A 55,383-nucleotide genomic window follows, 5' to 3' on the forward strand; every position below is an offset into this window, starting at 1 on the left:
TGGCCGAGATCGGCGGTGAAGGTGACGACTTCGGCGCCGAGCTCCGTCTGCAGCCACTTCAGGATGATCGAGGTGTCGAGACCGCCGGAATAGGCGAGAACGACTTTCTTCACGTCTTTGTATGATGCCATGATGATGAGGTCCGTTGCATAAAAGGCCGGCAAAACCCGGTGTCGCGGCACTTTTAGCGAGATTGGCGCGTGACGCAAGGCCAAGTGCGACGCTGATGGTGCCGATACCGTTTGACAGCGCCAAAGCGGAGCCCATATTCGCCAGCGTCCGCAAATGCTCGAGGAGAGGCTGCCCCCGTGACGAATATTCAAGACATTTTCAAGAAATCCAATGTTGCCGTCATCACCGGCGGCGCCTCCGGCATCGGTCTTGCCGCGGCGAAATATTTCGCCGGACGCGGCATGAGCGTCGCCATCGCCGATCTCGGCGGCGATCGGCTGGCCGACGCCGCCAATGAACTCAAGGCCATTGCCGGCGAGGAAAATGTGATGGCGGTCGAGACCGACGTCGCAGTCAAGGAATCCCTGGAGGCGCTCGAACGCGCCGTGCTCCAGCGTTTCGGCCGTGTGCACGTGCTGATGAACAATGCCGGCATCGGCCCGGAAACCTCGATCTTCAGCCCGCAGGCGAGCTGGGACAATATCTTCGCCGTCAACCTGATGGGCGTGATCAACGGCACGCGCACCTTCGGCCCGAAGATGCTGTCGCATGGCGAGCCCGGCCTGATCATCAACACCGGCTCCAAGCAGGGCATCACCACGCCGCCCGGCAACCCCGCCTACAACATCTCCAAATCAGGGGTGAAGGTCTTTACCGAAGCGCTGCAGCATGAGCTTCGCAACACCGAAGGCGGACAGATCTCCGCCCATCTTCTGATCCCCGGCTTCGTCTTCACCGGCCTCACCAAGGGCGACCGCGCCGAGAAACCGGCCGCCGCCTGGACGCCGGAACAGACCGTCGATTTCATGGTCGAAAGCCTCGAACGCGGCGATTTCTATATCCTTTGCCCTGACAATGACGTGGCGCGTCCGGTCGACGAACGCCGGATGGCCTGGGCGGCCGGCGATATCATCGAGAACCGTCCGCCGCTGTCACGCTGGCACAAGGACTATGCTGACAAGTTCAAGGCCTTCCTCGAACGGAATTAATCGGTACCATCAGAAGGTTTGATTGGTAATTTTCTGAAAGCCGGGTAGGAGATCCCCAGATCCTTTCCGGCTTTCAGAGTGTGTCATGGATTTCCTGCCCAGCCTGCCGACCCTTCTGGCCTTCGCCGCCGCGACGCTGCTGCTCGCGGCAACGCCGGGCCCCGACATGACGCTGTCGATCAGCCGCGCACTGGCCCAGGGCAAGAAGGCGGCGCTCTTCGTTGTCGTCGGCACCAGCCTCGGCATCGTCGTCCACACCATGCTGGTCGCTTTCGGCATTTCGGCGCTGATCACCGCCTCGCCGACCGCCTTCCTGATCCTGAAGACCGGCGGTGCGGCCTATCTGCTCTGGCTGGCGGTACAGGCGATCCGCTTCGGTTCGAAGCTCACCGTCGCCAAGGTCGAGGAGCAGAAGGGCACGCCACTTTCCAACATCTCCTCGGGCTTCTGGGTCAATCTTCTGAACCCCAAGGTCATCATCTTCTTCATGACCTTCCTGCCGCAATTCGTCAGCGCCGGCGATCCGGCCGTCACCCAAAAGCTGCTCTTTCTCGGCTTCTGCTTCATCTTGATCGGCATGCCGGTCAATGCCAGCGTCGTCTTTGCCGCCGACTGGCTGGCCTCCTGGCTGCAGAACAACAAGAAAGTGCTGCGCGGCATGGACTATACCTTCGCCGGCGTCTTCTCGGTCTTCGCTGCGAAGATCCTGCTCACCCAGGCGAAATAGCCCGCGGTCGGCTTATCGATCCGCCCGCGGTCGTGAAACGATCCGCCGCCAGCTACACCAATATTCGCGAGACGCCACGCCGGAACCGGCGGTGACCGCGAATTTCGTCGTCTTCCAAAATTATTCCATGCCTTTCGCGCGATTACTTGTGATCAACATATGATCGTAAGTCGCCAATTGTGGCTAGGCCACGCCACCTTCGCTGCCCACATATCCTTTACGGCTCACGAAGAGCTGCCTTGAAAGGATAAGTCCATGATTACGTTCCGCAATATCACAACAGCAGGAGTTGTTGCGCTGACGCTTGCCGCCACGTCCCTTACAGCGACAACACCTGCCTTAGCTCACGGCGGCGGAGGCCATGGCGGTGGCGGCTTCTCGCGTGACGGCGGCCACTTCGACGGTGGTGCGCATATGGGCGGCGGCAATTTCGCCGATCGCGGCTTCGGAGCGCATCATTTCGGCGGAGCCGGCCATTTTGGCGGACACCGCGACGGCCGTTTCGCCTTCCATGATAGAAATCGTCTGTTCTTCGGCGATGACGACTATTACCCGGAACAGTGCCAGCCGGAATGGCTCAACCAGTACCGCCATCGCGTGCTGGTGGAAGTCTGCTCTTGATGACGGTTCCCCTGGCCTCTGAGGACAATCCGCCCGCGGTCGTGAAACGATCCGCTGCCAGCTAACCGATCAGCAGGGCGTCATCGTCCAGCGTCTGGCCGCGCATCTTGCGGAACATCGCGATCAGATCCTCGACCTGCAATGTCTTGCGGCTGTCGCCGGCGACATCGAGCACGATCTCGCCGCCATGCAGCATCACGGTGCGGTGGCCATAATCGAGCGCCTGGCGCATCGAATGCGTCACCATCAGCGTCGTCAGCTTGCGCTCGGAAACGATCTTCTGGGTCAGGCCCATGATGAATTCCGCCATGCCAGGGTCGAGGGCCGCCGTATGTTCGTCGAGCAGCAGCACCTCCGAGCCCGCCAGCGTCGCCATGACAAGCGAGACCGCCTGCCGCTGGCCGCCGGAAAGCAGGTCCATGCGGTCCTTCATGCGGTTCTCCAGCCCGAGATTGAGCTCGGCGATCCTCTCGCGAAAATGGTCGCGCCGTTTTGCGCCAAGCGCCGAAACAAGCCCGCGCCGCTCGCCGCGCCGCGCCGCAAGCGCCAGGTTCTCCTCGATCGACAAGGCACCGCAGCTTCCGGTCAGCGGGTCCTGGAAGACACGGGCGACAAGTCCGGCGCGCGCCGCCGTCGTCTTGCGCGTCACGTCGCTATTGCCGATCAGCACCTGCCCTTCGCTTGCCAGCACATCGCCGGCGAGCACGCCGAGCAGCGTCGATTTGCCGGCGCCGTTCGAGCCGATTACGGTAACGAAGGAGCCTTCCTCGATCGTCAGGCTGACACCCGAGAGCGCCTGCTTCTGCAGCGGCGTGCCGCGCCCGAAGACGACCTTGATGTTCTTGAGGTTGATCACGACGCGGCACCTCCGCGCAAACGGGGAAGGATGAGCGCTACGGTCACCAGCACGGCCGTGACGAAATTGAGGTCGGACGCCTGCAGGCCGATGACGTCGCTCGAAAGGGCCAGCTGGATCGCGATGCGGTAGAGGATCGAGCCGAGCACGCATCCAACAAGCGCGATCAGCAGACCGCGGCGCCCGAGCAGCGTCTCGCCGATGATGACGGCAGCGAGGCCCACGACGATCGTGCCGACGCCTGAGGTGACGTCGGCAAAGCCGTTCGTCTGGGCAAACAGGGCGCCGCCGAGCGCCACCAGCGCATTCGAGATCGCCATGCCGAGATAGATCTGCCGGCTGGTATCGACGCCCTGCGCCCGCGCCATCCTTGCATTGGCGCCGGTCGCCCGCATTGCCAGCCCGGCATCGCTTTCCAGGAAACGCCAGACCAGGATGAGGGCGATGACGACCAGAACACCGACGAAGAGTGGCCGCACGTAGAAATCGCGAAGGCCATGGCCGAAGAACGGGCTGATCATCGTGTCGGCATTGATGAGCGCGACATTGGGTTTGCCCATCACGCGCAGATTGACGGAAAACAGTGCGATCATCGTCAGGATCGAGGCGAGCAGGTTGAGGATTTTGAAGCGCACGTTGAGCAGCGCCGTCACCATGCCCGCGGCGGCACCGGCGGCCATGGCGATCAGAGCCGCAAGCCAGGCATTGACGCCGGCAATGATCAGCACGGCCGTCACCGCCGCACCAAGCGGAAAGGAGCCGTCGACCGTCAGGTCGGGGAAATCCAGAACACGGAAGGCGAGATAGACCCCAAGGGCGACGAAGGAATAGACCAGTCCGAGTTCGACGGCCCCCCAGAATGCGATTTGGCTCAAGGCTTCCGCCCCTCTTCTGTCCGCTTCCGCTCCGCGCCTTGCGCAAAACATCAGGCTTTTAATACCATCAGCCGCCCCCGTGTGGAACGGGAGCGGCTGCAAACTCGATCAGCGACGGCAGTCGCCTTGTTATTCGATGACTTTGGTAGCGCGGGAAAGCACGCTCTGCGGCAGTGTGACGCCCATCTTCTCGGCCGCCGCCTTGTTGACGACGAGGTCGCTGCCGGCGGCAGTCTTGACCGCGATGTCGCCCGGGTTCTCGCCCTTCAGCACGCGCACGACGATCTCGCCGGTCTGCTTGCCGACATCATAATAGTTGAAGCCGAGGGCGGCGATCGAGCCACGCGAAACCGAATCCGTATCGGCGGTAAAGAGCGGCAGCTTGCTCTCCTCGGCCACCGCGACAGCGCCTTCGAGCGCGGAGATGATCGTGTTGTCGGTCGGAATGTAGATCGCATCGGCGCGACCGACGAGTGCGCGTGCCGCACCCTGGACCTCGGCGGACTTGGTAGCGGCCGATTCGACCACCTTCAGACCAGCCTTTTCGGCTTCAGTCTTCAGCACGGCGAGCAGCGAAACGGAATTCGCCTCGCCGGAATTGTAGAGATAGCCGATGCTTTTCACATCGGGCAGGATTTCCTTGATCAGCGCCAGATGCTCGCCGACCGGCGACATGTCGGAAAGGCCGGTGACATTGCCGCCGGGCTTGTCCATGTTCTTGACGAGCTGGGCGCCGAGCGGATCGGACACGGCCGTGAAGACGACAGGAATGTCGCGCGTCGAGGAGACGACGGCCTGGGCCGAGGGTGTCGAGATCGGCACGATGACATTGGGCTCGTCACCGGCGAACTGGCGGGCGATCTGGGCTGCCGTCGCCGGATTGCCCTGCGCCGATTCGAACACGAATTTCAGATTCTCGCCTTCCTTGTAGCCGGCGGCCGTCAGCGCATCGAGAACACCCTTGCGCGCTGCATCGAGCGCCGGATGTTCGACGATCGCCGTCACGGCGACGGTGACGTCATCGGCCTTTGCGGGCAGGGAAAGGGCCAAACTGGCGGCAAGAGCGAGAAAAATCGGGCGCATGGGGATCCTCCTGAATGATTTTGGCGCCACTTTTAGGAAAAGCACCCCCTGAAATCAATCGCGGAGAATTGTAGCGAGGATCAATCTTGCTGATCAGTCGTCGGCGCCGTGATTGGCGATCATCATCGCCTCGAAGGCCAGACGATCGGTCTTGCGCATGCGTTCCGACTCCGATTTCAGCTGGCCGCAGGCGGCAAGAATGTCGCGGCCGCGGGGTGTGCGGATCGGCGAGGCATAACCTGCCGAATTGATGAAATCGGCGAACTTCTCGATCTGCTCCCAGTCGGAACACTGATAATTGGTGCCGGGCCAGGGATTGAACGGAATGAGGTTGATCTTCGCCGGCACGCCTTTCAGGAGCTTGATCAGCCCCTTGGCGTCTTCCAGGCTGTCGTTGACATCCTTCAGCATCACATACTCGAAGGTGATGCGCCGTGCGTTCGAAAGGCCAGGATAGGTCCGGCAGGCTTCGATCAGCTCCTTCAGCGGATACTTCTTGTTGATCGGAACCAGAAGGTCGCGCAGATCGTCGCGCACCGCATGCAGCGAAATCGCCAGCATGACGCCGATTTCCTCGCCGGTGCGGAAGATCTCCGGCACAACGCCAGAAGTAGAAAGCGTCACGCGGCGCCTGGACAGCGACAGGCCGTCACCATCCGTGGCGATCAGCAATGCCTGTTTGACGGCATCGAAGTTATAAAGCGGCTCACCCATGCCCATCATGACGATGTTGCTGACCTTGCGGCCCTCGGCAGGCATGATCGTACCCTGCGGCGCTTCACGGTCCGGGAAGTCCCCAAGCCGGTCGCGGGCAAGCAACAGCTGCGAAAGAATTTCCTCCGCCGTCAGGTTGCGCACCAGACGCTGCGTCCCGGTATGACAGAAGGAACAGGTGAGCGTGCAGCCGACCTGGCTGGAAAGACAGAGCGTGCCGCGGCCCTCTTCCGGAATATAAACGGCCTCGATCTCGACGGGACGCCCGGCGCCGCGCGGGGGAAAGCGCAACAGCCATTTGCGCGTGCCGTCGTTGGAGACCTGCTCCTCGACGATCTCCGGACGTTCGATGGTGAAATGCTGCTTCAGCATCTCCCGCATGTCCTTGGCGACATTCGTCATATGGTCGAAGTCGGAGACCCCTCGCACATAGATCCAGTTCCAGAGCTGCGAGACGCGCATCTTGATCTGCTTCTCGGCCACACCCTTTTCCCGGAGTGCCGCCCCCATCTCCTCGCGCGACAGGCCGATCAACGACGGCTTCTCGAGGCTGGCGGATGTACGCGCCTGCGGCTTGGTCACATCTATCGCATCCATGACGGACATAGGCATTCATCCCGATTTCAAACATGTGGCTGTTCCTCGCAACCTCGCGGACTTCAGCGGTAAGCCGGAAGACCTGCGGGCGCATGACAGCACATCGGCAGAAGTTGAATGGCGGAACGGCGACTGAAATCGCGATCTGTCCGCTGTTGGCGCCGGCTTTAGCATCATTTTGCCCGCGCGTCACCATAGATGGAAACGGCATGGGCCGGCGCAAGGCCGGCCCATGAAATTCTTCGGCCTAAAGGACCGCTTACTTGCAGGTTTCGATCTGCTTCAGCGCAGCCGAGATGCCCGAGAGCGAATAGCTGTAGGAGGTGCCCGTGCCCTTGCGCGAAACGGCATTGACCGTCATCGAATGACCGGTCTTCATCGCCGCGACGAGGGCTGGCTCCTGGGCCGCGTTCTCGACCCAGCCGGCCTTGTCCTTGGTGAACATCACGAAGGTCTTGTTGTCGATGACGACGTTGATCTTCGAATTTTCCTTGACCGTGTAGCCCATCATCGCCTGCGGCTCGTAGGAAATGTTCTGGCCCGGACGCTGCGAGACGATGAAGAAATTGTCGCCGTGGTCGACGCTTGCCGGCTGCTTTGCCGTCGGAACGGAAAGCACATAGCAGACGGTGCTGCTGCCCGACTTGTAGGAGTAGGCGCCCCATGCCTGGAACTGCTGGATGCGGTTCGGCGCGGCCTGCTGCGCTGTCGCAACTCCGGCCATAACAAGGGTGAGTGCGAGAGCGGATACGATACTTTTTACAAACATGGATTCCTGCCGGTTCTTGCGATTCAAGGCCCGAAGCGATCATAGCGGGCGCCGCATAATCACGATCTGCTTTATTTTGACTTAATTCAGGTTACCAAATGGTCAACAATAGCTGCGATTTGTATGTGCCTGTGTCATTTCAGCTCGAGTGTCAATTTTCGCCCCTTTGACGGTATCGACCGCGACACCGTGCCCCAATGGCACTGGCCGTCCGTTCGGCTGAATTTAAGACACAAAGATTCAGGCAAGAGTTTGACCTTTCCCAAATCCGTTGTACCTCATTAAGACTTGGAAATCCGGGACGAAATTATTGCCGCAGGGGGCTGGTGAGGGGACATGGATGCCGAGGAAAGACAGCGTTTCGCTGCCCTCGCGAAGGCCGTCGCGGACGATCGCGACCAGCAGGCCTTTTCCATCCTGTTCGACTATTTCGCCCCCCGCCTGAAGGCCTGGCTGATGCGCCAGAGGATGACATCAGGCGAGGCCGAGGAACTGGTCCAGGAGATCATGATCGTGCTCTGGCACAAGGCAGAGCTCTATGATGCCACGCGATCCTCCCTTTCGACCTGGCTTTTCCGCATTGCCCGCAATCGCCGCATCGACATGCAACGCCGCGCCAATACCCGCATCTTCGATGAGACCGATCCGGCCCTGCAGCCGCCGGGCGATATCGGCGCGGAAGAAATCATCGCCAATGACGATCGCGACGCCAAGATACGCGCCGCCGTCGGTCAATTGCCGGAGGAACAGCGCGACATGCTGCGCGCCGCCTTCTTCCTCGGTCAATCGCATTCGGAGATCGCCGAATCGACCGGACTGCCGCTCGGCACGGTGAAGTCACGTATCCGGCTTGCCTTCGGCAAGCTCCGCAAGGTGCTGGAACGCGAAATCGCCTGACGCATGTCGCCCAAAACTGTGCAGCGGACGCGCTTTAGATCGTCTTCATTGCTTCTTCCGCCCGATCGGCGAGAACGCGGTCGGCCGCTTCGTAGTGGCCCGGCCGGATGTGGCCGCGCACCATCGCGAAGGCGGCCGACAGCACGGCGATGTCGTCGGAAAAGCCGATGACCGCGAAAACATCCGGGATCATGTCGATCGGCATGACGAAATAGGCGAGTGCCGCAAGCAGCACGCCGCGCACCTTCGTCGGCGTCTGCGGATCGAGCGCGCAATAGAAACCGGCGACCACATCGCGCGAGAAGGGGATCTGCCGCACCGCCCGCCGGAACGTCGGCCAGAATTTCTGCCTGACGGTTTTCTCGCGTCGGCTCTGCGTGTCCTCGTCGCCCGGCAAGAGGATTTCCCCGAATTTGACCTCGTCCATCCCTGCATCCCTTTTGTCCATGCGAACATATGGTGACGGCGCCCAGTCTTTCAATCGGCCCCTTTCAATCGGCCCCGCTTTCAAACGACACGTCGCGCCGCCGCCTTCTCCATGGCTTTGGCGAGCTTGAAATCCAGCTCCGTCAGTCCGCCGGCATCATGCGTATTCAGCATCACATCCACCCTGGAATAGACGTTGAACCATTCGGGATGATGGTTGAGCTTCTCGGCCGCGAGCGCTGCCTGCGTCATGAAGCCGAAAGCCTCGACGAAATTTGCGAACTTGAACGTCTTCGATATCGACGAACCCGCATCATTGAGCACCCAGCCCGAAAGCTCGCTCAGTTCAGCCTCGGCCGCCGTCCGTTCCAGTCTTTCCATTTTCATGCCATGCTCCTCTCATCTGTCAGACAGGTTACCGATGAAACGCATCAGCATCCTCTTCGTTTGCATGGGCAATATATGCCGTTCTCCGCTCGCCGAGGGAATTTTTGGCCATCTCGTCGCCGAGGCAGGGTTGACCGGCGGTTTTACGATCGATTCCGCCGGCACCGGCGGCTGGCATGAAGGCGAGCCGCCCGACCAGCGTTCGATCGCCACCGCGAAAAGCCACGGCATCGACATCTCGGGACAGCGCGCCCGCCGCGTCCGGCCAAGCGATTTCAGGGATTTCGATCTGATTCTCGCCATGGACCGCGACAACCGCACGGCGCTCGAAAAGAGCGCGCCGCATGGGGCGAATATCCACCTTTTCGGTGATGCCGCACTGGGAACCGGAGAGGGTATCCCCGATCCCTATTATGGCGGCCCGGGCGGTTTCGAGCTGGTCTACACCAGGCTCTTGACCGGCTGCAGCAGCTTGCTCGAAACGCTGGGCGCCGAGCGCGACTCGTGCAGCGGGAACACTTCCTCGGTGAGGTAAGGCCCGCCGCCGACCGATTCGCGCGACGAAAGCAGCACGAAGCGCGGCGCGGTGAAGGTTGCAGTGTGGAAGTTGCCGCGCCCCGCCAGATATTGCACGACATCGTCGAGCCGCGAGGATTTGAGCCGCGCCAGCGTCACATGCGGCATGAATTTGCGGGGGTCGGGCGGCAGGCCGATGCGCTGGCAGATGCGCTCGATCTCGCCCTGCAGGGCATACATTTCAGGCGATTGCGAGACGCCTGCCCAGACCGAATGCGGTTTCTTCGAGCCGAAGGAACCGATGCCTTCCAGCCGGAACTGGAATTCCGGCCGGTCGATCCGGTCGAGGCGTTCAACGATTTCATCGGCCGTGCGGCCGTCGACATCACCGATGAAGCGCAGGGTGATGTGGTAATTCTCCACATCGATCCATCGTGCTCCGGGGAGGCCACCGCGCAGCAATGAAAGACTCATCGCCGCATTGCGCGGAATTTCGAGGGCGGTAAAAAGTCTCGGCATCACGAGCACTCCCCGAATCTTTTGCAGGTGCTCACACGGAATCACGCAATCAACAACCGCGCAAGCCCCTATTTCTTCACAGAAGAAATCGTTTCGACGAAATTTGTGACAGCAGGCTCCATCTTTTCGACCATGACGTCGACACCTCTCGCGTTTGGATGCATGCCGTCGTCGAGCTTCAACCCAGCCTCCAGCGCGACGCCGTCGAGGAAGAAGGCATAGAGTGGAAGCCCATGTTTTTCCGAGAGTTTCTGATAGATCGGGTTGAATCGTGCGGCATAATCCGCCCCCATGTTCGGCGGCGCAATGATACCGGCGAGCAGCACGGCAATCCCACGCTCCTTTAGCCGGGTAATCATTTGATCGAGATTCTTCGCGCTCTCCTCCGGCGGGATACCGCGCAACGCATCATTGGCGCCAAGCTCGAGAATGACGCCATCGGTGCCGTCGGGTACCGACCAGTCGATGCGCGCAAGGCCTGCTGTCGTCGTGTCGCCGGAGACCCCGGCATTGGCAATGGTGACGTCGAGCCCCTTCGCCTTCAAGGCCGCCTGCAGCTTTTCCGGAAAGCCATCGCCGGGCGGCAGCTGATAGCCCGCCATCAAACTGTCCCCAAAACCGACGAGATTGATCGTCCGGGCATCGGCTGCGGTAGCGAGGATCAGCGAGACGGCAATGACGGTGAATTGAAGGGCGGCAACTTTAAATCTCATGCTGGCTTCCCTAGATTGGCGAGGTGCCGTTATGCGGCCATTCGATTACGGACTTATATAGGGCGATTTCTGTTGGCAAAAACCATTATCGAGTTGAAGGGCGCCGATCTGACCCTCGGCAGCGCAGCCGCCTCCGTCCATGTGCTGAAGGGCATCGATCTCGATATCGCTGCAGGTGAATCCGTCGGCATCGTCGGCCCTTCCGGTTCCGGCAAATCCACCCTGCTGATGGTGCTTGCCGGGCTGGAGAAACTCGACAGCGGTGAGATCAACATCAACGATACGCCGCTCCATAGCCTCAGCGAGGACCAGGTCGCCGATTTCCGCGGCCGCAACATCGGCATCGTCTTCCAGTCCTTTCATCTGATCGCCAACATGACGGCCCTGGAAAACGTCGCCATGCCGCTCGAGCTCGCCAATGTCAGCAACGCCTTCGAGATCGCGCATCGCGAGCTGAAATCGGTCGGCCTCGGCGAACGGCTGAGCCACTATCCCGGTCAGCTTTCCGGCGGTGAACAGCAGCGCGTGGCGATCGCCAGGGCGCTCGCCCCCTCGCCTGCCCTGCTGATCGCCGACGAACCGACCGGCAATCTCGATACCGAGACCGGCCGCCAGATCGCCGACCTTCTGTTCTCCAAGCAGGCCGAACGCGGCACGACCCTGCTTCTCGTCACCCACGACGTCTCGCTTGCAAACCGATGCTCGCGCCAGATTCGCGTCCGCTCCGGCAGGATCGAAGGCGACAGCGCCGCCCGCCGCAGCGAAGCGGCGATCGCATGAGGATCATCACGCCACGCGTCTCGCTCGCTTTTCGCCTGGCACTGCGCGAGTTGCGCGGCGGCATCCGCGGCTTCTACATCTTCCTTGCCTGCATCGCGCTCGGCACCGGGGCGATTGCCGCCGTCAATTCCGTTTCGCAGTCGATCACCGACACGATCGCCTCGCAGGGGCAGGAGCTGCTGGCCGGCGACGTCCGTTTCGAACTCAACAACCGCGAAGCCACGCCTGAGGAGTTGGGTTTCCTCGAAGGTCTCGGCACCGTTTCGGTGTCAACGGGCCTGCGCTCGATGGCCCGCAAGCCCGACGGTTCCGATCAGGCGCTGGTCGAGGTCAAGGCCGTCGATGACGCCTACCCGCTCTACGGCAAGTTCGTGGCCGAGCCGGACTATCCGCTTGCCGCCCTGCTTTCGGGCCAAGGCGGCACCTATGGCGCGGTCGCAGCCCCACTGCTTCTCGATCGGCTCGGGCTTGCGGTCGGCGACGAATTGCTGCTCGGCAACGTCAAGCTCAGCATCACCGGCACGGTGAAAACCGAGCCCGACGCACTGTCGGAAGGTTTTGGCTTTGCGCCGCGTCTGCTCGTCAGCCGACAGGCGCTTCAAGCCTCCGGGCTGATCCAGACGGGAAGCCTGGTCGAACACGCCTACAAGATCCGGCTGCAAGACAAGGCCGCGATGTCGGGCATCCAGGCGCGCGCCTCCAAGGAATTCCCTGCCGCCGGCTGGGCGATCCGCACCAGCGACCGTGCCGCGCCCTCGCTCACCGAAAACATCACCCGCTTCTCGCAGTTCCTGACGCTGGTCGGCCTCACCGCGCTGATCGTCGGCGGCGTCGGTGTCGCCAATGCGGTGCGCGCCTTCCTCGATTCCAAACGCACCACCATCGCCACCTTCAAATGTCTGGGTGCACCGGCGCAGGTCGTCGTTCTGATCTATCTCATCCAGATCGCCATCATCGCTCTCGGCGGCATCCTGATCGGCCTCGTCATCGGCGCCCTGTCGCCGATCTTCGCCGCGCAATTCCTGGCGCAATTCCTGCCGGTCTCCACGACGCCGACCCTTTATCCCGGTGCCCTGCTGCTCGCCACGCTCTTCGGCATCCTGACGACGCTCGCCTTCGCCATACTGCCGCTCGGCCACGCCCGCGAAGTGCCGGCGACCGCACTCTTCCGCGAGCAGGGCTTCGAGGCCCGCCGCCTGCCCTCCTGGCCCTACATCCTGCTTGCCGCCCTGTTCATGGCCGCCCTTGCCGGCCTTGCCATCCTCACCGCCTATGACCGCTTCATCGCCGTCGTCTTCGTCGGCGCGATCGTCTTCGCCTTCGTCGTCCTGCGCCTGGTCGCCGCGCTGATCGCCTGGCTCGCGCGCCGCAGCCCGCGCGTCAATTCGCCAGCCCTGCGGCTTGCGATCGGCAACATCCACCGCCCCGGCGCACTGACCCCTTCGGTCGTGCTCTCCCTCGGCCTTGGCCTGGCATTGCTGGTGACGCTGACCCTGATCGACGGGAACCTGCGCCAGCAGCTGACCGGCCGGATGAACGAGGGTGCGCCGAACTTCTTCTTCGTCGATATCCAGAGCGCCGAGGTCGATGCCTTCCGCGATCTCGTCCAGGGCCAGGCGCCGAAGGGCAAGCTTGTCGAAGTGCCGATGCTGCGCGGCCGGATCATCGCCTTCAACGGCGAGGACGTCACCAAGATGAACGTGCCGGCGGCCGGCCGCTGGGTGCTGAACGGTGATCGCGGCATCACCTATGCCGAAACCCTGCCGGAGAACGCCGCCCTCACCGAAGGCAAATGGTGGGACAAGGATTACAGCGGCGAGCCACTCGTCTCCTTCTCCTCGGAAGAGGCACATGAGCTCGGCCTCAAGATCGGCGATAAGGTCACCGTCAACGTGCTCGGCCGCAATATCACGGCGAAGATCGCCAATCTGCGCCGCGTCCAGTGGGAATCGCTGTCGATCAATTTCGTCATGGTCTTCTCGCCGAATACTTTCCGCGGCGCCCCGCATGCGTGGCTGGCGACGCTGACCGATCCCTCTTCGACACCGGCCGAAGATGCGGCGATCCTGAAATCGGTCACCAACACCTATCCGACGATCACCAGTGTGCGCGTCAAGGACGCGATCGATATCGTCAACCAGCTGGTCGCCCAGCTTGCGACCGCAATCCGCGCTGCGGCCTCGGTCGCCCTCATCGCCTCGATCCTCGTCCTTGCCGGCGCGCTTGCCGCCGGAAACCGCGCGCGCACCCACGACGCGGTGGTGCTGAAGACGCTCGGCGCCACGCGCGCCATGCTGATCCGCGCCTTCAGCTACGAATATCTGATCCTCGGCCTCGCGACCGCAATCTTCGCGCTGATCGCCGGCGGCGTTGCCGCCTGGTTCATCGTCGCCCGCATCATGCGTCTGCCCTCGACCTTTCTGCCCGACGTGGCGGGACTAACGCTTGTGACCGCGCTCGTCCTGACGGTCGGCATCGGCCTTATCGGCACCTGGCGCATCCTTGGGCAAAAGGCGGCCCCCGTTTTGCGCGAGCTTTGACCGGGCAGCGGCACTCAAACCCTTCACCTTACGGCGATTTAACCGGCCGAGGCTTTGCAAGCCTCTTGTTTGCAATGGGCGAAAGCCTCATATTGTTCGCAGGCATGCTGGAGCTCCGCAGCGGCGCCCGGGTCGAAAACCCCGACACCGTATTTCCATCGGAGCTTGTAAGAGGAAACTATGGCTGATCTTCGTAACTATCAAAGCCGCGCTCAGACCGGCGAGATGATTGATCAAGGCCTGCGCGCTTATATGCTCAAGGTCTACAACCTGATGGCGCTGGGTCTGGCGATCACTGGTGTGGCCGCATATCTGTCGTTCCAATTCGCCTTCGCCAATGGCGAGCTGACCGCTTTCGGTCAGGCGATCTATGTGAGCCCGCTGAAGTGGGTGGTCATTCTGGCGCCGCTGGCTCTGGTGTTCTTCCTGAGCTTCCGGATTAATACCATGACGGTGGCCGCCGCCCAAACGACCTTTGCGGTTTACGCCGCGCTCGTCGGCCTGTCGCTCTCGTCGATCTTCCTGATCTACACGGGCCAGAGCGTCGTTCAGACCTTCTTCGTCACCGCCGCCTCCTTTGGCGCGCTGTCGCTTTACGGCTACACGACGAAGCGTAACCTGTCGGCGATGGGCTCGTTCCTGATGATGGGTCTCTTCGGCCTGATCATCGCTTCGCTGGTCAACATCTTCCTGGCGTCGTCTGCCGTGCAGTTTGCGATCTCGGTGCTCGGCGTTCTGATCTTCGCAGGCCTCACCGCCTACGATACGCAGCGGATCAAGGAATTGTACCTGGAAGCCGATGACGTCGCCGTCGCCGGTCGCAAGGCGATCATGGGTGCGCTGACGCTCTATCTCGACTTCATCAACCTCTTCATGTTCCTGCTGCAGTTCATGGGCAACCGTAAGTAAGCAGACAGACTGAGATCGAAAAGGCGGCTTCGGCCGCCTTTTTTGTTGCGCGAGCTTTCGCGGGGTGGTTCTACCGCACCGCGCGTCTTTTCAGACGCGCAAAGGACGCTGTAGCATTTTGAATTGCTGCATAATTTCATCCTTAAATCGATTCCGATTTAAGGAATTATGCAGTAGGAAGGCCTTACCCACTCCTATGGACCTGCCGCGAAATGTCCTTCCTCCTGCGCGATGCCTCGAACGCCGATATTCCCGCCATTGCCGAGATCTATCGCGAATCCGTCCTGAACGGCGTCGCGAGCTATGAGATCGTGCCGCCCTCCGAGGCCGAGCTGGCGCAACGTTTTTCGGCGATCGTCAGCCAGCAATATCCCTATATTGCCGCAACCGATGCGGATGGGACTCTGCTCGGCTACGCCTATGCCTCGGCGTTTCGCACGCGTCCCGCCTATCGCTGGCTGGTCGAGGATTCGATCTATCTCGCGCCTGAGGCCCGCGGCCGGGGCATCGGCAAGGCGCTGCTTGCCGAACTGATCGACCGCTGCACCGAACTCGGTTTCCGTCAGATGGCAGCCGTCATCGGCGGCGCCAGCCCCGCCTCGATCGCGCTTCATCGCGCAGCCGGCTTCGAGGAGGTCGGTCTGATGAAGGGCACCGGCTACAAGCATGGCCGCTGGTTGGACACGATGTTCATGCAGCGCGCGCTCGGCGAAGCCATGACGAGCGATCCGGATCCGTCCGTCTATCCCGGCACGCTGTTTGCCGGCTGATGCGGGTTTATTTGTCGACCAGCTTCAGGGCCTTGTCGAACACCTTCAGCACCTGGTTCAGCTCGTGACCGCGCTTCAGGATCGTGCCGTGGGTGTTGATCACGGAATAGGCGCCCTGCTTGGCGGCGAGCTTCGGGTTTTTCTCGATGCGGAAGAGCGGCATTTCGCCGGAACGCTTGAAGACGGAAAAGACTGCCCGGTCCTTCAGGTGATCGATGGCGTAGTCGCGCCATTCACCGTCACCGACCATACGGCCGTAGATCCAGAGGATCGCGTCCAGTTCGCGCCGGTGAAAGGTCACCGGAAGCGGGTCCTTGCTTTGCTTGTATTCCCTGAGATCGACGACGACTGAGGAACTGTGGTCGACGGAACGGCTTTCGCCGTGTCGCAAATCCGGCTGATCTGTCATCAGTCTCACAAGGCCTCCACATGTGACAGGAGAGTGACAGTTTGCCCGAGCCGCCGCAAATTGCAAGAGTGCCGTCCGCCACATTCGGCCGCACTACAGCGCCGCGCGTCTCTCGCGCAAGGACGCTGTAGCACTTGAGTCTGCGCATCATGCCTTCCGAAAGTTGGGGCCGATTTTCGGAAGCCGTGATGCGCTGGGCAGGCCAACGCTTTCTCCGCAGCGCCGCATTTCAGTCAAAACAGCGCCTCATTTGCAGGAGATTTATGAATTCCAGTTTGGCGCCAGCGCGCCAAAGGGCCCGGCGGAGCGTATCGACCTTAACCCCAGCCCCGAATACGCTCGGCCGGGCCGCCCCAGCATTTCATCCGTAACCGGATGAAATTTCAGATATTTTTTCCAGCCATCACCACGGTCGCGCCAAGGATCGCAGCCGGATCGCCGTCTGCGGTCGCCGATTGCAGCAGAATCGCGCAGCCCTCGAGCTGCGGCCGCTGCAGGACGCTGGCCGGCAGCGTCAGACTGGTCGCCTTACCGTCCCACATGCCGACGGTTTCGACATTGGTGACGCTGTGCAGATAGGAGATCTTCTGGCCGCTGTTCTCGCCCTTTTCGACGTCGATGGTCTTTTCCTTGTCGAAATAGACCATCACGACATTGGCTTTGCCCTGTCCGGCGCCAATCTTGATCTCCAGCTCGTCGCCGCGCATCGCGGCACTGATGGGAACGGTCAGCCCATTGCCTTCGCTGCTATAGGTGTTGATCTGGCTGTTGATGCCGTTGAGATCGGCGCCGGCCAGATGGCCTCGTCCGTTGACGATGGCCTGCGGCGTGTAGACGTTGCTGCGGCCCATCGTCTTGGCATAGCCATACTGCCGCTCGGTATTTTCCTTGGAGCTCAGCGTATCGGCCCAACCGAGATAGTTCCAGTAATCGACATGATAGGCGAGCGCGATGACATCGCCCTGGTTCACCAGCTTGCGGAAAGCGGCATCAGCGGGAGGACAAGAGGAGCAGCCCTGCGCCGTGAAGAGTTCGACGACACCTTTCGGTGTGCCGTCTTCGGCCTGCAACGGGCCTGAGAGAACAACGCCGGCGATCAGCGGAATCAAAAAACGGGGGGACATTCACCTGCACCTCTTTTTCAGCGCCGACGGCATGTTGGAACCGGAGGCTCTGACATATGAACGTACGAATAATCCTTCCGGGTCCAAACGAAAAGTCACGAACGGGTGAGACCTAGCTCGACGGGAACTTGCGTAAAACAAATCATCGTGAGCCCCGTTTAAAGACTGTCGCCGCAAAGAAAAACCGCCGGAAACTGCTCTCCGGCGGCCATTGTCAGCTAAGTGTCTTAAAAATCAGGCAGCGAGGTCGCGCAGAACCGTCTGCAGGATGCCACCATTGTTGAGGTAGATCACCTCGTCGAGCGTATCGACGCGCGACAGCAGCGGAACCTCCTTCACGGTGCCGTCGCCATAGGTGATCCTGGCGATCTTCTTCTCGCGCGGCTTGATCTTTTCCAGACCTTCGATGGTGACGAGTTCGTCGCCCTTGAGGCCGAGGCTCTGCCAGGTCGTGCCCTCTTCGAAGACGAAGGGGATGATGCCCATGCCGACCAGGTTCGAGCGATGGATGCGCTCGAAGGATTGGGCGACCACCGCCTTGACGCCGAGCAGGTTGGTGCCCTTGGCAGCCCAGTCGCGGGAGGAGCCATTGCCATATTCGACACCGGCGAAGATGACGAGCGGCACGCCTTCCTGCTTGTACTGCATCGCGGCGTCGTAGATCGAGGTCTCTTCCTTCGACGGGTAATGGATGGTGTAGCCACCTTCCTTGCCGTTCGGGCCGAGCATGTGGTTGCGGATGCGGATATTGGCGAAGGTGCCGCGCATCATCACTTCATGGTTGCCGCGGCGCGTGCCGTACTGGTTGAAGTCGGCAACGGCGACGTCGTGGTCGATGAGGTAGGCGCCGGCCGGCGATGCCGCCTTGATCGAACCGGCGGGCGAGATGTGGTCGGTGGTGATCTTGTCGCCGAACAGGCCGAGGACGCGGGCGCCCTTGATGTCGGAAACGCCGCTGCCCTTCTTGCCCATGCCGACGAAGTAGGGCGGGTTCTGCACATAGGTCGAATTGTCGTCCCAGGCATAGGTCTGGCCCGGCGGGATCTGAACGGCCTGCCAGTTGACGTCGCCCTTGAAGACGTCGGCATACTTGCTTTCGTAAAGCTCGCGGGTCACGTATTTCAGGATGAATTCCTGAACTTCCTTCGAGGTCGGCCAGATGTCCTTGAGATAGACGGGGTTGCCGCTCTGGTCCTCGCCGATCGGCTCCTTGGTCAGATCCGTCTGCACCGTGCCGGCAAGCGCATAAGCGACGACCAGCGGCGGGGATGCGAGATAGTTCGCCTGCACGTCGGGCGAGATGCGGCCTTCGAAGTTGCGGTTGCCGGACAGAACGCCGGAAACGATAAGGCCCTTGTCGTTGATCGTCTTCGAGATCGGTGCCGGCAGCGGGCCGGAATTACCGATGCAGGTGGTGCAGCCGAAACCGACGAGGTTGAAGCCAAGCTTGTCGAGGTCGGCCTGCAGGCCCGACTTGGCGAGATATTCGCCGACGACCTGCGATCCAGGAGCCAGCGAGGTCTTCACCCACGGCTTCGTCTTCAGGCCCTTGGCAACGGCGTTGCGGGCAAGAAGGCCGGCGGCGATCAGCACTGACGGGTTGGAGGTGTTGGTGCACGACGTGATGGCGGCGATCGCCACATCACCATGGCCGAGATCGAAGTCGGTGCCTTCGACGGCATAGCGGTTGTTCAACTGGCCGGGCTTCTTGTAGTCGGCATCCATCGAGCCGGCAAAACCGGTCGCGATGTTCTCAAGCGAAATGCGGCCTTCCGGACGCTTCGGGCCGGCCATCGACGGCACGACGTCGTTCAGATCGAGTTCCAGCGTATCGGTGAAGACGAGCTCGGAACCGTCGCCCTCACGCCACATGCCCTGGGCCTTCGAATAGGCTTCGACGAGGGCGATCCGGTCATGCGTGCGGCCGGACATGGTGAGGTAATTGATGGTTTCGCCGTCGACCGGGAAGAAGCCGCAGGTCGCGCCGTATTCCGGGCCCATGTTGCCGATCGTCGCGCGGTCGGCGAGCGGCATGTTGTCCATGCCGGGGCCGAAAAATTCGACGAACTTCGAAACGACGCCCTTCTTGCGCAGCATCTGCACGACGGTGAGAACAAGGTCGGTCGCCGTGACGCCTTCCTTGAGTTTGCCGGTCAGCTTGAAGCCGATGACTTCGGGCAGCAGCATCGAGACCGGCTGGCCGAGCATCGCAGCTTCCGCTTCGATACCGCCCACACCCCAGCCGAGAACGCCGAGACCGTTGATCATCGTCGTGTGGCTGTCGGTGCCGACGCAAGTATCCGGATAGGCGATCGTCTCGCCGTCCTCTTCCTTGGTCCAGACGGTCTGGCCGAGATATTCGAGATTGACCTGATGACAGATGCCGGTGCCGGGAGGCACGACGCGGAAATTCTTGAAGGCCTGCTGGCCCCACTTCAGGAAACGGTAGCGCTCGCCGTTGCGCTGGTATTCCAGCTCGACGTTGCGGGCGAAGGCCTGCGGCGTGCCGAATTCGTCGACGATGACGGAGTGGTCGATGACGAGATCGACGGGAACGAGCGGGTTGATCTTCTCGGGATCGCCGCCGAGCGACACCATCGCGTCGCGCATCGCGGCAAGATCGACGACGGCGGGAACGCCGGTGAAGTCCTGCATCAGCACGCGCGCCGGGCGATAGGCGATTTCGTTTTCGACCGCACCCTTATTGTTCAGCCATTCGGCAGCGGCCAGGATGTGCTCCTTGGTGACCGACTGGCCGTCTTCGAAGCGCAGCAGGTTTTCAAGCAGCACTTTCATCGAATAGGGAAGCTTCGATACGCCGGCCAGACCGTTTGCCTCAGCCTTGGGCAGGCTGTAATAGACATAGTCCTTCCCGTTGACGGAAAGCGTGGAACGACAATTGAAACTGTCAAGAGATTTAGACACGAGATACCCCGTTTCTGATAGCCAACACAGTCGTGCGAACGCCTATGCACTTAATGCACATCAGGATGCGGGTACGGCCATTTCCGCTGTCCGCACGTGGAACAGACGCTCCAAGTTCGGCGCAAGGATGAAATTCACGCCGACCGCTGGCGTGGTTGCAGGTCTTATAGATAATTTCCTAAAAACTTGCCATACCCGAGGACAGTCAAAATCGGACATTTTTTGACCCCGCCGCGAGCCGAAACCAAGAAAGAGCCGACGCATGCATCTCACCGCCGAAAATCTGGCTGCAAGGCGCGGTGAGGATCTCATTTTCGTTAACATTTCCTTTCACTTGGCAGCCGGCGAGGCGCTTGTCCTGACCGGTAGAAATGGATCGGGAAAGTCCACTTTGTTGCGTGTCGTGGCCGGCCTCCTCAGGCCGGAAAAAGGCACCGTCAAATTTCACGATGGAGAGAGCGGGGCAGACAGACATGCCGGCGAAGTAAGCCACTACCTCGGCCATAGAAATGCGATGAAGAATGAACTTACGGTTGCAGAAAACCTCGATTTCTGGCGCAGCTTTCTCGGCAATACAGGCTCCGCTGCCGCCCTTTCCGTCGAGGACGCCGCTGACGCCGTCGGCCTTTCCGGCATCACCCACCTTCCCTTCGGTTATCTCTCCGCCGGCCAGCAGCGCCGGATAGCCTTCGCCAAACTGCTCGTCGCCCACCGTCCCGTCTGGATCCTCGACGAGCCGACCGCGGCACTCGATGCCAACGCCGACGGGCTGCTTGCCGATTTGATCACGGCGTATCTGGCAAGGGGCGGCATCGTGCTGGCGGCAACGCATCAGCCGCTGGGGCTGAGGAATTCGCAGGAATTGAAGATGACGGGCTTTGCCGGTGTGGATCATGGGGTATGGGGTTGATGCTTTTCGACGTAGCGACCCCCCTCTGCCCTGCCGGGCATCTCCCCCACAGGCGGAGAGATCGGCTGGATGCACCAGCTTCGCAAAATCTTGATCGCGCGCCACGCGGCTACGGCGCTCTGTGGCGTTTGATTAGGGCAAGAGGACGCCCCTTGCCGATCTCCCCCCTTGTGGGGGAGATGCCCGGCAGGGCAGAGGGGGGTGCCCCGTCCACCGCACATGCAGAGAGCTGCCCCGCATGACCGCCCTCTTCTTCCGCGACCTGAAACTCTCGATCCGTGCCGGCGGCGGTGCGCTGATCGGCGTGCTGTTCTTCCTCACCATCGTCGCCGTCATTCCCTTCGGCGTCGGTCCCGATCTCAAACTGCTGTCGCGTATCGGCCCCGCCATCGTCTGGATCGGCGCGCTGCTCGCCGCCCTTCTCGGCCTCGACCGCCTGTTCCAGGCCGAACGCGACGACGGATCGCTCGACCTGATGCTGATGCAGGAAACGCCGCTCGTCCTGACGGTGCTGGTCAAATGCTTCGCCCACTGGACGGCCACCAGCCTGCCGCTCGTCATCGCCTCGCCGTTGCTCGGCCTCTTCATGAACATGGACGAGACGGCGATCGGCGCGACCATGCTGACGCTGCTGGTCGGCTCGCCCGCCATCACCTTCATCGGCGCCGTGGGTGCTGCCGTTGCCGTGGCGCTGCCCCGCGGCGGCCTGCTGGTCTCGATCCTCGTGCTGCCGCTGACCATTCCGGTGCTGATCTTCGGCGTCAGCGCCACCTATGCCGCAGTCGAGGATCCCGCCCCCTTCCTGCCACCCTTCCTGATCCTCATTGCCCTGACGCTCTTCTTCGCGGTCATCGGCCCGGCAGCCGCCGCCCTGGCGCTACGAAACACAGCGGATTGATGGGCCGTTCGATTGCGGGAAAAGCCGGTTCAAGGTAAGGAAGCGGACATGAGCGAAACGAGCCTTGCCATCAGCAAATTCAGTGACCTCGCCAACCCGACGCGGTTTCTGGCGCTGGCGGCGCGCGCCATTCCGTGGCTGGCCGGCATCACCGCCCTCAGTTTTACCATCGGTCTCTATCTGAGCTTCGCCACCGAAGGCGATTACCAGCAGGGCGAGACCGTGCGCATCATGTATGTGCATGTGCCCTCGGCCTGGCTTTCGATGATGTGTTATACGATCATGAGCGTCTCGGCGATCGGCACGCTGGTCTGGCGCCATCCGCTGGCCGATGTCTCCGCCAAGGCCGCAGCCCCGCTCGGCGCCGCCTTTACCCTGCTTGCACTCGTCACCGGTTCGCTCTGGGGCAAGCCGATGTGGGGCACCTGGTGGGTCTGGGATGCACGGCTGACCTCCGTCTTCGTTCTCTTCCTGATGTATCTCGGGCTGATTGCGCTCGGCCGCGCCATCGACGATCCGTCGAAGGCCGCGCGCGTCAGCGCCGTGCTCATCCTCGTCGGCTTCGTCAACATCCCGATCATCAAATTCTCGGTCGAGTGGTGGAACACGCTGCATCAGTCGGCAAGCGTGCTGCGCCTCGACGGCCCGGCGATCGATCCGGAATTCCTGCGGCCGCTCTTCGTCATGGCGATCGCCTTCACCCTGCTCTTCTTCACGCTGCACATCATGGCGATGAGGAACGAGATCTGGCGCCGCCGCATTGCCGCCCAGCGCCGTCTTGCTGCCCGCATGGCGAGCCGGGAGGAATAGCCGTGACGCATGCCTTCTACGTCTACGCTTCCTATGGCTTTGCAGCCCTGGTGACGATTGCCGTCACGGCCTGGACCTGGGCCGACGGCCGCGCCCGCCGCAGGGAACTTGCAGCCCTTGAGGCTGCCGGCATCCGCCGCCGTTCGGCGCGCCCCAAGGACAGTGTGGGGGATGGCGAATGAACGACACGCCGGAAAACACCGCCGCCAAGCCGCGCGGGCTGAGCCGTTACGCATTGGCGCTGCTGCCGCTCATCGTCTTCGGCGGCATCGCTGCCACGGCCGCAAAGATGCTCTACGACCAGGATTTCCATGGCAAGAACATCGCGGAAATTCCCTCCGCCCTGATCGGCACCAAGGCACCGGCGCTGAACCTGCCGCCTCTCGACGGCGCCAACCTGCCGGCGCTGACCGATGCGGCAATCAAGGGCAAACTGACCCTCGTCAACGTCTTCGCCTCATGGTGCCTCCCCTGCCGCGACGAACATCCGGTCTTGAAAGAACTGGCAAAGGACGGACGACTGAATATCGTCGCCATCAATTACAAGGACCAGAGCGCCAACGCCCTGCGTTTCCTCGGCGAGCTCGGCAACCCTTTTCGGGCGATCGGCGTCGATCCGAACGGCAAGGCAGCGATCGACTGGGGTGTCTACGGCATTCCGGAGAGCTATCTGGTCGGTCCAGACGGCACGATCCTCTACAAGCGCGTCGGCCCCTTCGACGATATCAGCCTGAAGGAAGGGCTTTTTCCTGCGATGGAAAAGGCGCTCGGCAAGCCGGTCTCCTAATGAGGCGTCTTATCAGGACAAAGAAGCCCTAACCCCCGCCCTGCCAGACTTTGATCGCCTCTACCGGCCAGATCAGCATCACAACATTGAGCGTCAGGTTGTCGCGGATTATGTAGCCGGTGAAAATCTCGAAGAAGATGGCGATCGCCACCGTGAGCGCCACCGGCGCGCGCCGCGCGAAGAAGAAGCCGACGCACATGAAGACGGTGTCCATCGCCGAATTCAGGATGCTGTCGCCGTAATAATCGAGCGCGATCGTTGCCGTGCGGTAGCGGTCGATGATGAGCGGCGAATTCTCGAGCAGCTCCCAGCCGGATTCGATGGCGAGCGCCAGCAGCAGCCTTGCCGCCAACGGCTTGCCGCGCAGGATGAGATGCGCGAGCCCGTAGAACAGGAAGCCGTGGATGATGTGCGAGGGCGTATACCAATCCGACAGATGCTGCGAATTGCCGCTGGTATTGACCCCGCCCTCCCACAGCTTGACATAACCGCAGGCGCAGATCGGCACGCGGCCCATCAGATATTCGGCGACGATCTGGACGATCAGAACCGCAAGACAGGCGACAAACCAGAAATTCTGATGTCTGGCTCTTTCCGCAATTCCATCAACCGTCACTTTTCGGCCTCTTCCTGCGGCGTAACTGTGTGCTTCAGGATGAGCGGCATCTGCGACATGGTGAAGATGAGGGTGATCGGGAGATTGCCCCAAACCTTGAAGACCACCCAGGCATTGTCCGCCGCCTTCATATCGGGCTGATAGTACCAGTTGAACCCGCGCCAGACGACCTCATTCAGCACCGCACAGAATAGAAAGAAGATCCCCCAGCGGATGGTGAGCTTGCGCCAGCCTTCGGCATCGAGCTCGAAGGCGGTGTTGAAGACGTAGCCGAGCAGCGACTTTCCGAAAACAAGGCCGCCGAGCAACGCGACGCCGAAGAGCCCGTTGATGATTGTCGGCTTCATCTTGATGAAGGTCTCGTTCTGCAGATAGATCGCCAGCGCCCCGAAGCTCAGCACCACCAGACCGGAGACAAAAGGCATGATCGGCAGATGGCCGAGCATGACTTTGGAGACGACGAGTGAAACAATCGTCGCCATCATGAAAAGTGCGGTAGCGATGAAGAGCGGCCCGCCCAATGCGGCAAGAGCCGGAAACTGCACGGCGAGCCACTCGGCCCGCAGATTGGCAAAGAAGAAGATCAGCAGCGGCCCGAGTTCCAGCGCCAGTTTCAGCAGCGGGTGATGCCGGTCGGCCGCCGTCGGGGTGATGTCACTTTCGGTGCTCATGCTTCTTCAAACCTGTTTTTCCTGGAAACCTGTTTCCTGCCCTGCAGGCTTTCGGCGGCATATCTGTGGCATCATTGCCCAAGCCCGGCAATGGCATGGGCAAAGTCCTCGGCCTCGAACGGCTCCAGATCCTCGACGCCCTCGCCGACGCCGATGAAATAGACCGGCAGCTTATGCTTGGCCGAGATGGCGACGAGAATGCCGCCGCGCGCCGTGCCGTCGAGCTTTGTCATGATCAGCCCGTTGACGCCGGCGACGTTGCGGAAGATCTCGACCTGGTTGAGCGCGTTCTGCCCCGTCGTGGCATCGAGGGTCTGCAGCACGGTATGCGGCGCATCGGGATCGAGCTTGCCGAGCACCCGCACGATCTTCTCGAGTTCGGCCATCAGCTCTGCCTTGTTCTGCAGGCGGCCGGCGGTATCGACGATCAGCACGTCGCATTTTTTCGCCTTCGCCTGTTCGAAGGCATCATAGGCAAGGCCGGCGGCATCGGCGCCGAGCTTGGTGCCGATGAATTCGGATTTCGTCCGGTCGGCCCAGATTTTCAGCTGCTCGATCGCCGCCGCACGGAAAGTATCGCCGGCGGCCAGCATCACCTTCAGCCCGGCGCCGGAAAGCTTCGCCGCAAGTTTGCCGATCGTCGTCGTCTTGCCGGTGCCGTTGACGCCGACGACAAGGATGACATGCGGCTTGTGCGAGAGGTCGAGCTGCAGCGGCTTGGCGACCGGCTTCAGGACCTTGGCGATTTCGGAAGCCATGATCCGGCTGACATCCTCGCCGGTGACATCCTTGCCGTAGCGTTCGGAAGCAAGCGTGTCGGTGACGCGCATGGCAGTCTCGACGCCGAGATCGGCCTGAATCAGCAGATCTTCGAGATCCTGCAGCGTCTCGTCATCGAGCTTGCGTTTGGTGAAGAGCGCGGTGATCTGGCCGGTCAGCTGCGAAGAGGTGCGTGCAAGGCCATTACGCAGGCGCTGGAACCAGCTGAGTTTTGGCTGCAGGACAACAGGCTCCGGCTCGACGACCTTCGGGCCGGTGGCAAAGCCTCTGGGGAGGATGGGAGAGCCAATCTCCGGTTCTGCCGTGGGGCTAGCCCCCTCTGCCCTGCCGGGCATCTCCCCCACAGGTGGGGAGATTGGCTGGGAGGGCGAATCCAGTCCTGCGTCATCCTCAGCCGGAATCTCTTCCGGCTCAGTCGGAATCTCTTCTGGAAGCTTTTCGACGATCTCTTCGAGGTCAGCCGGCTGTTCTAGCGCTCCGGTCTCCACATGATCTCCCGCCTCGTGGGGGAGATGTCCCAGAGGGACGGAAACGGGTATTTCCGCAACGGTTTCGACGGGCGCCTGGATTTCGGTCTGCACCTCCGCTGCCGCCTCGGCTTCCAGCAATGAGAGCGGCACGACACCCATGTCGCTCAGCTGGTCGGCGGCGGGCAGGATTGAAGATTCGACATCATCGTCAGCAACCGGTGCCTCGACCCCGCCCTCGTCAATATCGGCAGCCGGCCCGCCGGCCGTATCCATTTCCTCGGCCAGCACCGGATCGTCGGCGACCGGCAGATCTTCGTCGCGCGAACGCGGCTCCAGCTCCCTTTCCACGGCCGCAGGCACAGGTTCTTCAGCCGGCTTGCCGAAGGTGAAGACCTTTTTGATGAAACTGAGCGCCATGGGAATTCCGTGAAAGTCAGGCCGCGGCTGCGGCCGTCAATTGCATGTCGAGATGCTTGCCATTGTGGCCGGTGATCGTGACCGGCACAAGTTCGCCGGGACGAAGGCCGGGTGCCGCGACCAGCGTGAAGTTCTCCGTATGCGCCAGGCCGTTGTTTTCGACAAGCAGCCATTGCCGGGTTCCGATCATCCCATCGAGATGGGATTGATGCAGCCTATGTCCAGTGGCGCGCAGCCTTGCGGCACGATCCTTGACCAGCGACCGGTCGAGCTGCGGCATGCGCGCTGCCGGCGTGCCGGGACGCGGACTGTAGGGGAAGACATGCAGATGGGCGATACCAGCCTCTTCGGCCAGCCGCAGGGCATTATCGAACATCTCTTCGGTTTCTGTGGGAAAGCCGGCGATCATATCGGCGCCGAAGCTCATCTCGGGGCGGAGGCGGCGCGCATCCTCGATGAAACGCAGCGCATCGGCGCGTAAATGCCGGCGCTTCATGCGCTTCAGGATCATGTCGTCGCCGTGCTGCAGCGAGAGATGCAGATGCGGCATGAAGCGTGGCTCGTCAGCGATGAGATCCATCAGGTGGGCATCGGCCTCGATGCTGTCGATCGAGGAAAGCCGCAGGCGGCGAATATCGGGGATTTGTTTCAAAAGCGTCTTCGCCAAAAGCCCGAGCGTCGGCGCGCCCGGCAGATCGCCGCCATAGCTGGTGGCATCGACGCCGGTCAGCACGATCTCCCGGTAACCGCCGTCGACGAGATTGCGAGCCTGGTCGACGACAGCTCCCATCGGCACGGAGCGGGAATTGCCGCGGCCATAGGGAATGATGCAGAAGGTGCAGCGATGGTCACAGCCGTTCTGCACCTGGATGAAGGCACGCACATGGCCGTCGATATGCCTGACCATCTGCGGCGCCGTCGCCTTGACGCTCATGATGTCGTTGACGCAAAGTTTCTCTTCGGCCGAAACGCCGAAGTCCGGCAGGCCGCGATAGGAGGCGCTCGTCAGCTTTTCCTCGTTGCCGAGCACGGCATCGACCTCCGCCATTTCGGCGAAGGTCTGCTTTTCCGTCTGTGCGGCGCAGCCGGTGACGATGATGCGGGCATGCGGATTGTCGCGTCGTGCCCGGCGGATCGCCTGGCGGGCCTGGCGCACGGCCTCGCCGGTCACGGCACAGGTGTTGACCAGGATGGCGTTGTTGAGCCCGGCCTTCTCAGCCTGCGCCTTCATCACTTCGGATTCATATGTGTTGAGGCGGCAGCCGAAGGTAATGACCTCGATGCCGCTCACTGCGCCTCCGCCTCTCGGGTACCATCGCGCGACCAGAGACCGGTCGAAGGATCGAGCCTGCCCGACCATTCCCATTCGGCCGGGCCGGTCATGATCACATGATCGTCGCGCTCGCGCCATTCGATGGAAAGCGTGGCCGGCGGCTTGGCGCTTGCCACATTGATCGTCACCTTGCGGCCGGTGCGGCCGGTGCGCGCAGCACTGACGGCAGCCGAACAGGCAGCCGAGCCGCAGGCAAGCGTCAGTCCCGCGCCGCGCTCCCAGGTGCGCGTCGTCACCGATGTCGGCGAGGTGACTTGCGCCAGCGTGATATTGGCGCGCTCGGGAAACATGGGATGGTTTTCGAGTAACGGTCCGAAACGGGCGAGATCATAGGACATCACGTCCCTGTCCACCCAGAAGATTGCATGCGGATTGCCCATCGACATCGCCGACGGCGAATGCAGTACCGGGTTGTCGATCGGGCCGATCTGCAGTTCGATGCGGCTGGTGTCGTGGAATTCTTCCGCCAGCGGGATCCTGTTCCAATCGAACACCGGCCGGCCCATATCGACGGAGATCGTCCCGTCCTCGTGCTCGACGGCGTTGAGGATGCCGGCGACCGTCTGGAAGGTGAAGACCTTCCTGCCGGTCTCGGCGGCAAGCGCCTGCACCACGCAGCGCGTGCCGTTGCCGCAGGCCTGCGCCTTCGAGCCATCGGAATTCAGGATATCGATGAAGGCATCGGTGCCTTCGGCCTTCGGATCATGGATCGCCATGATCTGATCGAACTCAGTCTGCGGATCGGCATTGAGTGCGACCGCCGCCGCCGGCGTCACCTTGTCCGGCCGGCCGCGCATGTCGACGACCAGGATCTTGTTGCCAAGCCCGTTCATCCTCGCGAATTCGACCGTTGCGCTCATAGTATCATTCCGTCTGTCTTTCCGGTGTATATGGCGGAAATGCGAGGGAATTACCAGTGGGTGAGTGCCGGGCAGGCGTTGCAGCCCGCTGACCCATTGAGGCAGCAGTTCGGCTTTTACCGCTGTGCACCGTCGGGATCGAAGGATGCAGCATGGGCTTCGACAATAGCTGCGGTGATGACCTTTCTCAGCTCGTAGACCAGCGAACGGGACCGCTTGCGATCCAGATCCTGTGCAGCCTTCGCCAGATTCAGGCCTTCGTTCAGGACAATATGATGGGCCCGCGCCAGCGCCCAGCTCTCAATATCAGCATTTAGCATTCGATATCTCCGCCGATTCATTCGGCATCAAGGATATTCACGAATCATTTTACAGGACGCACTTAAGTAGAAAGTAGAATCATAAGCAGAATAATTTGCAACTGGCGTTGACAGCGAATTCGGCCGCCGGAGTGGCAATATTTATCGGCAAAACCTGAAACCCTGGCGGATTGCGCAAGCCAATACGTCGCTTTGTTTGAGTATGTACTTTTGCTGCAACCGTTGGATGAGGCGAGTCACACGGCTTCTCAGAAGTCGGTCATGCGGTCATTTGTCCGCATTGCCTTGACTTTCACCCGACTTTCCTGTTTATCGCGCCCAATCCGCGACGAGCCGCATGACTCCGAGCCGCCGACCGGGACCTGAGATCCCGGAGGTCAACACCCGACAGCGCGATGCGCCCTCGGGTGCTTTTTGGCTTTGCGTCTTGTTTTCGTCAAGGAAAAGCACGACGTTTCCGGGCATATTCAAACCCGCCCGAAACGTATCAAGGAAGAGCCGATGTTTGAAAACCTCCAGGACCGTCTTGGATCCATTCTGAATGGACTGACAGGCCGTGGCGCGCTTTCGGAAGCCGATGTTTCCGCAGCGCTGCGCGAGGTTCGCCGTGCGTTGCTGGAGGCCGACGTCGCGCTCGACGTCGTGCGTTCCTTCACCGACCGCGTGCGTGAAAAGGCCGTCGGCGCCGAGATCCTGAAGTCGATCAAGCCCGGCCAGATGGTCGTCAAGATCGTGCATGACGAGCTGATCGAGATGCTGGGCGGCGAAGGCGTCGGCATCGACCTGCATGCAGCGGCCCCGGTCGTCGTCATGATGGTCGGCCTGCAGGGCTCCGGCAAGACGACGACGTCGGCGAAGATCGCCCATCGCCTGTCGACGCGCGAGAAGAAGAAGGTGCTGATGGCATCGCTCGACACGCGCCGTCCGGCCGCGCAGGAGCAGCTTCGCCAGCTCGGCGCGCAGGCCAATATCGACACGCTGCCTATTATATCAGGCCAGTCGCCGACCGATATCGCTGCTCGCGCCGTTCAAGCCGCAAAGCTTGGTGGCCATGACGTCGTCATCCTCGACACCGCCGGCCGTACGCATATCGACGAGCCCCTGATGGTCGAGATGGCCGACATCAAGAAGCGCTCGAACCCGCATGAAATCCTGCTGGTCGCCGATAGTTTGACAGGTCAGGACGCCGTCAACCTCGCCCGCAGTTTCGACGAACGCGTCGGCATCACCGGTCTGGTGCTGACCCGCATGGACGGCGATGGCCGCGGCGGTGCCGCTCTTTCGATGCGCGCCGTCACCGGTAAGCCGATCAAGCTGATCGGCGTCGGCGAGAAGATGAGCGAGCTGGAGGAATTCCATCCCCGCCGCATCGCCGACCGTATTCTCGGCATGGGCGACATCGTCTCGCTCGTCGAGCGCGCGGCGGAGAATATCGACGCCGAGAAGGCAGCCGCCATGGCCGCCAAGATGGCCAAGGGCAAGTTCGATCTCGATGACCTCGCCGACCAGTTGCGCCAGATGCAGAAGATGGGCGGCATGGGCGGCATCATGGGCATGATGCCCGGCATGGCCGGCATGAAGGACAAGATGGCCGCAGCCGGCCTCGACGACAAGCTTTTCGGCCGCCAGATCGCCATCATCCAGTCGATGACCAGGGCCGAGCGTACCAATCCCGACCTGCTCAAGCATTCGCGCAAGAAGCGCATCGCCGCCGGCTCCGGCACCGATGCCGCCGCCATCAACAAGCTTCTGAAGATGCACCGCCAGATGGCGGACATGATGAAGATGATGGGCGGCAAGGGCAAAGGCGGCATGATGAAGCAGATGATGGGCGGCCTTGCCGGCAAGATGGGGCTCGGCGGCGGCATGGGTGGCGGCATGCCCGATCTCTCGAATATCGATCCCCGACAGCTCGAGGCCTTGCAGAAGCAGGCGGAAGCGGCGGGGCTTGGAAAGCCGGGTGGGGGTATGCCCGGTCTCGGCGGTCTGCCGGGTGGTTTGTCGGGCCTCGGCGGCGCCAAGCTGCCGGGCCTTGGCGGTGGTTTCCCGGGATTGCCCGGATTGCCGAAGAAGAAGTGAAAGGATCGCTTGCCCCATGATTGATCCAAACGTCAAAGCCCAGCTCGCGAGCTATCGTCAGTCGATCGACAATATCGATGCCGCTCTCGTGCACATGCTGGCCGAACGCTTCCGCTGCACCAAAGAGGTCGGCGTGCTGAAGGCCAAATACAATCTGCCGCCGGCCGACCCGGCGCGCGAGGAATACCAGATCGAACGCCTTCGCCAGCTGGCGAAAGCCGCCAATCTGGATCCGGATTTCGCTGAGAAGTTCCTGAACTTCGTCATCAAGGAAGTCATCCGGCATCATGAGCAGATCGCTGCGGATCACGCTGAACAAAGCACCGCGGCCCGATAACCGTACCGCTCAAGAAAGCGGTCAAGAAAAGCCCAAGGAGTAAAGAACATGGCACTGAAAATTCGTCTCGCCCGCGGTGGCTCCAAGAAGCGCCCGTACTACCACGTCGTTCTCGCCGATGCGCGCAGCCCGCGTGACGGCCGCTTCCTCGAAAACCTCGGTTCCTGGAACCCGATGCTTGCCAAGGACGATGAGAAGCGCGTTCAGCTGAACGCCGAGCGCATCAAGCACTGGATCGAAAACGGCGCACAGCCGACCGACCGCGTTCTGCGCTTCCTCGATGAGGCCGGCGTTGCCAAGCGCGAAGTCAAGAACAACCCGGTCAAGGCAAAGCCTGGCAAGCGCGCCCAGGAGCGCGCCGCCGAAAAGGCTCAGAAGGTCGCCGACGCCGCCGCTGCTGCTGCCGACGCCGCGGAATAATCGGGACATTCCCTTCGAGCGGGCGGCATGGCGACATGCCGCCCGTTTTCGTTTCCAATCGCCCGCACTTCGTTTATGAGAAACCTGTCTTTCGGCTTCACATGAAGGAACCCATGACAAAGCTTGAAAACCCCGTTCTGATGGCGACGATCGGTGGCGCGCAAGGCCTCCGGGGCGAGGTGCGCGCCAAGGCCTATACGGCCGATCCCGGCGCGCTTGGCGACTACGGCCATCTCCACAGCATGGACGGCCGCAGCTTCGAAGTCCTCGAAATCCGCGAGATGAAGAATGTCGTCGTCGTTCGTTTCCGCGGCGTCAACGACCGCAATGCCGCCGAGGCTCTGAACGGGCTCGAACTCTATATCGAGCGGGACAATCTGCCGGACGAAGAGCTGGAGGACGACGAGTTCTACTATGCCGATCTCGAAGGGCTCGAGGCGCGGGACGACAAGGGTGTCAGTTATGGCACGGTCACCGGCGTCTTCGATTTCGGCGCCGGCGACCTGCTGGAACTCAAAGGTCCGGGCAAACGCCCGGTGCTGATCCCCTTCTCCGAAGCCTCGGTGCTGGAGATCGACCTCGAGGCCGGCACGCTGCTGATCGATCCGCTGGCGGCGGGTCTGGTCGACGATCCGGAAGAGCTTTCGAAATTCACCCCGGACAAGCCGAAAAAGAAGAAGTGACGCCATGGCTTTCCGGGCGAGCGTACTGACACTTTATCCGGAAATGTTTCCGGGGCATCTGGGCTTCTCGCTCGCCGGCAAGGCGATGGAACGGGGACAATGGTCGCTGGACCTGGTACAGATCCGCGATTTTGCCACCGACAAACACCGCACCGTCGACGACACCCCGGCAGGCGGCGGCGCCGGCATGGTGCTGAAGGCAGACGTTCTCGCCCGCGCGATCGATAGCGCCTCGGAAAACGATCCCCGCCCGCGGCTGCTGATGAGCCCGCGCGGCCGGCCACTGACGCAGCAGCGTGTGCGCCAGCTCGCGGCCGGCGACGGCGTCATCATCGTCTGCGGCCGCTTCGAGGGCGTCGACCAGCGGGTGATCGAGGCGCGTGGACTGGAAGAGGTCTCGATCGGCGACTACGTCCTATCAGGCGGCGAGCCGGCGGCGCTGATCGTGCTCGATGCGATTATCCGCATCCTGCCTGGCGTCATGGGCAACGATCTTTCCGGCCTGCACGAAAGCTTCGAAGGCGGACTACTGGAACATCCGCATTATACCCGGCCGCAGGAGTGGGAAGGCCGGGAAATCCCCGCGATCCTCACCTCCGGCAACCACGGCGCCATCGACAAATGGCGGCATCAGGAAGCGGTGCGGCTGACCCGGGAGCGGCGGCCCGATCTGCTCGAAAAGGGCTAGCCTATCGGCTCGAAAATCGGGATCGATTTTCGGAAGGCACGATGCGTCGATTCAAAATGTTACAGCGTTCTTTCCGCGTCAGAAAAAGGCGCGCGGCGCTGTAAAGTGAGAAAAACGGCTGATTTCGCAGCCCTTTTCACAAAAATGCCGTCCAAGGGATGACAAGCCCTGGCCTTTCGTGTATTGGCGCACGCGGAAATGGGGTTTATCCCCGTCTGCCAGCAAACAAAGAATGGCGAATCCGCTCCCGCCCTTGACGGGCAAAGTCCTGAGGCCAGTTCCGAAGGATCAGTGTTGAGCGCTCTGGCTGTTTCAGAAGAACCAAAGGTTAAGACGATGAACATCATTCAGCAGCTTGAGGCCGAACAGGCCGCCAAGATCGAAGCCAAGCGCACGCTTCCCGAATTTTCCCCGGGCGACACCGTCCGCGTCAACGTGAAGGTCACGGAAGGCACCCGTACCCGCGTTCAGGCCTATGAAGGCGTCTGCATCGCCCGCTCCGGCGGCGGCCTGCAGGAAAACTTCACGGTCCGCAAGATCTCCTACGGCGAAGGCGTCGAGCGCGTATTCCCGGTCTACTCGCCGATGATCGAAAGCGTCGACGTCGTTCGCCGCGGTAAGGTCCGTCGCGCCAAGCTCTATTACCTGCGCGACCGTCGCGGCAAGTCTGCCCGTATCGTTGAAGACACCGGCGTCCGCGCCCGCAAGCTCAACGACGCCGAGCGCGCCGCCATTGCCGAGGAAAAGGCACGCATCGAAGCTGAAAAGGTCGCAGCAGCTCAGGCGCTCGCCGCCGAGAAGGCAGCAGCCGAAGCTGCGGAAGCCAAGGCCGCCGCTGAAGCAGCAGCCGCTGCTGCCGCCGCCGCGGAACCGGCAGCAGAATAAGATCTGCGCCACGCAAAATTCTTTGCTTGGAAAGGCGGCCTTCGGGTCGCCTTTTCTATTTTTTGTTTCGGCATGCAGCCGGCGGCCTTGCCTCGGGCCTATCTTCCGTGACAGTTTTTGCCGTTCAATTTTGGGGAACCGTTCAATGTTGTTTCGCCGTACCGTTCTTGCGAGCTTCGCCGCCCTTGCTCTTGCACCCCTGGCCGCATCGGCCGCCGAGCTGCCCGATCTCGGCGGCAAGAGCGTCGTCGTCGTCACCGAGAATGCCTATCCGCCGCTGCAGTTCGTCGATCCGAAATCCGGCAAGGCGATCGGCTGGGAATATGATGCGATGAACGAGTTCGCCAAGCGGCTGAATTTCAAGGTCGAATACCAGAACACCAGCTGGGACGCGATGATCCAGGCGGTTTCCGATGGCCAGTACAACATCGGCATGACCGGCATCACCATCAAGGAAGACCGCAAGCAGAAGGTGGATTTCTCCGACCCCTACATGCGCTCGCAGCAGTTCATGCTGGTGCGCGGCGACGAGAAGCGCTTCGCCGATGTCAAGTCCTTCGGCGAATTCAAGGACGGCCTGGTCGGCGCGCAGGCCGGCACCACGCCTTTCTACACCGCGGTCTACGAAGTGCTTGATGGCAACGAGCAGAACCCGCGCATCAAACTCTTCGAAACCTTCGGCGCCACCGTCCAGGCCCTGAAGGCCGGCGACGTCGACGTCGTGCTGACCGACGGCACCGCCGGTAAGGGTTATGTCGATGCCTCGAACGGCGCCCTGAAGCTGATCGGCGGACCGCTCGGCACCGAGGATTTCGGCTTCATCTTCCCGAAAGGGTCCGACCTTGTCGCCCCGGTCAATGCCGCGATCGCCGCACTCAGGGCCGACGGCACGCTGGATGCGCTGAACAAGAAGTGGTTCCTCGACTACAAGATGGGCGAATGACGCCGAGCAATGGCCCTGCGACCATCTCCCGACAGATACGTCAAGGATGACTATCCCTGGTGGCTGGTCGCGCTTGTCGCGATCGGCCTCGTCCTTGCCGCCGTCATCGTCACCAACGATATCTATGCCCAGGTCTTCCGCACCGTCGTCAACGGTGTCGGCATCACCGTCTTCGTGACGCTGGTCGCCTTCGTGCTCGCCACCGTGCTCGGCCTCGGCATCTGCCTGCTCGGCATGGCTGACAGCCAGGTGTTGCGGCAGATCGCGCGATTCTACATCGAGATCATCCGCGGTATCCCGATTCTCGTGCTGCTGTTCTACGTCGCCTTCGTCGGCGCGCCGGCACTGGTCGCAGCCTATAATTTCCTGACTTCGCCGCTGGTGACATCAGGTATGGCCGAGCCCATCCTGGTGCGCGACCTCTCGTTGATGTGGCGGGCGATCATCGCGCTGACGGTCGGTTATTCCTCCTTCATCGCCGAAATCTTCCGGGCCGGTTTCCAGTCGGTCGATCTCGGCCAGATCGAGGCGGCCAAGGCCCTCGGCCTCTCGCGCTACCGGCGCTTCCGCTCCGTCATCTTCCCACAGGCGATCCGGGTGATCTTCCCACCGCTCTCCAACGATTTCGTCTCGATGGTGAAGGACAGCTCGCTCGTCTCCGTCCTCGGCGTCGCCGACATCACCCAGATGGGCAAGGTCTACGCCGCCGGTTCCTTCCGCTTCTTCGAAACCTATTCGATCGTCACCTATATCTATCTGATCCTGACGATCGGCCTGTCGCTGGCGCTGCGGCGGACGGAGAAATGGATGAAGTCGCGGTGACGGCACCAATAGCCGCACCACTGAGGGGTCTCAGAAGGCCTCCTGATGATTCAAATTGAAGCCGCCGCGAAAAATCGCTATATGCAGGGCCATGGAATCCAAGTTCAGATGCATTGGTGCGCATATTTTCGTGCTGCAGGACCATTATCGCCTGCCGTCGCGGTTTTTTGCGTGCGTGTCCGGTGCGCTCAACAGCCGACTTCGTTGATCGAATGACGGCCGGCGGAGCCTGATCTGCCATTTCTCGATTTTCCAAAAGCTTTAGAAAAACGGACTTAACGCCATGAGCGCACCGCGTACCCTCTACGACAAGATCTGGGACGATCATCTGGTCGACGAACAGGCAGACGGCACCTGTCTTCTCTACATCGACCGCCATCTGGTCCACGAAGTCACCTCGCCGCAGGCTTTCGAAGGCCTGCGCATGACCGGCCGCAAGGTTCGCGCACCGGAAAAGACGCTCGCCGTCGTCGACCATAACGTCCCGACCTCGCCCGACCGCCATCTCGGCATCAAAAACGAGGAAAGCCGCATCCAGGTGGAAGCGCTGGCGACCAACGCCGCCGAATTCGGCGTCGAATATTATTCGGCAAGCGACAAGCGCCAGGGCATCGTCCACATTGTCGGTCCGGAACAGGGCTTCACCCTGCCCGGCATGACCATCGTCTGCGGCGACAGCCATACCTCGACGCATGGCGCCTTCGGCGCGCTGGCACACGGCATCGGCACCTCCGAGGTCGAGCATGTTCTGGCGACCCAGACGCTGATCCAGAAGAAGGCAAAGAACATGCTGGTGCGGGTCGACGGTGTGCTTCCGCCGCACGTCACCGCCAAGGACATCATCCTTGCCATCATCGGCGAGATCGGCACGGCCGGCGGCACCGGCCACGTCATCGAATTTGCCGGCGAAGCGATCCGCGCGCTGTCGATGGAAGGCCGCATGACCATCTGCAACATGACGATCGAAGGCGGCGCCCGCGCCGGCCTGATCGCCCCTGACGAAAAGACCTTCGAATACATCAAGGGCAAGCCGCGCGCGCCGAAGGGCGAGGCGCTGGAACAGGCGATCGCCTACTGGAAGACGCTGCAGACCGACGAGGGCGCTCATTATGACCGCGTCGTCGTGCTCGATGCCGCCAGCCTGCCGCCGATCGTTTCCTGGGGCTCTTCGCCCGAGGATGTCATCTCCGTCCAGGGCATCGTTCCGAACCCCGACGACATTCCGGACGAAACCAAGCGCACCTCCAAGTGGCGCGCGCTCGACTATATGGGCCTGAAGCCGGGCACGAAGATGACCGACATCACGCTCGACCGCGTCTTCATCGGCTCCTGCACCAACGGCCGCATCGAGGATCTGCGCGAAGTCGCCAAGGTCGTCGAAGGCAAGACGGTTGCCCCAACCGTCGACGCGATGATCGTGCCGGGCTCCGGCCTCGTCAAGGAACAGGCGGAAGCCGAAGGCCTCGACAAGATCTTCAAGGCCGCCGGTTTCGACTGGCGCGAGCCGGGCTGCTCCATGTGCCTTGCCATGAACGACGACCGCCTGAAGCCGGGCGAACGCTGCGCTTCGACCTCGAACCGCAACTTCGAAGGCCGTCAGGGCTTCAAGGGCCGCACGCACCTCGTCTCGCCGGCAATGGCAGCCGCGGCCGCGATCGCCGGGCACTTCGTCGATATCCGCGAGTGGAACTGATCTGATCCAGCCAATTGATCAACTTGCAAGCCGCCCGATGCACATCGGGCGGCTTCGCATTTATGGCGTCAGTCGCTTCGGCGCCCACATGTTGCGACCTGCACAGCCCTGCGCCTTCTCCGACGCGCAAAGAGCTCTGCGGCCCTCCGAATTGCTGCACTAAAGCCTTTGTTTTTGCGCATGTCGCTGTCGCAAAACCGCTGCACAGTTTTGCGCGACATGCCCTAATTCCGTAAATTGCTTCCGATTTAACTAGGCCGTGAACTCATAAATCTGCTGGACTGATAGCCTGACAGAGTCCGCTATGCCCCAATGGCCGACGCGTTGCTGCGTAGCAGCGAAACGACGCTATGTGCCAAAAGCGGAATTGCCGATCAAGCAGGTTTGCGGCTGCCGGCTTACCAGCCGAGATCACCAAAACTGAAGGCATCATCGATCATGGCATCCTGCCGTTCATATGACCATTATGCCGATCCGGTCTTGCCGCGTTTCTCTGCAGGGAACATACCTAACCTCACAAAGCGGTATTTCCAACGGATGTCGGATTAGAGGAGCCCATGAAATGGATCTGCAACTCACTGGCAAAAAGGCACTGGTAACCGGCTCGACTCGGGGGATTGGGCTTGCCATCGCTGAGCGTCTTGCGTTGGAGGGAGCCGACGTCGCGATTTGTGCCCGCAGCGGCGACGCCGTTGAGGACGCGGTCAAGGCACTAGAATCCAAGGGAGGCAAGGCCTGGGGCCGGTCCGTGGACGTCAAAGACCCAGCAGCACTTCGGAGCTGGGTTGAAAGCGCTGCGGCGGCGCTTGGCGGTGTCGACATTTTGGTGGCAAATGCCAGCGCCCTATCTTTCGGCCTTAGTATCGAGGCGTTCCAGTCGGCCTTCGACGTCGATCTGATCCACACTGTGACGGCAGTTGAGGCGGTTATGCCGCACCTTGAGCGATCACGGGCGGGGAGCATCGTCGCCATTGGCTCGATTGGGGGAGTCGAGGATTCAGAACTCAATGCTTACACAGAGGTGTCCTATGGCGCCATAAAGGCTGCGCTGCACTTTTACATCAAGTCGCTCGCCCGGACCGTCGCACCCAAGGGTATCCGAGCCAATGTCGTCAGCCCCGGTTCGACGTTCTTTGACGGTGGTGCCTGGGATCAAATCAAGAGCGAGCAACCCGAACATTTTCGCAAAGCGGTTGCCATGATCCCGATGGGCCGCATGGCGAGGCCCGAGGAGATCGCCAACGTCGTCGCATTCACGGCGAGCCCAGCGGCGAGCTACGTCACCGGCGCCAATCTGGTGGTTGACGGCGCCTTCACGCGACGCATCTAAGCTAACGTGTCACACGTGGAATTGGAGGCGGCCAACTATCTGGTGTTCGTCAAACTCGCATCAATCCGAATTTGGTTACGCGCTAATGAGTCCACGCCCTAAGTCGTGGCGGGCGAGCCCGTTTGTGCATGGCCCGCCTTCCCAATTTCATCCTTTCGGGCAATCGACATCGATAAATTCCTGTGGCCTCATCGATAATCAGGCGCGACACGCGACAGATACCGTTCAGGCTTCGGCGAACACCGCGCCATCGGGGAAGGCCATGAGGCAGAAATTAGTAGCGAGTTTACTGCGAGCCAGCCTGATCATGTTTGCACCGCTGGCATCGATCGACGCCGTCGGCGCCGCGCCGATGCATCCAACCATACCGCCAGTCACGCTCGCCTCGGGCCAACTGCTGCAGGTCGCGCAGAAGAAGATACCGTCACTCAACGGATATCGCGGCTACAGCAGCGGCCGGCCCGGCTATATCAAGAGCGCGAACGGTTATTGGTATCCCTCACGCGCCTTCGACGATTATACCGGCTCAATTGGAAAACCGCAGAGCCTGGGCAATAGCTGCAGTTACGGCTTCGCGCCGACCAACGGATCGTCCAATTGCAATTATTGACTGAAGGCTGCACGCCTCCGTCAAGCGGCGGCCGCCCGGGTGATCTCTTCTCCGGGGCGACCGCTGATGCGCTCGATAGTGCTCAGAAGGCTGCCGTCATCGGATCCGGTCCCATGCGGGCGCTGGCACTGTCGAGCTTGGCGATCGCGGCCATGTCGTCGGCATCGAGCTTGAAGTCGAACACCTGGAAGTTCTCCTCGATGCGCGACGGCGTCACCGACTTCGGGATGACGACGAGACCGGTGTCGATGTGCCAGCGAATGATCACCTGAGCCGGCGTCTTCTGATGCTTTTTGGCGATCTCGCCGATCACAGCGTTCGAGATGAACTTGCCCTGGCCGAGCGGGCTCCAGGATTCGGTGGCGATATCAAGCTTCTGATGAGCCTCCTGCGCCGCCTTCTGCTGGAAATCTGGATGCAGCTCGATCTGGTTGATGACGGGAACGACGCCGGTCTCGCCGATGATACGCTCGAGATGTTCAGGATAGAAATTCGACACGCCGATCGAGCGGGCGCGGCCCTCTTCCCGGATGCGCACGAAAGCCTTCCAGGTCTCGGTATAAAGGCCACGATGCGGCGACGGCCAGTGAATGAGATAAAGGTCGACATATTCGGAACCGAGCTTCTTCAGGCTGCCGTCGAAGGCGCGCAGCGTGTTGTCATAGCCCTGATCGGTATTCCTGAGCTTGGTGGTGACGAAGATGTCCTTGCGGTCGAGGCCGGAAGAGCGAATGCCTTCGCCGACGCCCTCTTCGTTGTCGTAGCCGGAAGCCGTATCGATGTGACGATAGCCGGCGGCGATCGCAGTGCGCACAGTGGGAGCGGCAATATCCTGCGGCGTCTGCCAGACGCCGAGGCCGACTTGGGGAATGGAATGTCCGTCATGGAAAGTGATGATAGGTTGAGCGGTCACAATATATCTCCGGGAGTTTGAAGAATTGGACGAGGCATGAATTGCGCCCGCGCTTGCGGACGTCCCTGAACGCATTTCAGCCGGAGCGTTCGGTCACCGGAAGCATATAGGCGACCGCATCCGGAAGACAATCAGACGACGCGGACAATCGTTCCCTTTCGAAGGTGGGGCAGCAGGCGGCGCATGTCGCGCAGGCTTACCGCCACGCAGCCCGCCGTCGGCTCGTAGCCTGGCCGGATGAGATGGAAGAAGATCGCCGAGCCGCGATTGCGCGCACGCGAGGAGATGTTCCAGTCCATCACCAGGCAGATATCGTAGAGCCCGTCGCTGCGCCGCATCTCTTCATGACTTGCGCGGAACGGCGTCCTGACGAGGCGATTGTAGCTGGCATTGCCAGACTGATCGCACCAGAGCATGTCGGGGCGGATGCGGCGAATGGGAAGCGGAGTGACGAGCCGACCGTTCCGCTCGCCGCGCCGGAAGCCTGATATCAGCCTCATCGAGGCGATCGGCGTGGCGCCGTCGCCTTCACGTTTCATCACCGTGCGGCCCGAGCGGCCGATCGCAGCGGGCACGGTGATGGCACCGAACCGGACGATCGCCCGGCTCTTGCGCCCCGGCGCAGCACGCACGACGATCGTCGACGGCGTCATACCCGGCCTCTGCCTTGCTTTTTCCATTTTTCTCGCATGTCGTGCCTTGTCTGGGGCTTCGATTGAAATCATATCGAAACCGGCCCGGCAACAGCCCGTTGCCCGATCCTTGCCAAACCAGGAATTTGGCGTAGGACTAGGGGACTTAACATGAGGACGTAAACGGCATGACCGCACGCACCATTCTTCTGGTGGATGACGACGATGACCTTCGGCAGACGCTGACGGAGCAATTGTCGCTGTATGAGGAATTCACGGTTCTGCAGGAAGCCAACGCCGGCAGAGGTGTCGCGACCGCCCGCTCGACGCCGATCGACCTGCTGATCATGGATGTCGGCCTGCCCGATATGGACGGCCGCGAGGCGGTGAAGCTGCTGCGCAAGGGCGGCTTCAAGGCGCCGATCATCATGCTGACCGGCCACGATACCGATTCGGACACGATCCTCGGTCTTGAAGCCGGCGCCAACGACTATGTCACCAAGCCTTTCCGCTTCGCCGTTCTGCTCGCGCGCATCCGCGTGCAGTTGCGCCAGCATGAGCAGAGCGAGGACGCGACCTTCACCGTCGGCCCCTATCTCTTCAAGCCGAGCCAGAAGCTCCTGACCACCGATAACGGCCAGAAGATCCGGCTGACGGAAAAGGAAGCGGCGATCATCCGCTATCTCTACCGCGCCGAACAGAAGGTCGTTACCCGCGACGTGCTGCTCGAAGAGGTCTGGGGCTATAATTCCGGCGTGACGACGCATACGCTGGAAACCCACGTCTACCGCCTGCGCCAGAAGATCGAGCGCGATCCTTCCAATGCCGAAATTCTCGTCACGGAAAACGGCGGCTACAAGATCATACCCTAGCGCATTTCCGTTTTTCTCCGAATGACGTAAATGCTCGATCTCTTTGTTTTCACGCAATTCCCGGCAAAAGTGTTTCACGCTTTGCCTGGCAAAACCGCTAGGCACTTTTGCTGGAATTGCTCTAAGGCGAAAAGCCCGCATGGCGCTAACAGACGACATCCACATGCTCGCGCAGCTTCCTCTGTTCAAGGACATGAACGAGGATCAACTGCGGTTGGTCGCCTTCGGCGCCGACCGGCGCATGATCGCTGCCGGCCAGATGCTGTTTCGCCAGGGCTCGCCCGCCGAGAGCGCCTATGTCATCCTCAGCGGCAGCCTGGAGCTGAGCGCGACGAGCAGCGACGGCATGCAGAGGACAGAGGGGATCGCCGGTCCCGGAACCCTGGTTTCCGAACTGGCGCTGGTGACGCTGGTGGAGCGCAAGTTCACCGCGGTAGCGCGCGAGGACACCAGCATCATCCGCATCACCCGCGCCCTCTTCCACCGGCTGATCGAAGAATATCCGGACGCAGCCCGGCTGATCGAGAACCGGATCCGCGACAATCTCGCGGAGCTTGCGGCAAAGGCCGCAAGCCAGTTCTACCGCTTCAGCTGATCTTGATAGATAGAGGCCGCGCGTCCGAGAGGATGCGCTAGAACAGGATGATTTTAGGCCGGGTCGGCCTAAAATCTGAATCCTGTTCTACATTATAGAGTGAGAGCATGATGTCGTCCGAAAACCGCTCACACTTTTCGGCATCATGCTCTAGAAATCGAAATGCGCCGTCACCGGCACGTGGTCGGAGGGACGATCCCAGCCGCGCGCCTCCTTCAGGATCTCGATCCGCTTCAGATGCGGCCCGAGATCCGACGACGACCAGATATGGTCGAGACGGCGGCCGCGATCTGCCGCCTCCCAGTCCTTGGCGCGGTAGCTCCACCAGGTGTAGAGCTTCTCGTTTTCAGGCACATGCTGCCGCATCAGATCGAGCCAGGCGCCGCGCTTCATCACCTCGAGCAGCCCCTCGGTTTCCACGGGCGTATGGCTGACGATCTTCAGAAGCTGCTTGTGCGACCAGACATCGTGCTCCAGCGGCGCGATGTTGAGGTCACCGACGAGGATGGCTGAGGTGTTGGCCTCGCCATTGGCTTTCAGCAGCTTCATCTCCTCGATGAAATCGAGCTTGTGGCCGAATTTCGGATTGATCGTGCGATCCGGCTCGTCGCCGCCGGCCGGGACGTAGAAATTATGCAGCCGGACGCGACGATTGCCGTGCTCGAAGATCGCCGAGATGTGGCGCGCATCGCCGACGCCGCAATAATCCTGCCGGTGATCCTCGGTCAACGGAATGCGCGAGGCGATCGCCACGCCGTGATAGCCCTTCTGGCCATGGATGATGATGTGATTGTAGCCCATCGCCCGCAGCGGTGCCGCCGGAAACAGATCGTTCGTCACCTTGGTTTCCTGCAGGCAGAGGATATCGGGCCTGTGCTTGAGAACGAGCTGCTCGACGATCGGCATGCGCAGCCGCACCGAGTTGATGTTCCAGGTGGTGATCGAAAAGCCCATGCCCATACCCTCTCACGCTTTCATGAAAGGGCTTTAAAACAAAGGTGGACGCTAGGGAACCGGCCGCGTGCAAAAGCGGCCGGCGATCAACCGAAAAGGTTTCAGTCGCGCGACTGAGGCGTGCCCGGAATGGTTTCATAGGGCACGCGGAAGACGCGATCGTCGAATTGCACGCCGGTCTTGACGTTGAAGATCATCACCGAGGTGTCTTTGCCCTGATTGTCGGTGATCGTCCACTGACGCAGGTCGTAGGTCTTCGGGTCGAACATCATGGTGATGGTCGAGTTTCCGAACACCGTATTGTTGCCAAGCGCGATCGTCGTCAGGTCAGACTCTTCCTTCACGCCCTTCACCATGCCGGCCGACAGGTCGATATGCTGCGCCAGGAGCAGGCTGAGCGGGGTCTTGGAGAGCGGATAGAGATCCCAGGTCTTGAGCTTCGTATTGCCGATGGCGACATTCTTGCCGTCGGCGATCACCCGCATCGGCGACGGATCGTCATAGTTGAAGCGCAGCTTGCCGGGGCGCTGGATGAAGAACTTGCCGCCGGTCTGTTCGCCGCGCGGGCCGAACTGCACGAATTCGCCCTGCATCGTCGTGACGCCGGAGAAATGATCGGCGATCGCCTGCGCCGTGCCGGAGGCAGGAGCCGCCGCCTGCGCATAAGCACCGAAGGGAATGGCGCTCGCCATCGCGGCAACGGCGAAGGCGCCGAGAAGGTCGCGGCGCGTTACCGTCAGGCCGGAGAGGAAGCTATCGGAGTGACTCATCTAAATCTCCTTTATGCGATCTGCATGCTGCCGAAAGGCGGCGTCTTCAAGGCGTTGCGATCGGCCTGCGAGAGGTAACGGCTTCGATGCTATCAGGTTTCCGCAAAAGCGGCTGCATCGGAAATATATGCCTGATATCTCAGCGGTCGAGGATGTCGCCTTCGGTGGGAACGAGGATCTCGCGTTTGCCGGCGTGGTTGGCCGGCCCGATGATGCCCTCCTTCTCCATGCGCTCGACGAGCGAGGCGGCGCGGTTGTAGCCGATGCCGAGCCGGCGCTGGACGTAGGAGGTCGACGCCTTGCCGTCGCGCAGCACGATGGCGACCGCCTGGTCGTAAGGATCTTCCGATTCGGAAAGATTGGACGTGCCGGCCGGGCCGCCGCCGCCGTAATCGCCGTCCTCGTCGTCATCGGCGGTGATCGCGTCGAGATATTGCGGCGAGCCCTGGGTCTTCAGATAGGAGACGATCTCTTCCACCTCGACATCCGAAACGAACGGGCCGTGCACGCGCTGGATACGCCCGCCACCCGCCATGTAGAGCATGTCGCCCATGCCGAGCAGCTGTTCGGCACCCTGTTCGCCAAGGATGGTGCGGCTGTCGATCTTCGAGGTCACCTGGAAGGAGATGCGGGTCGGGAAGTTTGCCTTGATCGTGCCGGTGATGACGTCGACGGACGGACGCTGTGTCGCCATGATCACGTGAATGCCGGCGGCGCGCGCCATCTGCGCCAGACGCTGGACGGCGCCTTCGATATCCTTGCCGGCGACCATCATCAGGTCGGCCATCTCGTCGATGATCACGACGATATAGGGCATCGGCCGCAGATCGAATTCCTCGGTCTCGTACATCGCCTCGCCGGTATGGCGGTCGAAGCCGGTCTGCACCGTGCGCGAGATCGCCTCGCCCTTCGACAGCGCCTGCTCGACGCGGGTGTTGAAGCCGTCGATGTTGCGCACGCCGATCTTCGACATCTTCTTGTAGCGCTCTTCCATCTCGCGCACCGTCCATTTGAGCGCGACGACGGCCTTTTTCGGATCGGTGACGACAGGCGAAAGCAAATGCGGGATGCCGTCATAGACGGAGAGTTCGAGCATCTTCGGGTCGATCATGATCAGCCGGCACTGTTCCGGCGTCATGCGGTAGAGCAGCGACAAGATCATCGTGTTGATGGCGACCGACTTGCCGGAACCGGTGGTGCCGGCGACGAGCAGGTGTGGCATCTTGGCGAGATCGGCGATGACGGCTTCGCCGCCGATCGTCTTGCCGAGCGCCATGGCGAGCTTCGCCTTGCTGCCTTCGAAATCCCTGGAGGCGACGAGTTCACGCAGATAGACGGTCTCGCGCGTCTGGTTCGGCAATTCGATGCCGATCGCGTTGCGGCCGGGCACGACGGCAACACGGGCGGCGATGGCGCTCATCGAGCGGGCGATATCATCGGCAAGGCCGATGACGCGCGACGACTTGATGCCGGGCGCCGGCTCCAGTTCGTAGAGCGTGACGACGGGACCTGGACGGACATGGATGATCTCGCCCTTGACGCCGAAATCTTCGAGCACGCCTTCGAGCATGCGGGCATTCTGCTCCAGTGCATCGGCCGAAAGCGTGGAGTCGCGCACGACATTCTTCGGTTCGGCGAGCAGATGCATCGACGGAAGCTGGAAACCCTCGGGACGGATGAACGAGCCCTGCGCCTCCCGCTCGATACGGGCGCTGGGCTTCGGACGGGCGACCACCGGGACGACGCGCGGTTCCGGCTTGCCGGCCGCCTTTGCCGGTGCGCGGATCATCCAGTCGTCGTCATCGTCATCGGGCAGGATATCGGCCGGGCGCGGCGGCATGTCGGCATCAAAGGGCAGGTCGTCGTCATTATCATCGTCGTCATCGATCGACAGCGACGGCGCGGAAACGATGCGCCGCGGCGAAGCCGCCCTTGGCCCCATCGATGGTTCCATCGAGGGCTCCATGCGCTCGCCGCGGACGGTCGGCGCCTTGGCACGCACGGGTTCGTTCAGCGTACCGAACTCGTCATCGTTGAAATCATAAGGTGATTCGTAATCGCCCTGGCGCCGCTTGCGCGGCCCCATGCCGAAGAGCCGGCGCAATCGGCCCTGGCTCATGTACCAGGCATGCGTCACGGCACCGCTGAAAGCGACCCAGCGGGACTCGTCTTCCTCGTCGTCCTCGTCTCCGACGACGCGGGCCTTGCTACGGGTATCAACGTAGTCCTCCTCGATCTCTTCGTCTGCGTCGCTGCGGCCGACGAGGCCTGAGGCAAAGAGCATCATCCAGGCGGTCGGCGCGGCAAAGATGCAGCCGACCACCATGGCGAAGGTGCCTGTGGGATAAGCGCCGACGAAGAGTGCAGGAAAACGCAGGATCATGTCGCCGACGACGCCGCCGATGCCGTTCGGAATCGGCCAGGTGAGCGGCGGCGGAAAACAGCCGATGACGGCGGAAGAGAGCACCGAACCGGCAAACCAGGCGCCGATGCGGGCAGGAATACGGCTGAAGCGGCGGCCCGAGATCAGCGTCAGCGCCCAGGCGACGATCGGCAGCATCGAAACGACGCTGGCAAGGCCGAGGAATTGCATGACGATATCGGCAAAGGCAGCACCGCTGTAACCGAGGATATTCGTCGGCAGGTTGGCGGTCGCATAGGAATAGCTCGGATCGGCGACATTCCAAGTCGCCAGCGCCGCGACGCAGAACGCCAGCAGCAAAAAGATCGCAAAGCCGATGAGCGCCTGGATCTGCCGCAGCATGAATGCCGAGAAGGAGAACCGATCCGGACGGCCATCCATTGCCGGCGACGTGCTTCTTGCCATGTGTCTAACCCGTCCAATGCCTGAGGACACGCGAATCGCTAAAGCTTCGCCGTGCCAAAATGCGTCCGCTCTACCTAATCAGAGCCGGGTTAAAGCGATGTTAACCATGCATGCCTGGACGTGCATTCCGAGCAGGGAAAAGAAAAAAGGCCCGAACCTTGGAAGGTCCGGGCCAAATGCGGTCTATGGTTAGATAGGCCGCGACGGGCCGTGCAGCGGCGCCCTTTTGCCGGGCGCCGCAAACCCTGTGATCAGGAAGAGTGGTAGGCGGCTTCGCCGTGGGTCGAAAGGTCGAGGCCTTCGCGCTCGGCTTCAACGGTTACACGCAGGCCGATGACGACATCGACGATCTTGTAGAGGATCGCAGAGCCGATGCCCGACCACAGCAGCGTCGTCAGCACGCCCTTGGCCTGAGCCCAGACCTGGGTTGCCGTGCCGGCATAGGAGGCTGCGAAATCGGCTGTGGAATAGTCGACGATGCCTGCACCGCCGAGCGCCGGGTTGACGAGGATACCGGTGCCGAGAGCGCCGATGATGCCGCCGATGCAATGGACGCCGAAGACATCGAGGCTGTCGTCGTAGTTGAACTTGTTCTTCACAACGTCGACGAAGAAGTAGCAGACCGGCGAGACGATGAGGCCGAGAACGATCGCGCCCATCGGGCCGGCAAAACCTGCCGCCGGGGTGATGGCAACGAGACCGGCGACCGCACCGGAAGCACCACCCAGCATGGAAGCCTTGCCGCGAGTGAGGCTTTCAACGATGCACCAGGACACAGCGGCGGCAGCCGTTGCGACGAAGGTGTTGATAAAGGCAAGCGAGGCGTAGGCATTGGCTTCAAGGTTGGAGCCGGCGTTAAAGCCGAACCAGCCGACCCAGAGCAGCGAGGCGCCGACCATGGTCAGCGTCATCGAGTGCGGAGCCATGATTTCCTTCTTATAGCCCGTGCGCTTGCCGAGCATGATGGCGCCGACGAGGCCCGCAATACCGGCATTGATGTGAACGACCGTGCCGCCGGCGAAGTCGATTGCGCCGTAGGAGAAGATCAGGCCGGCCGGCGAGGTGTAGGAGCTCGGACCGCCCCAGAACCAGACCATGTGCGCCATCGGGAAGTAGATGAACGTGACCCAGAGCACGACGAAGAGCATGACGGCCGAGAACTTGATGCGCTCGGCGAATGCGCCGACGATCAGGCCAGGCGTGATGCAGGCGAAGGTCATCTGGAACACAATGAAGGTGTATTCCGGAATGGCGACGCCCTTCGAGAAGGTTTCGGCGAGCGACGACGTGTTGACGCCGGCTAGGAACGCCTTGGAGAAGCCGCCGACGAAGCTGTTCAGCGAGCCACCATCGGTGAAGGCGAGCGAATAGCCATAGGTCACCCAGATCAGCGCCACGACGGCCGTGATCATGAAGACCTGCATCAGCACCGAGAGCATGTTCTTGGCGCGGACGAGACCGCCGTAGAAAAGCGCAAGGCCGGGGATGGTCATCAGAAGGACGAGCGCCGAGGAGACGAGCATCCAGGTATTGTCACCCTTGTCCATGGTGAAAGCAGGAGCAGCAGCAGCGGTGGCGGCAGCTGGCGCAGCCTCCTGCGCGAAAGCGACGGCCGGCGCCAGAAGGGCGGCCGAAGCTGCGCAAAGCCGCGCAAAGGTGGAAGAAAACTTCGAAATTGACATTGGATAAAGCTCCTTGATCTGCCGTTCTTACAGCGCTTCTGAATCGGTTTCGCCCGTACGGATGCGCACGGCATGGTCGATCGAATAGACGAAGATCTTGCCGTCACCGATCTGGCCGGTCTTAGCCGATGCCGCGATGGCCTCGACCGCCCTGTCGACGAGTTCCGATGCAACCGCGATTTCGATCTTGAGCTTCGGCAGGAAGCTGACTGCATATTCGGTGCCGCGATAGATTTCGGTGTGCCCCTTCTGGCGCCCGTAGCCCTTCACTTCGGTTACGGTCAGCCCCTGAATACCGATCGCCGTAAGGGCTTCGCGGACCTCATCGAGCTTGAACGGCTTGATAATGGCCATCACAATTTTCATCTGGTTTCCCATCCTTCGTTATCCTCGGCGCGGAGCCGACTCTCCTTGCCGCTGACGTTCCTGAACAGCGACCGGCGATACACATTCAAGGGGCGTGCCAGATTCGAGGCAGGTCGTAAGTTATTGAAAAGTAAAGGTTATAATAAAGAGTGCCAATAAACAGGCAAATGATCGGCCAATAAGCGCACAAATAACGCGCAAATTTATAAAGTTGCACAATTTTTATTCATTTGCCTTTTTCCGAATCAGGCCTTCCTGCGCAACCGATGCGATCAGGCTACCCGATCGCGTAAACAGGCTACCCCGGGTTAATCCTCTGGCACCTGAAGCCGACGGACTGTCCTGCGTATAAAGCAACCAGTCGTCGAGCTTGCAGGGTCGGTGGAACCACATGGAGTGATCGAGGCTCGCCACCTGCAGGCTCTGGTCGAAGATGGACGTTCCGTGCGCATAGAGCGACGTATCGAGCAGCGTCATGTCCGAAAGATAGGCAAGCACCGCCGCCTGATAGAGCCGGTCGTGAGGAACCGGGCCGGTGGCGCGAACCCAGACGTCCTGTTTGGGATCGAGCTTCCTGTCGGAAAAATAATGCGTCAGCGAGACGGGACGGATCTCGATCGGTCGCTCACGCTGCCAGTATTTTCGGATCGCCTCCGGCGCATGCGCGAGATACTGTTCCTTGATCTGCTGCTCGCCGAGCAGCGCCTCCGGCATCTCGACATCGGGCATCGCAATCTGGTGCTCGAAGCCCGGCTCCTCCACCTGGAAGGAGGCCGACAGCGCGAAGATCGCCTTGCCGTGTTGGATGGCGACGACGCGCCTCGTGTTGAAGCTCGATCCGTCGCGAATGCGCTCCGCCTGATAGATGATCGGCACCGAGGGATCGCCGGGACGCATGAAATAAGCATGCAGCGAATGGACGAAACGTTCGCCCTCGATGGTGCGCTGCGCCGCCATCAGCGCCTGGCCGATCACCTGGCCGCCGAAGACCCGCTGCCAACCGACCTTGGGGCTGCGGCCGCGGAAGATATCGACCTCGATCGGCTCCAGATCGAGGGTCGAAAGCAGCGTCTCCATCGCCGAGGGGCCTGATGTCTCGCGCGTCATTTTCTATGTCTCCCGGCGGTAGGAAGTGAAGTTGCGATGATCTATATAGATCACATCTGAGGCATAAGGTACGGGAGCGGCGCGATGCTGGACATGCTGGTTGTGGGCGGGGGTTATGTCGGCCTCTCCGCCGCTGTCGCGGTCAAACAGGCAGCACCCCATCTGAATGTCGCGGTCGTCGAGGCGGCCCCCGAGCATGTCTGGAAAAATGATACGCGCGCTTCCGCCATCATCGCGGCGGCGGCGAAGATGCTCGAGGTCTTCGGCATCTGGAACGAGATCGAGCCGGAAGCCCAGCCGATCACCAAAATGATCGTCACCGACTCCAAGACCTCCGATCCGGTGCGTCCGGTTTTTCTGACCTTCGACGGCGAAGTGACCGAAGGCCGGCCCTTCGCCCACATGATCCCGAATGTTGCGATGGTCGCAGCACTGCGCGGCGCTTGCGAACGGCTCGGCATCGACATCCGCCACGGGCTCGGCGCCACGGAGCTAAAGACCCACGACACCCATGTCACCGTCACGCTTTCGGACGGCAGCGCGCTGGAAACCCGGCTGCTGGTTGCCTGCGACGGCGTGCGCTCGAAACTGCGCGATCTCGCCGGCATCAGGACCGTCACCTGGGACTACGGCCAGTCCGGCATCGTTGCAACAGTCGAGCATGAGCGGCCGCATGACGGATGTGCCGAGGAGCATTTCCTGCCGGCCGGCCCCTTCGCCATCCTGCCGCTCAAGAACAATCGCTCCTCGCTCGTCTGGACGGAGCGGACGCCGGATGCCAACCGGCTGGTCGCCGCCGACGACCTGATCTTCGAGGAAGAGCTCGAACGCCGCTTCGGCCACAAGCTTGGGAGCCTGAAAGTGATCGGCGACAAGCGCGCCTTCCCGCTCGGTCTGACGCTGGCGCGCTCCTTCGTCGCGCCGCGTTTTGCGCTGGCCGGCGACGCCGCCCACGGCATCCACCCGATTTCGGGTCAGGGGCTCAATCTCGGCTTCAAGGATGTGGCGGCACTTGCCGAAACCATCGTGGACGCCGATCGCCTCGGCCTCGATATCGGCTCGATCAATATCCTCGAGCGCTACCAGACCTGGCGGCGCTTCGACACGTTCCGCATGGGGGTGACGACGGACGTCCTGAACCGGCTCTTCTCCAACGATGCGACGCCGATCCGCATCGCCCGCGACGTCGGCCTCGGTATCGTCGACCGGCTGCCGCGCCTCAAATCCTTCTTCATCGGCCAGGCGGCCGGAACGACGGCAAAGGACAATCCGCGCCTGCTTGCCGGAGAGACGATTTAACCGTTGTTTTTACGCAATTCCCTGGAATTGCTCTACAGCATGTCGCGCAAAAGTGTGCAGCGGTTTTGCGATAACGACATGCGTGAAAACAAGGACCTAAAGCGCGAGGAGCGAATCTGAAAGATCGCGACGCGCTTTAGTCGTCGAGGCGGCGGGCCTCGGACACCAGCATGATCGGAATGCCGTCGCGGATCGGATAGGCAAGCCGCGCCTTTTCCGAGACGAGTTCATTCTGCTCGCGATCATAGGAAAGCCGACCCTTGGAGAGCGGGCAGACCAGGAGATCGAGCAGTTTTGGATCGACGCGGCTGAGTTTTTCATCCATGGCTGAAGTCTACTGCAGAACCGTGTCGGAGTCACCGAAGACGCGCGCCAGCACGATTTCGGTAATGGCGATCAGCGTCTCGGCCCGCGTCTTCAGGTCCGGCGCCTCCAGCAGCGCTTGTTTTTCCGCCGGCCCGAAGGGTGACATCATCGCCAGCGAATTGACGAGCGTCAGATTGCTCGCCCGCTCGACGCTCTCCCAGTCGGCCTCGAGCTTGTTGGCATCGAGATAGGCCTTGAAGGCGGTCAGAAGTGCTGCGCGATCGACCGCCTCTTCCTCGTTCGCGGCCGAGAGATCGGCGATGAACGGGGCGATACGGAAGATGCGGAAGGGGTCGCTGGTCGATTTCTCTTCCAGCAGCCGGAAACGGCAGACGCCGGTCAGCGATACGATATAGCGCCCGTCGCCGGTCTCGGCGAAGGAGGTGATGCGGCCGAGGCAGCCGACAGCGGCAAGGTTAGGCTCGCCGCCCTTGTCCTCATGTTCGCCAAGCGCCGGCTGCACCATGCCGATCAGCCGGTTTCCGGTCAGTGCTGCATCCAGCATCGCCAGATAGCGCGGCTCGAAAATGTTGAGGGGAAGCTGCCCGGCCGGCAGGAGGAGGGCGCCGGTCAGGGGGAAGACAGCGATGGCATCAGGCAGATCGCCCGGCTTCAGGTATCTGGCATTCCCGACTTGCATGTAACCGTCCCGCATTCTTGCAACGGGCATGCCCGTTCTGACGAGAATGTGGTGCCCTCGTCCGAAAACGCAAGGGCAGATGCTCGAAACTTAACGCCTACCCCGAAAATCGGAATCGATTTTCGGAAAGGATCATACGTGGATTCAAAGCGATAGAGCGCGCTTAGCACATCCTGTTGGATGCGCGGCGCTCAAGAGCAATTCCGGGAAATGCGATGCCGCTTCCCCAGGAATTGCGTAAAAACAAAAGGCTGGCGCGGTGCTGCGCTTCTATGAAAAAGCAGAACCGGTCTAGGAGAACAACATCGCCGAAAGCTTGCGGCGCGCTGCAACCGTCGCCGGATCCTTGAAGCCCCAGACTTCAAAGAACTGCAGCAGCTGCCGGCGGGCGCCGTCGTCGTCGAAAGCACGGTCCTTGCGCATGATCAGCAGCAAATGGTCGGCCGCTTCGTCGCGCCGGCCTTCGACATTGAGGATCTTGGCGAGCTTCAACCGCGCCTCGTGGTCATCGGGATTGGCGGCCAGGTCGCGCTCAAGCGCAACGGGATCGCCGAGCTTGCGGGCCTCCTCGATCTGCTCGAGCTTCATCAGCACGGCCTGGATGCCCGCGTCTTTCGCCAGCTCTTCCGGCAATTCCGTCAGTATTTCGCGCGCCCGCTGATGCTGGTTTGCGGCGATCATGCATTCGGCCATTCCGGCAAGCGCCTTGGCATTCTCGGGGTCGGCCTGCATCACGGCGCCATAGAGCTGAGCAGCCTCGTTGATATTGCCGGCGGCAAACAGTTCCGCCGCTTCCACAAGCACGGCTTCGATTTCGGCCGCCTCGTCGGCGCCGGCCGGACCGGCGATCCGGTCGATGAACTGCTGGATCTGGCTTTCCGGCACCGCGCCCATGAAGCCGTCGGCGGGGCGGCCATTGACGAAGGCGATGACGGCAGGGATCGACTGGATGCCGAGCTGACCGGCGATCGAGGGATGGTCGTCGATGTTCATCTTGACCAGCCGGACGCGGCCCTTGGCGTCGTTGACCACTTTCTCCAATACCGGCGTCAGCTGTTTGCACGGGCCGCACCAGGGTGCCCAGAAATCGACCAGCACCGGCTGCTTGCGCGATTCCTCGATCACATCCTTGCCGAAATTCGCGGTCGTCGTATCCGTGATGTAGCTGCCGGCCGCAGCCGTGGGTTCCGGTGCCGCGCCGAAACTTGTCGTCGCCGTCATCTGATTTCCGAAGGAACCGCTATAGGGGTTGTCGCTGCCGCTCATAGGTATCTCCCGCCGCGCCGATCCTTCCGGCGTCTTTGCTAAAGCATGTCGCGCAAAACTGTGGTGCGGTTTTGCGATAAAGACATGCGCAAAACCAAAGACTAAAGCGCGGCAAGCGAATCTAAAAGATCGCGACGCGCTTTAGCGCTAAAATCGTATGTCAGGACGTAACTTTCAAGACAAGTGGCTTATGTCCCGTCGCTTCCATGAAACGGATGAGGTCGCTGCTCGCGATCGAGGTCGTCGCATCATTGGATAGCGGATGGCAGTTGACGATCTCCTCACGCATCAGCTCGGCATCGAGCACGAAGGTGACATTCTCCGCAGTATCGTTGATCGCACCGAAGGCCGTGACCGAACCCGGAGCCACCCCGAGATACTCCATCAGCTTCTCCGCTCTGCCGAAAGAGACCCGGCCGGACCCGCCGATCGCATTATGCACCTGCTTGAGGTCGACGGCAGCATTTTCCTCCACGGTCAGCAGAAAATACCTGTCCTTCTTGTCCTTGACGAAAAGATTCTTGGTGTGGCCGCCGGGGATCTCGTCGCGCAGGGCCACCGATTCGGCGACGGTGAAGACCGGCGCATGGTCGATCGTCTTATGGGCAATGCCGAGGCCGTCGAGAAAGGCAAACAGTTGTTCTCTTGTCTTGGGGGCATTTTCGGACATGGGGCAATCCATTGGACGGGAAGGGAAAAAAGCGAGGCGTTCTGATTAAGTCCGTCCACATCGTTTGGCAATCTTTGCGACCGACGCTTTGCCCCGCATTTGCGGCCTTTCCGCCCGGGCTCTGCGAACACCGGAATTTTTCTTCGCCTCACCGTCATTTCCCTGTTGCATTTGAAAACCCGTTAGGCCATATAGCGCCGGTCGCCGCGAGGCGGCGCCCACGGTCCAACAACTACCCCGGACCGATGCGGATTGAGCGGGTGTAGCTCAGGGGTAGAGCACAACCTTGCCAAGGTTGGGGTCGAGGGTTCGAATCCCTTCGCCCGCTCCAGTTTTCCAAATTGCCCATACCGAAGACAGAGGTAACAGATTGTCCCTGAGACATGGGTGACAACCTCGTGCCGAACGGGTTGTCGATGGTTTGCAAAGCCCTCTGCTCCAGGTCGATATATCCCGGATCATAGTGCATCAAGCTGACGAGCCAAATACCGTCATCGACTTCCTTGATTCCCAGTTTCTGTCCGGCCAGCACGGTCGAGACATTGATCTTCTTGCGATGCATGCAGATGCGTCCGCAATTGGTGACCAGCACCTCGCGATCCTGGAAGGGTCGTTCTGCCGGGCGGACGGGTGGCCCCTTCTTGAACGTCAGATGCATGCGCTCGTGGCGGCCGTTCTGCCGCGGATGGCCGGGTTTGATGCGTTCGATACCTGCCGAGCCTCAGCCACTGGACCGACAGCTTCG

General features: G+C 61.4%; 59 protein-coding genes, 1 tRNA gene and 1 pseudogene (2 of these 61 running past the window's edge). 29 read left to right on the forward strand and 32 right to left on the reverse strand.

Annotated features, from left to right (window positions below; translation table 11 throughout):
* Positions 1-131, reverse strand: the start of a protein-coding gene (locus tag CUJ84_RS21105) for an argininosuccinate synthase (protein ID WP_105008268.1). It extends 1,093 nt beyond the left edge of the window; only the first 131 of its 1,224 coding nucleotides appear in the window; the start codon lies at positions 129-131; its stop codon lies off the left edge, out of view.
* Between the two features lie 177 nt (positions 132-308).
* Here CUJ84_RS21105 and CUJ84_RS21110 point away from each other — a divergent pair, with 177 nt between their 5' ends.
* The 3 genes from CUJ84_RS21110 to CUJ84_RS21120 all read left to right on the forward strand — a co-directional run bounded on the left by CUJ84_RS21110 (position 309) and on the right by CUJ84_RS21120 (position 2,508).
* The gene (locus CUJ84_RS21110) at positions 309-1,160 is read left to right on the forward strand and encodes an SDR family NAD(P)-dependent oxidoreductase (protein WP_105007622.1); all 852 of its coding nucleotides are present in this window, start codon (positions 309-311) and stop codon (positions 1,158-1,160) included.
* Positions 1,161-1,245: 85 nt separating this feature from the next.
* Positions 1,246-1,887, forward strand: a complete 642-nt coding sequence (locus tag CUJ84_RS21115) for a LysE family translocator (RefSeq protein WP_017995428.1) — start codon at positions 1,246-1,248, stop codon at positions 1,885-1,887.
* Between the two features lie 255 nt (positions 1,888-2,142).
* Positions 2,143-2,508, forward strand: coding sequence for a hypothetical protein (locus tag CUJ84_RS21120; RefSeq protein ID WP_105007623.1), 366 nt, complete (start codon positions 2,143-2,145; stop codon positions 2,506-2,508).
* A 61-nt stretch (positions 2,509-2,569) separates the two neighbouring features.
* Here the strand turns inward: CUJ84_RS21120 and CUJ84_RS21125 are convergent, their stop codons facing one another.
* The 5 genes from CUJ84_RS21125 to CUJ84_RS21145 form a co-directional block, all read right to left on the reverse strand.
* Positions 2,570-3,364: an ABC transporter ATP-binding protein gene (locus tag CUJ84_RS21125; RefSeq protein ID WP_105007624.1), complete on the reverse strand. Its 795-nt coding sequence runs from the start codon at positions 3,362-3,364 to the stop codon at positions 2,570-2,572.
* Positions 3,361-4,239 carry an ABC transporter permease gene (locus CUJ84_RS21130; RefSeq protein ID WP_017989717.1) on the reverse strand — a complete coding sequence of 293 codons (879 nt, stop codon included), beginning with the start codon at positions 4,237-4,239 and terminating at the stop codon, positions 3,361-3,363. Before CUJ84_RS21130 ends, CUJ84_RS21125 begins: the two co-directional genes overlap by 4 nt.
* Positions 4,240-4,368: 129 nt before the next feature.
* Positions 4,369-5,322, reverse strand: a complete 954-nt coding sequence (locus CUJ84_RS21135; RefSeq protein WP_105007625.1) for an ABC transporter substrate-binding protein — start codon at positions 5,320-5,322, stop codon at positions 4,369-4,371.
* Positions 5,323-5,415: 93 nt separating this feature from the next.
* Positions 5,416-6,642, reverse strand: coding sequence for a 23S rRNA (adenine(2503)-C(2))-methyltransferase RlmN (gene rlmN, locus CUJ84_RS21140; RefSeq protein WP_105007626.1), 1,227 nt, complete (start codon positions 6,640-6,642; stop codon positions 5,416-5,418).
* 250 nt (positions 6,643-6,892) lie between these two features.
* Positions 6,893-7,402: an invasion associated locus B family protein gene (locus CUJ84_RS21145; RefSeq protein WP_003543638.1), complete on the reverse strand. Its 510-nt coding sequence runs from the start codon at positions 7,400-7,402 to the stop codon at positions 6,893-6,895.
* Positions 7,403-7,738: 336 nt separating this feature from the next.
* On the opposite strand from CUJ84_RS21145, the gene CUJ84_RS21150 reads away from it, so the two are divergent.
* Positions 7,739-8,299: a sigma-70 family RNA polymerase sigma factor gene (locus CUJ84_RS21150; protein ID WP_105007627.1), complete on the forward strand. Its 561-nt coding sequence runs from the start codon at positions 7,739-7,741 to the stop codon at positions 8,297-8,299.
* Between the two features lie 34 nt (positions 8,300-8,333).
* On the opposite strand, the gene CUJ84_RS21155 is transcribed toward CUJ84_RS21150, so the two are convergent.
* Positions 8,334-8,726, reverse strand: coding sequence for a YkvA family protein (locus tag CUJ84_RS21155; RefSeq protein ID WP_105008269.1), 393 nt, complete (start codon positions 8,724-8,726; stop codon positions 8,334-8,336).
* 80 nt (positions 8,727-8,806) lie between these two features.
* Positions 8,807-9,112, reverse strand: coding sequence for a 4a-hydroxytetrahydrobiopterin dehydratase (locus CUJ84_RS21160; protein WP_105007628.1), 306 nt, complete (start codon positions 9,110-9,112; stop codon positions 8,807-8,809).
* Between the two features lie 34 nt (positions 9,113-9,146).
* Between CUJ84_RS21160 and CUJ84_RS21165 the strand changes: the two genes are divergently transcribed.
* Complete coding sequence (locus CUJ84_RS21165) at positions 9,147-9,647, forward strand: low molecular weight protein-tyrosine-phosphatase (protein WP_105007629.1); 501 nt, start codon at positions 9,147-9,149, stop codon at positions 9,645-9,647.
* Here CUJ84_RS21165 and thpR read toward each other — a convergent pair.
* On the reverse strand, positions 9,554-10,147 hold the full coding sequence (gene thpR / locus CUJ84_RS21170) for an RNA 2',3'-cyclic phosphodiesterase (RefSeq protein ID WP_105007630.1): 594 nt from the start codon (positions 10,145-10,147) through the stop codon (positions 9,554-9,556). The genes CUJ84_RS21165 and thpR overlap by 94 nt on opposite strands.
* Before the next feature lie 68 nt (positions 10,148-10,215).
* Positions 10,216-10,860 (reverse strand): arylesterase, encoded by a 645-nt coding sequence (locus CUJ84_RS21175; RefSeq protein ID WP_105007631.1) that lies wholly within the window; start codon positions 10,858-10,860, stop codon positions 10,216-10,218.
* A 72-nt stretch (positions 10,861-10,932) separates the two neighbouring features.
* Between CUJ84_RS21175 and CUJ84_RS21180 the strand changes: the two genes are divergently transcribed.
* From CUJ84_RS21180 to CUJ84_RS21195, 4 genes are all read left to right on the forward strand, one after another.
* On the forward strand, positions 10,933-11,640 hold the full coding sequence (locus tag CUJ84_RS21180) for an ABC transporter ATP-binding protein (protein ID WP_105007632.1): 708 nt from the start codon (positions 10,933-10,935) through the stop codon (positions 11,638-11,640).
* Positions 11,637-14,180, forward strand: coding sequence for an ABC transporter permease (locus CUJ84_RS21185; RefSeq protein ID WP_105007633.1), 2,544 nt, complete (start codon positions 11,637-11,639; stop codon positions 14,178-14,180). Before CUJ84_RS21180 ends, CUJ84_RS21185 begins: the two co-directional genes overlap by 4 nt.
* A gap of 180 nt (positions 14,181-14,360) precedes the next feature.
* Positions 14,361-15,089 carry a Bax inhibitor-1/YccA family protein gene (locus CUJ84_RS21190; protein ID WP_011653891.1) on the forward strand — a complete coding sequence of 243 codons (729 nt, stop codon included), beginning with the start codon at positions 14,361-14,363 and terminating at the stop codon, positions 15,087-15,089.
* Between the two features lie 212 nt (positions 15,090-15,301).
* Positions 15,302-15,859 (forward strand): GNAT family N-acetyltransferase, encoded by a 558-nt coding sequence (locus tag CUJ84_RS21195; RefSeq protein ID WP_105007634.1) that lies wholly within the window; start codon positions 15,302-15,304, stop codon positions 15,857-15,859.
* Between the two features lie 7 nt (positions 15,860-15,866).
* On the opposite strand, the gene CUJ84_RS21200 is transcribed toward CUJ84_RS21195, so the two are convergent.
* The 3 genes from CUJ84_RS21200 to acnA form a co-directional block, all read right to left on the reverse strand.
* Entirely contained in the window at positions 15,867-16,268 is a 402-nt protein-coding gene (locus CUJ84_RS21200; RefSeq protein WP_027682504.1) for a DUF2794 domain-containing protein, read from the reverse strand.
* Between the two features lie 383 nt (positions 16,269-16,651).
* On the reverse strand, positions 16,652-17,392 hold the full coding sequence (locus CUJ84_RS21205; RefSeq protein WP_017995441.1) for a DUF1223 domain-containing protein: 741 nt from the start codon (positions 17,390-17,392) through the stop codon (positions 16,652-16,654).
* A gap of 234 nt (positions 17,393-17,626) precedes the next feature.
* Entirely contained in the window at positions 17,627-20,317 is a 2,691-nt protein-coding gene (gene acnA / locus CUJ84_RS21210; protein WP_105007635.1) for an aconitate hydratase AcnA, read from the reverse strand.
* A 262-nt stretch (positions 20,318-20,579) separates the two neighbouring features.
* Here acnA and ccmA point away from each other — a divergent pair, with 262 nt between their 5' ends.
* The 5 genes from ccmA (at position 20,580) to CUJ84_RS21240 (ending at position 23,722) form a co-directional block, all read left to right on the forward strand.
* Positions 20,580-21,227 carry a heme ABC exporter ATP-binding protein CcmA gene (gene ccmA, locus CUJ84_RS21215; RefSeq protein ID WP_012759358.1) on the forward strand — a complete coding sequence of 216 codons (648 nt, stop codon included), beginning with the start codon at positions 20,580-20,582 and terminating at the stop codon, positions 21,225-21,227.
* A gap of 238 nt (positions 21,228-21,465) precedes the next feature.
* Entirely contained in the window at positions 21,466-22,125 is a 660-nt protein-coding gene (gene ccmB, locus CUJ84_RS21225) for a heme exporter protein CcmB (RefSeq protein WP_018243969.1), read from the forward strand.
* Between the two features lie 48 nt (positions 22,126-22,173).
* A complete protein-coding gene (locus CUJ84_RS21230; protein ID WP_105007637.1) occupies positions 22,174-22,935 on the forward strand; it encodes a heme ABC transporter permease in 762 nt (253 codons plus the stop codon).
* 2 nt (positions 22,936-22,937) lie between these two features.
* Positions 22,938-23,117 carry a heme exporter protein CcmD gene (gene ccmD, locus CUJ84_RS21235; RefSeq protein ID WP_012759361.1) on the forward strand — a complete coding sequence of 60 codons (180 nt, stop codon included), beginning with the start codon at positions 22,938-22,940 and terminating at the stop codon, positions 23,115-23,117.
* A complete protein-coding gene (locus CUJ84_RS21240; protein WP_105007638.1) occupies positions 23,114-23,722 on the forward strand; it encodes a DsbE family thiol:disulfide interchange protein in 609 nt (202 codons plus the stop codon). The genes ccmD and CUJ84_RS21240 overlap by 4 nt, the downstream gene beginning before the upstream one ends.
* Positions 23,723-23,750: 28 nt before the next feature.
* Here CUJ84_RS21240 and CUJ84_RS21245 read toward each other — a convergent pair whose 3' ends face one another.
* From CUJ84_RS21245 to CUJ84_RS21270, 6 genes are all read right to left on the reverse strand, one after another.
* Positions 23,751-24,338 (reverse strand): DUF2585 domain-containing protein, encoded by a 588-nt coding sequence (locus tag CUJ84_RS21245; RefSeq protein WP_105007639.1) that lies wholly within the window; start codon positions 24,336-24,338, stop codon positions 23,751-23,753.
* Positions 24,335-25,009: a septation protein A gene (locus tag CUJ84_RS21250; protein WP_105007640.1), complete on the reverse strand. Its 675-nt coding sequence runs from the start codon at positions 25,007-25,009 to the stop codon at positions 24,335-24,337. The genes CUJ84_RS21245 and CUJ84_RS21250 overlap by 4 nt, the downstream gene beginning before the upstream one ends.
* 71 nt (positions 25,010-25,080) lie before the next feature.
* Positions 25,081-26,676 carry a signal recognition particle-docking protein FtsY gene (gene ftsY / locus CUJ84_RS21255; RefSeq protein WP_105007641.1) on the reverse strand — a complete coding sequence of 532 codons (1,596 nt, stop codon included), beginning with the start codon at positions 26,674-26,676 and terminating at the stop codon, positions 25,081-25,083.
* Positions 26,677-26,692: 16 nt separating this feature from the next.
* A complete protein-coding gene (mtaB, locus tag CUJ84_RS21260) occupies positions 26,693-27,967 on the reverse strand; it encodes a tRNA (N(6)-L-threonylcarbamoyladenosine(37)-C(2))-methylthiotransferase MtaB (RefSeq protein ID WP_105007642.1) in 1,275 nt (424 codons plus the stop codon).
* Positions 27,964-28,869 carry a diaminopimelate epimerase gene (gene dapF, locus CUJ84_RS21265; protein ID WP_105007643.1) on the reverse strand — a complete coding sequence of 302 codons (906 nt, stop codon included), beginning with the start codon at positions 28,867-28,869 and terminating at the stop codon, positions 27,964-27,966. Before dapF ends, mtaB begins: the two co-directional genes overlap by 4 nt.
* 116 nt (positions 28,870-28,985) lie before the next feature.
* Positions 28,986-29,210 carry a hypothetical protein gene (locus CUJ84_RS21270; RefSeq protein ID WP_017962453.1) on the reverse strand — a complete coding sequence of 75 codons (225 nt, stop codon included), beginning with the start codon at positions 29,208-29,210 and terminating at the stop codon, positions 28,986-28,988.
* Between the two features lie 480 nt (positions 29,211-29,690).
* On the opposite strand from CUJ84_RS21270, the gene ffh reads away from it, so the two are divergent.
* The 11 genes from ffh to CUJ84_RS21335 all read left to right on the forward strand — a co-directional run bounded on the left by ffh (position 29,691) and on the right by CUJ84_RS21335 (position 39,679).
* Entirely contained in the window at positions 29,691-31,268 is a 1,578-nt protein-coding gene (gene ffh / locus CUJ84_RS21280) for a signal recognition particle protein (protein ID WP_105007644.1), read from the forward strand.
* Positions 31,269-31,284: 16 nt separating this feature from the next.
* Positions 31,285-31,605: a chorismate mutase gene (locus tag CUJ84_RS21285; protein WP_105007645.1), complete on the forward strand. Its 321-nt coding sequence runs from the start codon at positions 31,285-31,287 to the stop codon at positions 31,603-31,605.
* A gap of 48 nt (positions 31,606-31,653) precedes the next feature.
* A complete protein-coding gene (rpsP, locus tag CUJ84_RS21290) occupies positions 31,654-32,025 on the forward strand; it encodes a 30S ribosomal protein S16 (protein WP_018243981.1) in 372 nt (123 codons plus the stop codon).
* A gap of 113 nt (positions 32,026-32,138) precedes the next feature.
* Positions 32,139-32,708: a ribosome maturation factor RimM gene (gene rimM, locus CUJ84_RS21295; protein WP_029767597.1), complete on the forward strand. Its 570-nt coding sequence runs from the start codon at positions 32,139-32,141 to the stop codon at positions 32,706-32,708.
* Positions 32,709-32,712: 4 nt separating this feature from the next.
* A complete protein-coding gene (gene trmD / locus CUJ84_RS21300; protein WP_105007646.1) occupies positions 32,713-33,396 on the forward strand; it encodes a tRNA (guanosine(37)-N1)-methyltransferase TrmD in 684 nt (227 codons plus the stop codon).
* A gap of 336 nt (positions 33,397-33,732) precedes the next feature.
* Complete coding sequence (gene rplS, locus CUJ84_RS21305) at positions 33,733-34,281, forward strand: 50S ribosomal protein L19 (protein ID WP_105007647.1); 549 nt, start codon at positions 33,733-33,735, stop codon at positions 34,279-34,281.
* Between the two features lie 145 nt (positions 34,282-34,426).
* Positions 34,427-35,224, forward strand: a complete 798-nt coding sequence (locus CUJ84_RS21310; RefSeq protein WP_105007648.1) for a transporter substrate-binding domain-containing protein — start codon at positions 34,427-34,429, stop codon at positions 35,222-35,224.
* Positions 35,225-35,233: 9 nt separating this feature from the next.
* Positions 35,234-36,046, forward strand: coding sequence for an amino acid ABC transporter permease (locus CUJ84_RS21315; RefSeq protein ID WP_105007649.1), 813 nt, complete (start codon positions 35,234-35,236; stop codon positions 36,044-36,046).
* Positions 36,047-36,329: 283 nt separating this feature from the next.
* The gene (gene leuC / locus CUJ84_RS21325) at positions 36,330-37,739 is read left to right on the forward strand and encodes a 3-isopropylmalate dehydratase large subunit (protein WP_020052055.1); all 1,410 of its coding nucleotides are present in this window, start codon (positions 36,330-36,332) and stop codon (positions 37,737-37,739) included.
* A gap of 562 nt (positions 37,740-38,301) precedes the next feature.
* Positions 38,302-39,069, forward strand: coding sequence for an SDR family NAD(P)-dependent oxidoreductase (locus CUJ84_RS21330; RefSeq protein WP_105007651.1), 768 nt, complete (start codon positions 38,302-38,304; stop codon positions 39,067-39,069).
* A 262-nt stretch (positions 39,070-39,331) separates the two neighbouring features.
* Entirely contained in the window at positions 39,332-39,679 is a 348-nt protein-coding gene (locus tag CUJ84_RS21335; RefSeq protein ID WP_105007652.1) for a cell surface protein, read from the forward strand.
* Positions 39,680-39,761: 82 nt separating this feature from the next.
* Here CUJ84_RS21335 and CUJ84_RS21340 read toward each other — a convergent pair whose 3' ends face one another.
* Positions 39,762-40,592, reverse strand: a complete 831-nt coding sequence (locus tag CUJ84_RS21340) for an aldo/keto reductase (RefSeq protein WP_105007653.1) — start codon at positions 40,590-40,592, stop codon at positions 39,762-39,764.
* Positions 40,593-40,723: 131 nt separating this feature from the next.
* Positions 40,724-41,245, reverse strand: coding sequence for a L,D-transpeptidase family protein (locus CUJ84_RS21345; protein WP_105007654.1), 522 nt, complete (start codon positions 41,243-41,245; stop codon positions 40,724-40,726).
* Positions 41,246-41,412: 167 nt separating this feature from the next.
* Between CUJ84_RS21345 and CUJ84_RS21350 the strand changes: the two genes are divergently transcribed.
* Both CUJ84_RS21350 and CUJ84_RS21355 read left to right on the forward strand, forming a co-directional pair.
* Positions 41,413-42,096 carry a response regulator transcription factor gene (locus CUJ84_RS21350; protein WP_105007655.1) on the forward strand — a complete coding sequence of 228 codons (684 nt, stop codon included), beginning with the start codon at positions 41,413-41,415 and terminating at the stop codon, positions 42,094-42,096.
* 139 nt (positions 42,097-42,235) lie between these two features.
* Positions 42,236-42,691, forward strand: coding sequence for a cyclic nucleotide-binding domain-containing protein (locus tag CUJ84_RS21355; protein ID WP_018481801.1), 456 nt, complete (start codon positions 42,236-42,238; stop codon positions 42,689-42,691).
* A gap of 150 nt (positions 42,692-42,841) precedes the next feature.
* Here the strand turns inward: CUJ84_RS21355 and CUJ84_RS21360 are convergent, their stop codons facing one another.
* The 6 genes from CUJ84_RS21360 to tesB form a co-directional block, all read right to left on the reverse strand.
* On the reverse strand, positions 42,842-43,645 hold the full coding sequence (locus tag CUJ84_RS21360) for an exodeoxyribonuclease III (protein WP_018497630.1): 804 nt from the start codon (positions 43,643-43,645) through the stop codon (positions 42,842-42,844).
* A 101-nt stretch (positions 43,646-43,746) separates the two neighbouring features.
* On the reverse strand, positions 43,747-44,415 hold the full coding sequence (locus CUJ84_RS21365; protein ID WP_105007656.1) for an outer membrane lipoprotein carrier protein LolA: 669 nt from the start codon (positions 44,413-44,415) through the stop codon (positions 43,747-43,749).
* A gap of 139 nt (positions 44,416-44,554) precedes the next feature.
* Positions 44,555-47,242 (reverse strand): FtsK/SpoIIIE family DNA translocase, encoded by a 2,688-nt coding sequence (locus CUJ84_RS21370; protein WP_105007657.1) that lies wholly within the window; start codon positions 47,240-47,242, stop codon positions 44,555-44,557.
* A gap of 251 nt (positions 47,243-47,493) precedes the next feature.
* Positions 47,494-48,924: an ammonium transporter gene (locus CUJ84_RS21375; protein ID WP_064649637.1), complete on the reverse strand. Its 1,431-nt coding sequence runs from the start codon at positions 48,922-48,924 to the stop codon at positions 47,494-47,496.
* 27 nt (positions 48,925-48,951) lie between these two features.
* Positions 48,952-49,302, reverse strand: coding sequence for a P-II family nitrogen regulator (locus tag CUJ84_RS21380; RefSeq protein WP_003543684.1), 351 nt, complete (start codon positions 49,300-49,302; stop codon positions 48,952-48,954).
* 210 nt (positions 49,303-49,512) lie between these two features.
* Complete coding sequence (tesB, locus tag CUJ84_RS21385; protein WP_105007658.1) at positions 49,513-50,397, reverse strand: acyl-CoA thioesterase II; 885 nt, start codon at positions 50,395-50,397, stop codon at positions 49,513-49,515.
* 84 nt (positions 50,398-50,481) lie between these two features.
* Here tesB and CUJ84_RS21390 point away from each other — a divergent pair, with 84 nt between their 5' ends.
* Positions 50,482-51,696 carry a ubiquinone biosynthesis hydroxylase gene (locus tag CUJ84_RS21390; RefSeq protein WP_105007659.1) on the forward strand — a complete coding sequence of 405 codons (1,215 nt, stop codon included), beginning with the start codon at positions 50,482-50,484 and terminating at the stop codon, positions 51,694-51,696.
* Between the two features lie 136 nt (positions 51,697-51,832).
* Here CUJ84_RS21390 and CUJ84_RS21395 read toward each other — a convergent pair whose 3' ends face one another.
* The 4 genes from CUJ84_RS21395 to CUJ84_RS21410 form a co-directional block, all read right to left on the reverse strand.
* A complete protein-coding gene (locus CUJ84_RS21395) occupies positions 51,833-52,021 on the reverse strand; it encodes a Trm112 family protein (RefSeq protein ID WP_017966162.1) in 189 nt (62 codons plus the stop codon).
* Positions 52,022-52,030: 9 nt separating this feature from the next.
* Positions 52,031-52,717: an LON peptidase substrate-binding domain-containing protein gene (locus CUJ84_RS21400; protein WP_171604531.1), complete on the reverse strand. Its 687-nt coding sequence runs from the start codon at positions 52,715-52,717 to the stop codon at positions 52,031-52,033.
* A 276-nt stretch (positions 52,718-52,993) separates the two neighbouring features.
* Complete coding sequence (gene trxA, locus CUJ84_RS21405; RefSeq protein ID WP_105007660.1) at positions 52,994-53,968, reverse strand: thioredoxin; 975 nt, start codon at positions 53,966-53,968, stop codon at positions 52,994-52,996.
* 160 nt (positions 53,969-54,128) lie between these two features.
* Entirely contained in the window at positions 54,129-54,638 is a 510-nt protein-coding gene (locus CUJ84_RS21410; RefSeq protein WP_105007661.1) for a prolyl-tRNA synthetase associated domain-containing protein, read from the reverse strand.
* Between the two features lie 256 nt (positions 54,639-54,894).
* Here CUJ84_RS21410 and CUJ84_RS21415 point away from each other — a divergent pair.
* Positions 54,895-54,969 (forward strand) — tRNA-Gly (locus CUJ84_RS21415).
* 60 nt (positions 54,970-55,029) lie between these two features.
* Here CUJ84_RS21415 and CUJ84_RS38820 read toward each other — a convergent pair.
* Positions 55,030-55,383: pseudogene (locus tag CUJ84_RS38820) on the reverse strand (IS481 family transposase); its annotated part runs 40 nt beyond the window's last position; the annotation flags it as partial.

The organism is Rhizobium leguminosarum (assembly GCF_002953715.1).
Taxonomy (GTDB): domain Bacteria; phylum Pseudomonadota; class Alphaproteobacteria; order Rhizobiales; family Rhizobiaceae; genus Rhizobium; species Rhizobium leguminosarum_V.

Coding starts and splice junctions, on each gene's coding strand:
- CUJ84_RS21115 (WP_017995428.1), top strand. CDS start 1,246: ATGGATTTCCTGCCCAGCCTGCCGACCCTTCTGGCCTTCGCCGCCGCG.
- CUJ84_RS21120 (WP_105007623.1), top strand. CDS start 2,143: ATGATTACGTTCCGCAATATCACAACAGCAGGAGTTGTTGCGCTGACG.
- CUJ84_RS21135 (WP_105007625.1), bottom strand. CDS start 5,322: ATGCGCCCGATTTTTCTCGCTCTTGCCGCCAGTTTGGCCCTTTCCCTG.
- rlmN (WP_105007626.1), bottom strand. CDS start 6,642: ATGTCCGTCATGGATGCGATAGATGTGACCAAGCCGCAGGCGCGTACA.
- CUJ84_RS21145 (WP_003543638.1), bottom strand. CDS start 7,402: ATGTTTGTAAAAAGTATCGTATCCGCTCTCGCACTCACCCTTGTTATG.
- CUJ84_RS21150 (WP_105007627.1), top strand. CDS start 7,739: ATGGATGCCGAGGAAAGACAGCGTTTCGCTGCCCTCGCGAAGGCCGTC.
- CUJ84_RS21155 (WP_105008269.1), bottom strand. CDS start 8,726: ATGGACGAGGTCAAATTCGGGGAAATCCTCTTGCCGGGCGACGAGGAC.
- CUJ84_RS21160 (WP_105007628.1), bottom strand. CDS start 9,112: ATGAAAATGGAAAGACTGGAACGGACGGCGGCCGAGGCTGAACTGAGC.
- CUJ84_RS21165 (WP_105007629.1), top strand. CDS start 9,147: ATGAAACGCATCAGCATCCTCTTCGTTTGCATGGGCAATATATGCCGT.
- thpR (WP_105007630.1), bottom strand. CDS start 10,147: ATGCCGAGACTTTTTACCGCCCTCGAAATTCCGCGCAATGCGGCGATG.
- CUJ84_RS21175 (WP_105007631.1), bottom strand. CDS start 10,860: ATGAGATTTAAAGTTGCCGCCCTTCAATTCACCGTCATTGCCGTCTCG.
- CUJ84_RS21185 (WP_105007633.1), top strand. CDS start 11,637: ATGAGGATCATCACGCCACGCGTCTCGCTCGCTTTTCGCCTGGCACTG.
- CUJ84_RS21190 (WP_011653891.1), top strand. CDS start 14,361: ATGGCTGATCTTCGTAACTATCAAAGCCGCGCTCAGACCGGCGAGATG.
- CUJ84_RS21195 (WP_105007634.1), top strand. CDS start 15,302: ATGTCCTTCCTCCTGCGCGATGCCTCGAACGCCGATATTCCCGCCATT.
- CUJ84_RS21200 (WP_027682504.1), bottom strand. CDS start 16,268: ATGACAGATCAGCCGGATTTGCGACACGGCGAAAGCCGTTCCGTCGAC.
- CUJ84_RS21205 (WP_017995441.1), bottom strand. CDS start 17,392: ATGTCCCCCCGTTTTTTGATTCCGCTGATCGCCGGCGTTGTTCTCTCA.
- ccmA (WP_012759358.1), top strand. CDS start 20,580: ATGCATCTCACCGCCGAAAATCTGGCTGCAAGGCGCGGTGAGGATCTC.
- ccmB (WP_018243969.1), top strand. CDS start 21,466: ATGACCGCCCTCTTCTTCCGCGACCTGAAACTCTCGATCCGTGCCGGC.
- CUJ84_RS21230 (WP_105007637.1), top strand. CDS start 22,174: ATGAGCGAAACGAGCCTTGCCATCAGCAAATTCAGTGACCTCGCCAAC.
- CUJ84_RS21240 (WP_105007638.1), top strand. CDS start 23,114: ATGAACGACACGCCGGAAAACACCGCCGCCAAGCCGCGCGGGCTGAGC.
- CUJ84_RS21250 (WP_105007640.1), bottom strand. CDS start 25,009: ATGAGCACCGAAAGTGACATCACCCCGACGGCGGCCGACCGGCATCAC.
- ftsY (WP_105007641.1), bottom strand. CDS start 26,676: ATGGCGCTCAGTTTCATCAAAAAGGTCTTCACCTTCGGCAAGCCGGCT.
- dapF (WP_105007643.1), bottom strand. CDS start 28,869: ATGAGCGCAACGGTCGAATTCGCGAGGATGAACGGGCTTGGCAACAAG.
- CUJ84_RS21270 (WP_017962453.1), bottom strand. CDS start 29,210: ATGAATCGGCGGAGATATCGAATGCTAAATGCTGATATTGAGAGCTGG.
- ffh (WP_105007644.1), top strand. CDS start 29,691: ATGTTTGAAAACCTCCAGGACCGTCTTGGATCCATTCTGAATGGACTG.
- CUJ84_RS21285 (WP_105007645.1), top strand. CDS start 31,285: ATGATTGATCCAAACGTCAAAGCCCAGCTCGCGAGCTATCGTCAGTCG.
- rpsP (WP_018243981.1), top strand. CDS start 31,654: ATGGCACTGAAAATTCGTCTCGCCCGCGGTGGCTCCAAGAAGCGCCCG.
- rimM (WP_029767597.1), top strand. CDS start 32,139: ATGACAAAGCTTGAAAACCCCGTTCTGATGGCGACGATCGGTGGCGCG.
- trmD (WP_105007646.1), top strand. CDS start 32,713: ATGGCTTTCCGGGCGAGCGTACTGACACTTTATCCGGAAATGTTTCCG.
- rplS (WP_105007647.1), top strand. CDS start 33,733: ATGAACATCATTCAGCAGCTTGAGGCCGAACAGGCCGCCAAGATCGAA.
- CUJ84_RS21310 (WP_105007648.1), top strand. CDS start 34,427: ATGTTGTTTCGCCGTACCGTTCTTGCGAGCTTCGCCGCCCTTGCTCTT.
- CUJ84_RS21315 (WP_105007649.1), top strand. CDS start 35,234: ATGGCCCTGCGACCATCTCCCGACAGATACGTCAAGGATGACTATCCC.
- leuC (WP_020052055.1), top strand. CDS start 36,330: ATGAGCGCACCGCGTACCCTCTACGACAAGATCTGGGACGATCATCTG.
- CUJ84_RS21330 (WP_105007651.1), top strand. CDS start 38,302: ATGGATCTGCAACTCACTGGCAAAAAGGCACTGGTAACCGGCTCGACT.
- CUJ84_RS21335 (WP_105007652.1), top strand. CDS start 39,332: ATGAGGCAGAAATTAGTAGCGAGTTTACTGCGAGCCAGCCTGATCATG.
- CUJ84_RS21345 (WP_105007654.1), bottom strand. CDS start 41,245: ATGACGCCGTCGACGATCGTCGTGCGTGCTGCGCCGGGGCGCAAGAGC.
- CUJ84_RS21350 (WP_105007655.1), top strand. CDS start 41,413: ATGACCGCACGCACCATTCTTCTGGTGGATGACGACGATGACCTTCGG.
- CUJ84_RS21355 (WP_018481801.1), top strand. CDS start 42,236: ATGGCGCTAACAGACGACATCCACATGCTCGCGCAGCTTCCTCTGTTC.
- CUJ84_RS21360 (WP_018497630.1), bottom strand. CDS start 43,645: ATGGGCTTTTCGATCACCACCTGGAACATCAACTCGGTGCGGCTGCGC.
- CUJ84_RS21365 (WP_105007656.1), bottom strand. CDS start 44,415: ATGAGTCACTCCGATAGCTTCCTCTCCGGCCTGACGGTAACGCGCCGC.
- CUJ84_RS21370 (WP_105007657.1), bottom strand. CDS start 47,242: ATGGCAAGAAGCACGTCGCCGGCAATGGATGGCCGTCCGGATCGGTTC.
- CUJ84_RS21375 (WP_064649637.1), bottom strand. CDS start 48,924: ATGTCAATTTCGAAGTTTTCTTCCACCTTTGCGCGGCTTTGCGCAGCT.
- CUJ84_RS21380 (WP_003543684.1), bottom strand. CDS start 49,302: ATGGGAAACCAGATGAAAATTGTGATGGCCATTATCAAGCCGTTCAAG.
- tesB (WP_105007658.1), bottom strand. CDS start 50,397: ATGACGCGCGAGACATCAGGCCCCTCGGCGATGGAGACGCTGCTTTCG.
- CUJ84_RS21390 (WP_105007659.1), top strand. CDS start 50,482: ATGCTGGACATGCTGGTTGTGGGCGGGGGTTATGTCGGCCTCTCCGCC.
- CUJ84_RS21395 (WP_017966162.1), bottom strand. CDS start 52,021: ATGGATGAAAAACTCAGCCGCGTCGATCCAAAACTGCTCGATCTCCTG.
- CUJ84_RS21400 (WP_171604531.1), bottom strand. CDS start 52,717: ATGCGGGACGGTTACATGCAAGTCGGGAATGCCAGATACCTGAAGCCG.
- trxA (WP_105007660.1), bottom strand. CDS start 53,968: ATGAGCGGCAGCGACAACCCCTATAGCGGTTCCTTCGGAAATCAGATG.
- CUJ84_RS21410 (WP_105007661.1), bottom strand. CDS start 54,638: ATGTCCGAAAATGCCCCCAAGACAAGAGAACAACTGTTTGCCTTTCTC.